This window comes from Chenggangzhangella methanolivorans, assembly GCF_042648545.1.
Taxonomy (GTDB): Bacteria; Pseudomonadota; Alphaproteobacteria; order Rhizobiales; family Methylopilaceae; genus Methylopila; species Methylopila methanolivorans.
The window spans coordinates 1,378,543-1,434,627 of sequence record NZ_JBHRXS010000006.1 but is presented as its reverse complement, the minus strand read 5'-3'; the positions used below and the strand labels follow the sequence as shown (position 1 = coordinate 1,434,627).

The following is a 56,085-nucleotide window of genomic DNA, read 5'->3' as shown; positions in this document are numbered from 1 at the left end:
ACGCGGAGCTCGCCGTTGGCGTTGACGCTGCCCGCATGGACGCTCGAGCCGACCTCCTTGAAGACGGCCCGGGACTCGCCAGTGATCGGGGCCTCGTTCAGTTCGGACGCGCCCTCGACCACGGTCCCGTCGGACGGGACGCGGTCGCCTGGACGCACCAGCACGACGTCGCCGACCGCGAGTTCGGACGCCGGGACGGTCTCCACCTCGTCGCCACGGATCCGGTGGGCCGAGCGCGGCATCAGGTCGACGAGCGCCTTCACCCCCGCCCGGGCGCGGCTCGCCGCCACGCCTTCGAGCAGTTCGCCGACCGCGAACAGGAACACCACGACCGCGGCCTCCGGCGCCTCGCCGATCGCGATCGCGCCGATGGCGGCGACGGCCATCAGGGTCTCAATACTGAAGGGCGTCCCGTTGAGCGCGCCGGCGACGGCGCGCCGGGCCACGGGAACGAGCGCGACGACAGCCGCGACCACGTAGGGCCACGCCGCCCACTGCGGTTCAAGCCAAGAAACGCCCCAGGCCCCGGCGAGCAGCGCGCCCGAGGCGGGAACGAGCCTGCCCTTCGCGGTCGACCACCACGGGCCTTCGGTCGCCGGATGATCGTGACCCGCGGGGCCGGCCGCGGCCGGATCGATCGCCTTGAAGCCGAGACTGTCGACCTTGGCCCGGATCGCCTCGCGGCTGGTGCGGTCTTCGTCCACCGTGATCGACATTGAGGACGCGGCGACGCTCACCTCGACCTCGGCGACGCCCGGCAGTCGCCGCATGGCGGTCTCGATCTTCGCGGCGCAGGACCCGCAGTCCATGCCCTCGATGCGGAGCTTCAGGGCGCTCGCGGCGGCCATTTCGTCACCTCGACAATTCCGACGTGACGCACAATATGGACCCTGTAGCAACTACAGGGTCAAGCGATGTCTGACACGTTCGCGATCGGCGAGCTCGGGCGGGCGACCGACACCAAGGTCGAGACCGTCCGCTACTACGAGCGCATCGGCCTGCTGTCCCAGCCGCGGCGCACCTCGGGCAACTACCGCGCCTATGACCGCGGCCACCTCAATCGCCTGAGCTTCATCCGCCGCTCCCGCGACCTCGGTTTCTCGCTCGACCAGGTCCGTGCGCTGCTCGACCTTGCGGACCAGCGCGACCGCCCCTGCGAGGCCGTGGACGAGATCGCGCGGGGCCACCTCGCCGAGGTCGAGCGCAAGATCGCCGACCTCGAAGCGTTGCGCGATGAACTTCGCGGGATGGTGCGGCAATGCGGCCACGGGTCGGTCCGCGACTGCCGGATCATCGAGGCGCTTTCGCCCGGCGACGCACGGGCCACGGCGCCCGGTTAAGGACTCGTTGACGGCTTGCCGCCACCATCGGATCGCGGAGTCGTGGCGGCCACGGGACTTGACACCGCCCCCCGTTTCCCCGGATGCGTTGCAGCATGGACGTTCTGTCGAAGGCGAGATCAATGCGTGCCTGGCGCTTCTGCGTCCGGGTTGCGTTCGCCCTTTGCCTGGTCGTCTTCGGCGTCGGTGACGCCGTCGAGCGCAGCTTCGCGGGCCACGTGGGCCTCGACTCGGCGCTCACCTACGCGGTCTCGGCCGACACCATGGCCAGCGTCACGACCGATCATTCCGGCATCCATGTCGACGGCCAGTCCGGCGACGTGGACCTGAGCGGCCAGTTCGTCGGTCACGGCTGCCATGGCTGCGCCGCCATTCCTGAGCGGATAGCGCAGGTCGTTGCCGCGCCGAGCGCGCTCGGCTTGTCCCCGGCATGGGCCTCCGTGCCCTCGACCGCCGGGCGGGAACCCCTCGTCGACCTTCCTCCGCCTCGAGCCTGACCTGACGGAATCCGTGTCGATGCGCGCCTAGAACCGCGCTCGGTTCCGCTCGTCAGTTCATCAGGTCAGGTCATGTTTTTCAGAACCCGCGCGCTTGCGCTGGGGGTGGCGATCGCGCTGCTTCCCGCGCCGGCGACGCACGCCGCGCCGTCGTCGCGGTCCCTCACGCTGTCACAGGCGCTGTCGCGCGCCGTCGCCTCCTCCCCTGGTCTCGCCGCGGCGGATCGGGAGATTGGGGCGGCGGACGGCCGGAGCCTCCAATCCGGCGTCTTCCCCAACCCCGAGCTCTCCGCAGAGCTCGACAACGCCTTCGGCTCTAGATCCAAGCGCAACCTCGAGGCCGCCGAGACCACGCTCCAGATCAGCCAGCTCTTCGAGCTCGGCGGCAAGCGGGAGGCCCGGATGGCGATCGCCGCCGCCGACATCGACGCCGCGCGCTGGGACCGCGCCGCGACCCGGCTCCAGGTTCTCGCCGAGACGGCCGAGGCGTTCGCAAGGACGCTCGGCGCCCAGCGTCGCGTGGCGGAGCTCGAGGAACAGGTCGACGACCTCGACCGCCTGACGCCGCTGCTCCAGCGACGGGTCGAGGCGGGCGCGTCCTCAAGCGCCGAGATCTCGCGCGGCCGTCTCGCCACCGAGACGACCCGCGTCGAGCTCGCCAAGGCGAAGGCCTCGTTCCAGGCGGCGCGGCGCGAGCTGTCGGTGCTGATTGGAGAGAAGGCGCCGTCGTTCACGTCGGTCGGCGGCGACCTCTCGCGCATCGGCGCGCCGCCCTCGTTCGGCAGCCTGATGGCGCGCGCGCTGCAGACCCCGCAGCTCACGCGCTTCACGGCGGTGAGGGCCCAGCGCCGGGCGCTGCTCGCGGCCGCGCAGGCGAAGGCCGTGCCTGACATCACGGCGGGCGTGGGCTGGCGGCACTACCGCGAGGACCGCTCGAACGCCGTCATGGCCTCGCTCAGCGTGCCGCTTCCGGTGTTCGACCGGAACCACGGTGGCGTCATCGAGGCAAACGAGACACTCGCCAAGACCGAAGCCGAGAAGGCCGCGGCCCAGCGGGCCCTGACGGTGCTCGTCGGCAACGCCTACGAGACGCTTCGGGGCTCCTACGACGAGGCCCGGCTCACCCGCGCCAACGTTCTGCCCGTCGCCCGCGAAGCCTGGGACAGCATCCGCTCCGGCTACGGCGAGGGCCGCTACTCGCTGCTCGAGCTGCTCGACGCGCGCGCCGCGCTGTCGGAAGCCTCGCTCAAGGAGATCGACGCTCTCGTCTCCTTCCACTCATCGCTCGCCAGTCTCGAAGGCCTGACGGGATCCGCCCTCGTTCTGTCCCGGAGAGACAAATGACCTTCCTCAAGACCGCCTCCATGGCGGCCGCGCTCCTACTCGCCTCCGCTCCCGTTTCGCTGGCGGCGCCCGCATCGACGTCCCGCGTCGTCCCGCTGCCCGGCTACGACGGCGCGTGGGTCTATGACGGCCGCACGCCGCCGACCTGCAACGCCCGCGACGTCCGCGTCCGCCATTTCGCGGGTGATGGCCACTCCAGCGACGCCGCCGAACACGCGCACCTCGGCCACGGCCACAAGTGGTCGAAGCGCAACTTCAAGGGCTACCCGACGAAGCCGCCCTGCTACGTGCGCCGCGCCTCCGCCCAACCGGAAACCCCTGCCGACCTGGCGACCGCCGCGACCCGCAACGCCCTGTCCGGAGACCTGTCATGAGCCGATCGTTCGCACGCGACGCCGCCGTCCTCGTGGTCGGAGGTCTCATCGGGGCCGGCGGCCTCTACGCCGCTCAGCAGGGACCGTCCGCGGTCGCAACCCAGGCGCTCTCGCTCTACTCCGGTCTGATGGGAGGGGACGGCCATGCCCACGCCGAAGCCCCGAAGGCGCTTGCCGCCGCGGACGGTCACAAGGAAGGCGACGGCCATGCCCACGGCAAGGACGGCACCCATTCGAAGGACGACGGCCACGGTCACTCCAAGGACGACGACCACTCCAAGGACGATGGCCACGGCCATGGTTCCGGCAAGGACGATGGGCATGGCCATGGCAAGAACGACGGTCACGGCCACGACAAACCGAAGCCGAAGGCCGACGCAGGCGCCCCGATCCAGGTCGCGGCCGCGGACGACCACAAGGAGGGCGACGGCCACGGTCACGGCAAGGAGGACGCGCACTCCAAGGATCACGGGCACGGCCACGGGAAGGACGATGCCCATTCCAAGGACGACGGCCATGGACACGGGTCGGGCAAGGACGACGGTCACGAGCACGGCGCGGACGACGGCCATGGCCACGACAAGCCGAAGCCGAAGGCCGACGCCGGGGGCGAACCGCCCCTGAAGGTCGCGGCAGTCGACGCCAAGGACGACGGGCACGGCCACGGCGCCGAGAAGGAGGACGACGGCCACGGTCATGGGGCTCAGCTCCCCGAGGGCGTCGTCGAGCTGGGTGAGGCCAAGGTGAAGGCCGCGGGCATCGCGCTCGGCAAGGCGGGCGCCTCGACGCTCCGCGAGGAACTCCAGCTCAACGGCATCGTGCAGGCGAACCAGGAAGCGGTCGTGCAGGTCACGCCGCGCTTCCCCGGCGTGGTCCGCACGCTGTCGAAGCGCCTCGGCGACCAGGTGAAGAAAGGCGAGCTGCTCGCGGTCGTCGAGAGCAACCAGAGCCTGACGACTTACGAACTGAAGGCCCCGATGGCGGGCGTGATCACCGAGCGGCAGGCCTCGCTCGGCGAATACGTCTCCGAGCAGAAGCCCGCCTTCGTCATCACCGACCTCTCAACGCTCTGGGTCGACTTCTCGGTCTACCGCCGCGACCTCGCGAAGGTCGCGGTCGGCGAGACCGTGCGGATCGACCCCGAGGACGGCGGAGAGCCGATCGAGGCGAAGATCTCCTACCTGTCGCCGATCGGGGCCGCCGACACCCAGAGCGCGGTCGCGCGCGCTGTTATCGCGAATGACGGCCGCTTCCGGCCAGGCCTGTTCGCGACGGGCGCAATCGCGACCGCCGAGCAGTCCGTGCCGCTCGCCGTGTCGATCGACGCCGTGCAGTCGCTCGAGGGCCGCGACGTGGTGTTCGTCCGCGAGGGCGACCGCTTCGCCGCCCGCGACGTGACGCTCGGCCGCCGGGACGGACGCTCCGTCGAGGTCGTCACGGGTCTCAAGAGAGGCGAAGCCTACGCGTCGAGAAACAGCTTCGTCGTGAAGGCAGAGCTCGCAAAGGGAAGCGCGAGCCATGAGCACTGACCCGCACCAGGCCGACGCGAGCGAGTTCAAGCCGAACGGCCTGATCGAGCGCATCCTCGCCTTCTCGATCGCGCAGCGCTGGCTCGTGGTCTTTGCCTGTCTTGGCGTGGCGGCCTTCGGGGCCTGGAACTTCCTGCGCCTGCCGATCGACGCGGTGCCGGACATCACCAACGTCCAGGTCCAGATCAACACCACCGCGCCGGGCTTCTCGCCGCTCGAGGTCGAGCAGCGCATCACCTTCCCGCTCGAGACGAGCATGGGCGGGCTGCCGGACCTCGACTACACCCGCTCGCTCTCGCGCTACGGGCTCTCCCAGGTCACTGTCGTGTTCAAGGACGGGACCGACATCTACTTCGCCCGCCAGCTCGTGAACGAGCGGCTGCAGCAGGCCAAGGACCAGTTGCCCGTCGGCGTCGAGACCGCGATGGGGCCGATTTCGACGGGCCTCGGCGAGATCTACAACTACGTGGTCGACGCCAAGGAAGGCGCGAAGAAGCCCGACGGCTCCGCCTACAGCCCAGCCGACCTCCGCACGATCCAGGACTGGATCATCACGCCCCAGCTCCGCACCGTGCCGGGCGTGGTCGAGGTCAACACGATCGGCGGCTACGAGCGCCAGCTCCACGTGCTGCCGAACCCCGCGCGGCTGATGGCCTATGGCCTAACCTTCCGCGACGTGATGACGGCGCTCGCGACCAACAACGCGAACGTCGGCGCCGGCTACATCGAGCGCAACGGCGAGCAATACCTCGTCCGGACGCCCGGCCAGGCGCTCACCGCGGAGGACGTCGGGAGCATCGTTATCAACTCGCACGCGGGTACGCCCATCAGGGTGTCGGACCTCGCGGAGGTGAAGGACGGACGCGAACTCCGCAACGGCGCAGCCACGCTGAACGGCCACGAGGTCGTTCTCGGCACGACCATGCTGCTGATCGGCGAGAACAGCCGGACGGTAGCGGAGCGCGTCGCCAACAAGCTCGGCGAAATCCAGAAGTCGCTGCCCGAAGGCGTCGAGGCGCGCGCCGTCTACGACCGATCCACTCTCGTCGAGGCGACGATCGCCACCGTTGAGAAGAACCTCGTCGAGGGCGCGCTGTTCGTGATCGCGGTGCTGTTCCTGCTGCTCGGCAACATCCGCGCCGCGATCGTCACCGCGCTGGTGATCCCGCTCGCAATGCTCTTCACGATCACGGGCATGGTCGAGAACAAGGTCTCGGCGAACCTCATGAGCCTCGGGGCGATCGACTTCGGCATCATCATCGACGGCGCCGTGATCATCGTCGAGAACTGCCTGCGGCTGCTCGCCCACGAGCAGGAACGCCGCGGCCGTCTGCTCAACATGCAGGAGCGGTTCCAGACGATCCTCGCCGGAGCGAGCGAGGTCATCCGGCCGAGCCTTTTCGGCACCATGATCATCGCGGTCGTCTACCTGCCCGTGCTGACCCTCACCGGGGTCGAGGGCAAGATGTTCACGCCGATGGCGGTCACCGTCCTGATGGCCCTTCTCGGCGCGTCGATCTTCTCCATGACCTTCGTGCCGGCCGCGATCGCGATCTTCGTGTCCGGCAAGGTCAAGGAGAAGGAGAACTGGTTCATGCGGGGCGCCCGCGTGACCTACCAGCCGTTGCTCGGCCTGATGATCAAGCTCCGCTGGGTCGTGGCCCCTGCGGCGGTCGCCCTGGTCGTCGTGACCGGGATCGCGGCGTCGCGGATGGGCGGCGAGTTCATCCCGAGCCTCGACGAGGGCGACGCCGCCGTCCAGGCGCTCCGCGTGCCCGGCACGAGCCTCACCCAGTCGCTGGAGATGCAGTCGGCTCTCGAGAAGCGCCTGCTGCAGTTGCCGGAGGTCAAGGAGGTGTTCGCCCGCACGGGCGTCGCCGAGGTCGCCACCGACGCGATGCCGCCCTCGATCTCGGACGGCTACCTGATGCTCAAGCCCCGGTCGGAGTGGCCGAACCCGAAGAAGACCAAGGCCGAGCTGATGGAGGATGTGGAGAAGGCCGCGGAGGAGATTCCCGGCTCGAACTACGAGCTCTCGCAGCCGATCCAGCTCCGCTTCAACGAGCTGATCTCCGGCGTGCGGTCGGACGTCGGCGTAAAAATCTTCGGCGACGACCTCGACACGCTGCTCAAGGTCGCGGGCGAGGTTCAGACGGTGCTCCAGAAGGTGCCCGGAGCCGCGGACGTGAAGACCGAGCAGGTCACGGGCCTGCCGATCCTGACCGTGAAGTTGAACCGCTCCGCGCTGTCCCGCTACGGGGTCAGCGTCGGCGACGTGCAGGAGATCGTCGAGATCGCGGTTGGCGGCAAGGAAGCCGGGCAGATCTTCGAGGGCGACCGCCGCTTCGACATCGTGGTGCGGCTGCCCGAACGGCTGCGCACCGACATCGAGGCGCTGAAGAACCTGCCCGTGCCGCTTCCGACCCCGGACGGCAACGAGGCGCAGGCAAGCCCGGCGGTGCTTGGAGGCGTTCCCGCCTCTCGCACCCGCTACGTCCCGCTCTCCACGCTTGCGTCCCTGGAGGTGGCCCCCGGGCCGAACCAGATCAGCCGCGAGAACGGCAAGCGCCGCATCGTGGTCTCGGCGAACGTCCGCGATCGCGACCTCGGCTCCTTCGTCGGCGACGCCCAGCGGGTCATCGGGGAGCAGGTCAAGCTCCCGAGCGGCTACTGGATCGGCTGGGGCGGGCAGTTCGAGCAGCTCGTCTCGGCGACCCAGCGCCTGACGATCGTCACCCCGATCGCGCTCGGGCTGATCTTCGTCCTGCTGTTCATGAGCCTCGGCTCGTTCAAGGAGGCGGCGCTCGTGTTCTCCGGCGTGCCGCTCGCGCTCACGGGCGGGGTCGCGGCGCTCCTGATCCGCGACATCCCGCTCTCGATCTCGGCGGGCATCGGGTTCATCGCGCTGTCGGGCGTCGCGGTCCTCAACGGGCTCGTCATCATCGCGTTCATCCAGAAGCTGCGTGAACAGGGCAAGGAGCTGGTCGAGGCGGTCAAGGAAGGCGCGCTGACCCGACTCCGCCCGGTGCTGATGACCGCGATGGTGGCCTCGCTCGGCTTCGTGCCGATGGCGATCGCGACCGGGCCGGGCGCGGAGGTGCAGCGTCCGCTCGCGACCGTGGTGATCGGCGGGATCGTGTCGTCCACCATCCTGACGCTGCTCGTCCTCCCGGCTCTCTACGTCCTCTTCACGAGGCGACGGAAGTCGGACCTGGTTCCGGAACCCGGACCGGACGCAGCCGGCGGCCGCGTCGTGAGGGCCGCGGCCCTCGGCGCGGCTGCGCTCGCTCTCGCTCTGGGGACGTCGTCCCCGGCGCGGGCGCTCAACGAGGACGTGATGCGCAACGTCCTGTCCTCCGTGTTCCTCGCCCAGAACTTCACGGCCGTCTGCGTGAAGGTCGATCCCGACTTCGCCCGGGAGACGGGAGGGAAGGACGGAGACGCCTCCAAGGTCATCGCCCACATGAAGGACGAGATCCTCGCGACGATGACGCGAGAGGAGGCCGCGCAGATCGTCGTCAGCGCCGCGGGAGCCGCCCGCGCGGTCGGCCTCGGCATGATCCGCTCGCTTTCGGGCGGAACGGTCGAGGAGCAGACCGACCGTGTCAGGGCGCTCTGCGAGGGCACGGCCAAGCCGCTGGTGAAGGGCGTCGTCGAGAACCATGACGAGCGGCACGAGTTTTTCGAGCAGATGCTCAAGGACGCCCGCCAGGGCCGCGGCTGAGGACGGGACGACGATGACGGCACATGACGACCACGCCGGAAACGACCATGGCAATGGCGGCGGGGACCACTCCGGCCATGCCCACGGGCCGGGCGGGCACGCGCATGCGCCCGCCAGTTTCGGCAAGGCGTTCGCGGTCGGCATCGGGCTGAACACCGTCTTCGTCGTCATCGAGGCAAGCTACGGCTACGCCAGCAACTCGCTCGCCCTCGTGGCGGACGCAGGCCACAATCTGTCCGACGTGCTCGGCCTCTTGGTCGCCTGGATCGCCGCGACGCTCGCCAGCCGTCCGCCGTCTCCGCGCTTCTCCTACGGCCTGCGCTCGTCCTCGATCATGGCGGCGCTGTTCAACGCGATCTTCCTGCTGATTGCGGTCGGGATGATCACCTGGGAGGCGATCCAGCGCTTCTTCGACCCCCAGCCCGTCGCCGGCGTGACCGTCATGGTGGTCGCCGCCATCGGGGTTCTGATCAACGGCTTCACCGCGTTCCTGTTCATGTCGGGCCGCAAGGGCGACATCAACATCAAGGGCGCATACCTCCACATGGTCGCCGACGCCGGGGTCTCGGTCGCCGTGATCGTCGCCGGGCTTCTGGTGATCGTGACCGGATGGGAATGGCTTGACCCCGTCGTCAGCCTGATGATCGCAGCGGTGATCACGATGGGCACCTGGGGGCTGCTGCGCGACAGCGTGACCATGTCGCTTGATGCGACCCCGCCGGGCATCGACCCCGCGGCCGTCGTCGCATTCCTTCAGCAGCGCCCCGGGGTCGTCGAGGTCCACGACCTCCACGTCTGGCCGATGAGCACGACCGAGACGGCGCTCACCGCGCACCTCGTCATGCCCTCGGGCCATCCGGGCGACGCAGCCATGCGCTCGATCGCCGAGGAGCTCGAAAAGCGCTTCGGCATCGCCCACCCAACGATCCAGATCGAGCTCGCGACGGGCTCCTGTCCTCTGGCCCCCGCCCATGCGGTCTGAGGCTGGGACACGCGCCGCGGCTTTCCTACGCGCGCTTTCGCGCAAGGCGGCGGCGCTTGCGACGCTTCTTGCCGTGCTGCTGCTCGCCGTGTCCCACGTCGAGATCGATCACGGCTCCCGCTTCGCGCCACTATCCGGCCAGCAGGCCGTGCTTGTGACCTCCGCTCCCTGCTCGTCCGCCGCGCTTGGGCATGCTGGCTCGGGCGCCGCCGAATGCTCAGCACCGTGCGTCGCGCCGCTTCCGGCCGCCCTCGGTTCCTGGGAGGCTCTCGCCCAGCGGTCCGCTGCCGTCCGATCCTCATGCCCCGGCCTCCACGGCGTCCATGTCGGTCTCGCCACCCCACCGCCCCGGATCGCCTGATCGCGCCGTCCGGCGGAAGCGGCGACGCCGTTCCGCCGACCTTGCTTTCAGCGACGCGTCCCTGACGCGACGGCCGACGCCGTCAGCGGGACGCAGAACCGACTCCGGGAAACGAAGACATGATCACCCACTCATCCTGCGCGCACCCCGCGCACCACGCGGACGACGCCGACCTGCTCGCGACCATCGAGGCTCACGAGATCGCCCTGTTTGCCCGCCGCGTCCGGCTTCCCCGCGGGGCGAAGCTCGACCTGCCGGGTCGGCACGGCTCTACGTTGGTGCTCGCCTCGGGAAGGCTCTCGGCCGAGACGATCACGTCCGACGGGCACGAGGCCTTCGCGGCCGACGTCGAGCCGGGTGACGTGATCGGCGAGGCTTTCGCGTTCGAGCGCTGCGACACGCCGTTCGAGGTGGTTGCCGACGAAGCGTCCGAGGCCTGGTGCTTCGAGGCGCGCGACTTCGCGGCCGCGTTCGAGCGCCACCCAGCCTTCGCAAAGGCGGTGGTGCGCGCGATGTGCCGTCGGCAGTGCCGGACGCTTCAAAGGATGTCGGAGGTCATGACCCTGCCGATGTCGGGCAGGCTGGAGGCCGAGCTGCTGAGGCTCGCGGCCTGCGACCCGTCCGGCCGCGCGATCGGGCGGCTGCCGACGCATCGGCAGATCGCCTCGCGCATCGCGACGCAGCGGGAGGCGGTGACCAAGGAGCTGAGCCGCCTCGAACGACAGGGCGCGATCCGCAAGGAGCGATATGGCCTGAGACTCGTCGGGCCAAGCTGGAACACCTGAACTTGGGGCGGGCCAGCCCGGGGGAGGGCTGGCCCTGCGGCGCCGTCAGGGTTGGAGACCAAATGACGGCGCCGGTTCGGATCAGCGCGCGATCCCGCGGCTGGGGTCATGGCGGTTGCTCGCCTCACGGTCAACGCTGCCGGTCCTCTCGCTGGACAGGAGGCTGAAGTCCGGCACGCTGTCGTAGAAGTCGGCGCTGTCGCGCAGGTGCTGGTTCGTCGAGTTGGCGGGCCCGGTCCCGGCCGTCGCGGCCGCGACCGAGGACATTAGAACGAGGGCGGCGGCGATCATGGTCTTCATCGTGGGTCACTCCCTTGTGGAAGCTCGTCTTGAGCTTGGGGCCACGATGCCGGGAGGCCCGGATTCGCCGGGTGGAAAGTCCCACATTAGCGGACAACTGGACGTGAGCCGCGCGTGTGCGAAGGTGGCCGGGAAAGAAGGAGGGCGACGCCCATGACTATGGATCGCAGGACGTTCACGCTGCTGGCGGCCGGCGCCGCGCTGCTTTTCCCGGGCGGGGTCCGCGCCGCTCCGGCGATGACCGTCCACAAGGATCCGACCTGCGGCTGCTGCGAGGCCTGGGTCGATCACGTCCGCGCGGCCGGCTACGAGGCGCGGGTCGTCGAGGTCGCGGCCATCAACGCCGTAAAGGCGAAGCTCGGCGTGCCGCCGGGTCTGAGGTCCTGCCACACGGCCGAGATCGACGGCTACGTGCTCGAGGGCCACGTGCCCGCGGCTGCGATCGCGAGGCTGCTCGCCGAGCGCCCGAAGGTGCGGGGCCTCGCTGTGCCCGGGATGCCGATCGGATCGCCTGGCATGGAGGTCGAAGGCCGCGACTCCGAGACCTACGACGTGATGGCATTCGGCGACGAGCAGGAAAAATTCATGACGTTCAGAGGTGGCGATCCTGCGTGAACGTCAGAGCGACGCCGCGACCATCAAGCGCTTCACAAGACGCCGCCACCATCAAGCGCTTCACAAGACGCCGCCACGGGTGCATGCTTATAACGTGAGCCTGATCGCAGTGCTGAAACGTCTGACCTTTTTGCTGCTCGTCTTCGGCGTTGCTCTAGAGCCGCTGGGCGCGCAAGCGGGCTTTCGCGTCGGCACGACGTCTCAAGATGTGGCCACGGCGGAGACGATGGCGGAGGGCATGCCGTGTTGCCCAGACGAAGCCCCTCTTCGTCCAGCCTGTCCAAAGGTCTGCCCGCTGATGGCGGTCTGCATGACCGCAAGCATTCCAGCGACGCCCGAGTCCTCGACGCTCGGCGGCCGCTCGATTTTGGCGCTGGCGCAGCTCGTTCCGCTCGATGACCAGTCGCGTTCCGGACCTGTCGCCGGACCCCCCGCTAGACCGCCCCGTACCTGACGCGAACTGCGGCGCGTAAGCGCTGCGCTGCGCGGAACTGACCCGCGCGGTTCATTGCCGTGGGCGCTCCTGCCCGCGGTGAACGCCCGCGACCTGCGGGCGCATGGCGCGTATGGAAATTGAACAATGAATATCCGGTATCGGTGGCGTGCACCCGCCGCGACGCTTGCTGCTTTGCTGGCGATCAGCCCCATCGCCGCTCGGGCGGATTCCGACACTTACGAATTCCAGTTGATCGACTCCAGTACGAAGGCTGGTGAGGGCGTGATCCTCGCGGCGCGTCTCATCAACAAGCGAAGCGGCAAGCCGGTGTCGGACGCCGTGATTTTCGCCTGGCGGATCGACATGGCGCCGGACGGGATGCCCACGATGACAGGCTCGCTCGAACCCCATACTTCGGACGAGCCCGGCGTCTACCGGTTCAAGGCGAATCTGACGATGGAGGGGGCTTGGCGGCTTTCCCTGGCGGCTAAGGTTCAGGGAGAAAGCCAGACGATCGTTGGCCGCCCCTTGCTCCAGGTGCAGCCATGAGGCGCGCCGTCGTCGTCTGCCTGCTTGTAGCCGGCGTGGCCGGGGCTGGCTACGCTGGGTTCAACCGCGGCTGGATTCCTGTTTCAGAAAACCTCTTTCAGAGGGCGGCGGCGCAGCCGGCTTCAGACGGCCGGATCCTCTACTACCGCCATCCGGATGGCGGCGCGGTGTACTCCGCGGGTCCGCGCGAAGCTGACGACGGACGACCTTTTGCGCCGGTGCGCGAGGGCGAGGACGTCGGTTTCGATGCCAAGAACGGCGAGCCGACAGAGCCCGGAAGACGCGCTGTCGCCGTTGATCCGAAGCCGCAGAAGCCGGGCCGGATCCTCTTCTATCGCAACCCGATGGGGCTTCCGGATACGTCGCCCACGCCCAAGAAGGACTCGATGGGGATGGACTACATCCCCGTCTACGAGGGCGACGGTGAAGGATCGACGGTCAGCGTCGATCCAGGCAAGCGGCAGCGAAGCGGCGTCAGGACAGAAACGGTCTCAAGGCGTTCGCTGTCGGTTCCGGTTCGCGCCGCCGGCGTCATCCAGCTCGACGAGCGTCGCATTTCGGTCGTCGCGGTGCGCGCCCAGTCCTTCGTGAACAAGGTCGAACCGGTCACGACCGGCGACCGCGTTAAGCGTGGCCAAGTCCTGATGCGCCTGTACTCGCCGGAAGTGGCCGCGGCCGCTGCCCAATACCTATCGATCGTTGGTCAGCCGACCGCGGCCGGGAAAGCAGTCGTCGATGGCGCGCGGCGGCGACTGGAGAACCTCGACGTGCCAGACGCCGTCATCGACGAGGTCGAGCGGAGCCGGCGCGCGCCGCTCGATTTCGCGTGGACGTCGCCTCGCGACGGCGTGGTGCTCTCCCGGAAAGCCGTTGACGGCATGCAGGCCATGCCGGGCGAAGAGATGTTCCGCATCGCCGATCTCTCATTGGTTTGGGCGGTCCTCGACATCCCTGAAGCCCAGCTGCCGCTGGTCGAAGCCGGACAGACGGTCACGGTGCGGCCCCGCGGCGCGACGACGGCGTACAAGGGGCGTATCACGCTCATCTATCCCGAGATCAACGTCGCGACGCGGACCGCGCGACTGAGGGTCGAACTCGCCAATCCGGACGGCGCCCTCAAGCCGGAGATGTATGTCGACGCCGACATCGAGACCGGCGCCGCGGCGGCGGTCTTGGCGGCGCCGCTGAGCGCGGTGATCGACAGCGGCGACCGGCGGGTGGCGCTCATCGAAAAGGGCGAGGGCAAGTTCGAACCGCGCGACGTTACGATCGGTCGGTCCGGCGAAGGGTATGTCGAAGTGCGATCGGGACTCGCAGAAGGCGACAAGGTGGTGGTCGCGGCGAATTTTCTGATCGACGCCGAGAGCAATCTCAAGGCCGCGTTGAGCGGCCTTTCGGCGGGAGCGTCGCAATGATCGCCCGCCTCATTAGCTGGTCAGCGCGCAACGTGACGCTGGTCCTCATCGCCACCGCCTTCGCCGTGGCCGCCGGCCTCTATGCGTTGAAGACACTACCGCTCGACGCGATCCCGGATCTCTCGGACGTCCAGGTGATCGTCTACACCGAATATTCCGGGCAAGGCCCGCAGGTCGTCGAGGATCAGGTCACCTATCCGCTGACGACCGCGATGCTCACGGTTCCCAAGTCGAAGGTGGTCCGGGGTTTTTCGTTCTTCGGGGTTTCGTTCGTCTATGTGATCTTCGAGGACGGCACCGACCCGTACTGGGCCCGCTCGCGCGTGCTCGAATTCCTGAGCGCCGCCGCGTCGCGCTTGCCCTCTTCAGTGACGCCGACGCTCGGTCCTGACGCGACCGGCGTCGGCTGGGTGTACCAGTACGCGGTTCTGGCGAAGAACCTCACGCTCGCCGAAACCCGCTCCCTGCAGGACTGGCGGGTTCGCTTCGGCGTGTCCGGCGCCGGTGGCGTCGCAGAAGTCGCGAGCGTCGGGGGCTTCGAGAAGCAGTACAACGTCGTCGTCGATCCGCAGCGGCTGCGGACGCTTGGCGTTCCGCTATCTAAGGTTCGGGACGTCGTTCGCGGCGCGAACATGGACACAGGCGGCCGCACCGTCGAGCTTAGCGAGTTCGAGTTCATGGTTCGCGGCCGCGGTTACGTGAAGTCGCTCGCTGATCTCGAGAAAGCCGTGGTGAAGGCCGACGGCGGGGTGCCTGTCCTTCTCAAGGACGTAGCGCGCGTCGAACTCGGCCCGGACGAACGCCGCGGCGTCGCGGAGCTCAACGGCGAGGGCGAAGTTGCTAGCGGGATCGTGCTGCAGCGGTTCGGCGCCAATGCGCTCGAAGTAATCGCGAACGCCAAATCGCGCATTTCGGAACTGATGCCGAGCCTGCCGTCAGGGTCCGAGATCGTGCCCGTCTACGATCGCTCGACGTTGATCGAGGCCGCGATCGAGACGCTCAAGGGCACGCTGGTGGAGGAGAGCATCGTCGTCGCGCTGGTGACGATCGTCTTCCTGCTTCACGTCCGAAGCGCGCTGGTCGCGATCCTCATGCTCCCCGTCGGCATTCTGATCGCCTTCGTCGCGATGCGGGCGCTCGGCATCGGCGCGAACATCATGAGCCTTGGCGGCATCGCGATCGCGGTCGGCGCCATGATCGACGCGGCGATCGTCATGATCGAGAACGCGCACAAGCATCTCGAGCGTGCCCCCGAGGGCAAGCCTCGGATCGAATCCGTGATTGAAGCGGCGTCGGAGGTCGGGCCATCGCTGTTCTTCAGCCTGGCCATCATCACGGTATCCTTCCTGCCGATCTTCACGCTCGAGAGCCAGGAAGGGCGGCTCTTTGGACCTCTCGCCTTCACAAAGACATTTGCGATGGCCGCCGCAGCACTTCTGTCGGTGACGCTTGTGCCTGCCCTGATGGTTCTCTTCGTCCGGGGCCGGATCATTCCCGAGGCGAAGAATCCGGTGAACAGGATCCTGATCGCGATCTACCGACCGATCATCCGTGGAGTCCTGAAGGCCAAAACCCTCACGCTCGCGCTCGCGCTCGCGGCGCTCGCGATCTCCGTATGGCCGGCGACGAGGCTTGGCAGCGAATTTATGCCTCCGCTCGACGAAGGCACGCTGATGTACATGCCGACGACCCTACCGGGTCTGTCGATCACCAAGGCGGCCGAATTGCTCCAGATGCAGGACCGGATCATCAAATCGTTTCCGGAGGTCAAGACGGTCTTCGGCAAGGCCGGGCGCGCCGCGACGGCGACGGATCCCGCTCCGACCGAGATGTTCGAGACCATCATCAACCTCAAACCAAAGGCTGAATGGCGGCCCGGCGTCACGACGGAGAGCCTGAAGGCCGAAATGGATCGGGCGCTGCAGTTCCCGGGCGTGTCGAACGCCTGGACCATGCCGATCCGCGCCCGCATCGATATGTTGGCTACCGGCATTCGGACACCGGTCGGCGTCAAGATCTTCGGTTCCGACCTCGGCGAGATGGAGAAGATCGCAAAGCGCGTCGAGGCGGTCCTGAAAGGCGTGCCCGGGACCTCAAGCGCCTACGCGGAACGCGTGATCGGGGGCTACTACCTCGACATCACGCCCGATCGCGCGGCGCTCGCTCGCTATGGTCTGATGGTGAGCGACGCGCAGGACGCCGTCTCCTCCGCTTTGGGCGGCGAGGCTGTGACCACCACGGTCGAGGGCCGTGAGCGCTACTCGGTCAATGTTCGCTATCCCCGCGACCTGCGCGATGATCCGGACGCGATCGGCCGCAACCTTCTCATCGCGCTGCCGAACGGCGGAACCGTGCCGCTCGGCGAGGTCGCCAGCATCGAGCGAACGCGGGGACCGACATCGATCCGGACCGAGAACGGCCAACTCGCGGTCTATGTGTTCGTCGACATCACGGGCCGGGACCTCGGGGGCTATGTCGCCGAGGCCCGGCGCACTGTCGCGGATCAGGTCGCGCTGCCGACCGGCTACCAGATCGCCTGGAGCGGTCAGTTCGAATATCTCGAAAGGGCCGAGGCCCGTCTGATGATCGTCGTCCCCGTGACGTTGATGATCATCTTCCTGCTGCTCTACCTGAATTTCCGCAGATTGGCCGAGACGCTGATCGTCATGCTGTCCTTGCCGTTCGCGCTCGTCGGCGGCCTCTGGCTGATGTGGTGGCTCGGCTTCAACCTGTCTGTCGCGGTCGCGGTCGGCTTCATCGCGCTCGCCGGCGTCGCCGCCGAGACCGGCGTGATCATGCTGATCTATCTCGATCACGCGCTCGAAGAGCTGAAGGCGCGCCGCGCCTCACAGGGGCGGGTCTTCACGCGCGCCGACCTGCACGAAGCCATCATGGTCGGCGCGGTTGAGCGCGTGCGGCCGAAGATGATGACCGTCGTCGCGATCATGGCTGGCCTGCTCCCCATCCTCTGGAGCACAGGGGCGGGATCCGAGGTCATGCAGAGGATCGCCGTTCCGATGATCGGCGGAATGGCGTCGTCGACCATCCTGACCCTTCTGGTCATCCCGGCCGTGTATGCGCTGGTGAAAGGCGTCGGCCTGGCGCGGTTCGATCCTGCGCGCGACGAAATCGGCGTCGGGGCGGCTCCAGCGAGCGGAGGGTAGAGACGATCGTGCTGTTCATGGCGTCGAAGTCGGTCGAATTCCTCCTGTCGCCGTCGAATGTGATCGGTCTGCTCGCCGTGCTGGGGCAGAGGACGCAAAAGCCAAAGCCGACCTGCGGCTAAACCGCAGCAGCAAGACGACTGCGGTTGAATGAATATCATGATATGATATTATCTTTCGTGGGATAGGAGAGAGCATGCCGATTGAAGCTTCGACGGTGGATGATCTCTTCGCCAAGATCGGTTCGGCGCTTCAAACGCCCGCAACGCTCTGCGTGATTGGGAGCACGCCCGGCATTGCCACGGGGCAGAAGGAGCGTCAGACCCCAGATATCGACGTATGGTTTGCTGGCTCTAGCTTTGACGTCGCAGAGCTATCTACAGTCTGTCGAAACATCGGTGTTCTCTACGATCCGAAAGGCGAAATCGATCCAGATACGATATATATACAAATAATCAGGCCTGGTGTCGTTCAGCTTCCCAAGGATTTCGAAACAGAAACCATCGGAAGATATGGTCAGCTTACGGTCATTATGCCAACCCCAGATTTGTTGGCTGCCGCAAAACTTGTTCGATCAAGCCCTGCTGATGTTCAGGACGTTGTCTGGTGGGTTAAACAGAGAGGAATAGATCTCTCTGACATCGAGTTGGCCATTAAAAAGCTTCCTCGAGCATCTGACCGGGAGGCTGCTTCCGAGAATCTCGTTTTCGTTGAGCTAACGACTGGTCGAGGCCATAAATGAGCAGATCTCCAAGAGAGCTGTATGTTGCTGCGCTTGACGCGCTGCTACGCGGGAATACGGCTTCAGTCGCCCAGAGTCGTGATTGGGAACTGCTCCGTGAAATATCTCGGCTGGCGACGTCGGATGCTCCAGTCGAACTGGCCGCGACAGATCCCGCGCTATTTCAAAGCTGGCGATCTGCAGTGACGCGTTTTCATCTGGCTGGATGGAGCGCCATGACGCCTGACCGGGTCGATCAGGTTGTTCGCCGAGTGCACGAAAAACAGCATGCCCCCGCTCTCTAAGTCGGAGCTCATCCTAAAGGCCCTCACAAATCGAAATATCGAACTCATTCGTATTATCAATCGAGAGGAGCCTGAAAGCGTCGCGGAACTAGCTAGACTAGCGAACCGGTCTCAATCAAACGTCTCAAGATCTCTGTCTTCATTAGTAGATCTTAATATAATAAGATTGGAAGGAAGGCGACCAAAGCGCCCTGTATTAAATGTGCCATCCGTAAGCATCAGATTTTTTGAAATAATTTGAACTAGACAATATTGGGCGATATTTCAATCATCGCCGATGTGGAGAACCAGAGCAGATTGTCATTCTCATCCGGAGCCGATCGGACGCACCCTTCATCGCGCTGCTTACGCAGCGCCTTCGATCCTCGACGCTTTACTTCAGATAGCAGCTTCCGATCGCGAGCGTCGTCGCGGCTAGCGAGATGACTCTCTGGGCAAGCACTCGAGACGTCATAGGCCGAGCCGCGTCAGCGATCTCCCGCGATAGAGCACGCGTGAGTTCGCCGGTCCCGAAAATGCCTCGGCAGGGCGTCTTTGGAAACTGATCACAGGATGCGTTTGATGCATAAAACCGAAAAATGTGAGCTATATCAATTTCGCGAAATTAGTATAATCGGCTTGTCCAGTGGACTCAAAATCGTTATATTAATCTCGCGAAAATAGTATAGCGAAAGCCATGAAATCAATCGGCCACATCTATCAGACCCTGTATTCCGAGCTCGCCCAGCGCAGCCTCGACGCCCGGTTCGCAAGCGATTTCCCGGCCGACGGACGGTTCGTGCCCGTAACGGTCAAGGACCGCAAATACTGGTACTTCGATCGTCCCGCCGGCGACGGCACCAGTAAGCAGGACCGGAGCTACGTCGGACCGGCCGACGACGAGGAGATCACCAAGCGCGTCGAGGCGTTTAAGGACTTGAAGGCCGACGTCAGGGAGCGGCGGAAAATCGTCTCGACCCTGATCCGGGAAGCCTATCTGCCGCGCCCCGACAAGACCGCGGGGGACATCGTGCAGGCGCTTTCCGAGGCCGGTCTGTTCCGTCTGCGGGGCGTGCTCGTCGGAACCGTCGCTTATCAGGCCTATTCCGCCATGCTGGGCGTCCGGCTCGAGAATACGGCGATGCTCACCGGCGACGCTGATTTCGCCCAGTTTCATTCCATCTCGGCGGCCGTCGGCGATCAGCTTCCGCCGGTCCTTGACGTCCTGCGTTCCGTCGACGGGACCTTCCGAGAAGTTCCACACATGAATGACGGGCGACTGTCGACGCAGTTTGTCTCGCGTTCGGGCTACAAAGTTGAATTCCTGACCCCGAACCGAGGGTCCGACGACAACGCGGGCGGACCTGCGCCGATGCCGGCCCTTGGGGGCGCGGCGGCCCAGCCGCTGCGCTTCTTGGACTTTCTGATCTATCAGCCCGAGCGCGCGGTGCTGCTGCATGGCGCGGGCGTGCCGATCCTCGTTCCCGCCCCGGAACGCTTTGCGATTCACAAGCTCATCGTCGGATCTCGCCGCCGGACGGACGGCGACGGAATGGCGAAGAGCGCAAAGGATCGCCTCCAGGCTCTGACGCTCATGAACGCCATGATCGAGCTGCGCCACAAAGAGGACCTCGCGGACGCGTATATGGAGGCCTGGAACCGCGGGCCGGCGTGGCGGGACGCCATCGGCTCGAGCCTGCGAAGCTATGACGACGACGACCGCTTCGGCCTGCGGCGGAGCCTTTCCGAAGGCGTTCAGGCGCTTGGAGCCAAACCCGCCGACTACGGACTTTACGATGACGACGACCGCCGCGAAGCGGCCGCCGACGCAGGCGAGGCGCACTGAACGAGGCCGCAGAGGCGTGGGATCTCGGGCTCCCCGGCACGCGCGTCGCTTTCAGATCTTTGTCGCCCTCAGCCTCAACGCGTTGCCGATCACGCTCACCGACGACAGCGCCATCGCGGCGGCCGCCACGATCGGCGACAGCAGCAGCCCGAAGACCGGATAGAGCGCGCCGGCGGCGATCGGCACGCCTGCGGCGTTGTAGACGAAGGCAAGCGCCAGATTCTGCCGGATGTTGGACATCGTCGCCTTCGACAGCGCGCGCGCCTTGACGATCCCCATCAGATCGCCGCGCACGAGCGTCACGCCGGCGCTCTCGATCGCCACGTCGGTTCCGGTGCCCATCGCGATGCCGACATCGGCGGCCGCGAGCGCCGGTGCGTCGTTGACGCCGTCGCCGGCCATGGCGACCACACGTCCTTCGCGCTTCAGCCGCTCGACGACCGCGTGCTTTTCTTCCGGCAGCACGTCGGCCACGACCTCGTCGATGGCGAGGGATCGCGCCACGGCCTCGGCCGTCGTCCGGTTGTCGCCGGTCAGCATCACGATCCGCATGCCTTCGGCCTTGAGCGCCTTCACGGCGTAAAGGGTGCTCGGCTTGATCGGGTCGGCGATCGCGAAGACGCCCGCGGCGCGGCCATCGACGGCGGCGAAGATCGCGGTCGCGCCCGAACGGCGAAGCGCGTCGGCCTTGTCCGCAAGCGCGCCGAGCTCGACGCCGGCGTCTTCGAGATAGCGAGCCTTTCCGAGCAGGATTTTGCGGCCGCCGACCGTTCCGCTTACGCCCTTGCCGCTCGGCGCATCGAAATCCTCGACGACGGGGATGGTCAGCTGCCGGTCCTCGGCGGCCGTCACCACGGCGCGGCCCAGCGGATGCTCGGAGGCGTGCTCGACTGCGGCCGCCAGGCTGAGAAGATCGTTCTCCGACACCCCGTCGGCGACTGCGATGTCCGTCACGGAGGGGCGGCCCTCGGTGAGCGTGCCGGTCTTGTCGACGACCAGGGCGTCGACCTTCTCGAGACGCTCGAGCGCCTCGGCGTTCTTGATCAGGACGCCAAGCGACGCGCCCTTGCCGACGCCGACCATGATCGACATCGGCGTCGCGAGGCCGAGCGCGCACGGGCATGCGATGATGAGCACGGCGACCGCCGCAACGAGGCCATAGGCGAAGCGCGGCTCCGGGCCGAACGCGGCCCAGGCAATGAAGGCGAGCGCCGCGACCGCGATCACGGCCGGGACGAACCAGCCCGAGACCTGGTCGGCCAGCTTTTGGATCGGAGCGCGCGAGCGCTGCGCTTCGGACACCATCTGCACGATGCGGGCGAGCATCGTGTCGCGGCCGACCTTCTGCGCGCGGATAGTAAGGGCGCCGGACTGGTTGATGGTCCCGCCGATGACGGCGTCGCCGACCGCCTTCGCCACCGGCATGGGCTCGCCGGTGACCATCGACTGGTCGACGTTCGACCGGCCGTCGGCCACTTCGGCGTCCACGGGAATTCGTTCGCCGGGACGGACGCGGAGCATGTCGCCGACGGCGATGTCTTCGACCGCGACGTCCTCTTCCGTACCGTCCGCCCGCGCGCGGCGCGCGGTCTTGGGCGCCAGGTTGATAAGCGCGCGGATCGCGCCCGACGTCTGGTCGCGCGCGCGCAGCTCCAGCACCTGGCCGAGCAGAACCAGCACGGTGATCACCGCGGCGGCCTCGAAATAGACGGCGACCGCGCCGTCCGGTCCTCGGAAAGCCGGAGGAAACAGGGCGGGCGCGAGCGTCGCCACCACGCTGTAGACGTAGGCGACCCCAACGCCCATCGCGATCAGAGTGAACATGTTGAGGTTGCGCGAGCGAACTGAAGCCCAGCCGCGCTGGAAGAAGGGCCAGCCGGCCCAAAGCACGACCGGCGTCGCCAGCGCGAACTGAATCCATATCGACGTCGCAGGCGGCACGACATGGTGGATCGCGGGGAGGAGATGCCCGCTCATCTCCAGCACGAAGATCGGCACAGCGAGCGCAAGCCCGACCCAGAAGCGGCGCGTCATGTCCGCCAATTCGTGATTGGGCTGGGCTTCCGCGCTGACCAGCTCCGGCTCGAGCGCCATGCCGCAGATCGGGCAAGAGCCGGGGCCGACCTGTCGGATCTCGGGATGCATCGGGCAGGTGTAGGTCGCGCCCTCGGGCGCCTCGGCGTGCTCAGCCTTGCTCTCCCCGGAATATTTCGCGGGGTCGGCTTCGAACTTCGACTTGCACCCGGCCGAGCAGAAGTAATGCGAACTCCCGCCGGCGTCGGACCGGTGCTTGGCGGTCGCGATCTCGACCGTCATCCCGCAGACCGGATCGATGGCGCTGCCGGCGCCCGACGCATGGCTCTCGCTTGAATGAGCATGGGCGCCATCTCGACGCTCGCCCTCGGCGCTGCGGTGATGCCCGTCATGCCCCCCGCAGCACGATCCTGAAGAGTGATGGACAGGGTCCGCCATCGTCGCCTCTCAAATACCAAGGTGGGGTATATACGAAGTTGATCTTTATACCCTGCAGGGGTACGGTGGCAAGCTATCGGATTCGGACCCCGTCAGTGCACGCTGTTCCATCTTCACGTCGGATCGAAAGGCGTCGCTTGACAGGCGTCTTCGCCTACCTGATGCGGCTGCTGTTTGTGGCGCTGATGACGATTGGCTTCATGGGGCTCCACTCCACCGCCGAAGCCGGGATCGTTCATCACGGCGAGAACGGCGAGTTCGTGTGTGCTTCCCCAAATGACGCGGGATGCCAGGACGAGGCGAAGTCTGGGGCGAATGATCTCTGCGGCCCTTCGGTTTGCGCAGCGGTTCCGGCGCCGGAGCCCCGAGCGTTCCCACATCTCTCGCTGTCTGATGCACTGACCTTTCGATTCTTCGAGACAATCGCTCTCGGCGCCATGATGGATCGCGCGACGCCGCCGCCCCGACGGCTCTGACCGCCACGTTTCGCGCAGCCGTAAGGCCTTGGGGGTCGAACGGCGAGGTCATCCTTTATGGGGCGGCGACAGCCATCAAACGCGCTTGCGTTTCGCGCGCCGCCAATGGTTTCAGTCATGATCCAATCGTCACGCATCGCGGCGGCGGCGCCGCATCGCGTCAGCTTTATCCCGGACATACTCGAGAGCCACGCGGCCGAGCTTGGCGCGCGCAGGCGCATTCTTCCGAAAGGCCAGACCGTCGATCTGCCGGACGGCGAATGCTGCGTCCTGATCGTGGTCGCGGGAATGCTGTCGGTCGTCACGCCAACGATCGACGGCAAGGAGGCGTTTCTGTCGGACGTTCGCCCCGGCGAAATGGTCGGCGAAGCCTTCGCCTTGGGTAACGACAGCGTTCCGCTCGCGGTCACCGCCGTCGAGCAGACTGAAGTTTGGGCATTGCGAAAGCCGGCATATCTGCGCGCGCTTTCCGACGTGCCTGAGTTCACGGTCGCGGCGATGGACGCGATGTGCCGGCGACAGTGCCGCACCAACCTGCGAATGGCCGAAAGCGTGACCATGCATGTGGCCGATCGGCTAGCGGCCGAACTGCTGCGGATGGCGCAATCGAGCGATGACGGCGAGCATATCGAACAGCTTCCAACCCATCGGGAACTTGCGGTGAGGATTGCCAGCCATCGCGAGGCCGTGACGAAGGAACTGAGCCGGCTGGAGCGCGTCGGCGCCATACGGCGCGAGGGTCCGCGGTTGGCTTTGGTGGGGCCGTCCTGGTCGAGGGATGGCCTGTGAATGCGAGGGCCGCGGCCGTGGGGGCTGCCGCGGCCCTCTTTCTCACAGGATGAAGATCAGTTCTTCACCCAGTGAGAAGCTCCGCCGGGGCTCCTGCTCGGGTCAGGCAGGGCATTCGTCTCGGAGGAAGCGTTGACGTGCTCCCAGCTCTTCGTCGGAAGCTTGTTCGGCGGGATGGTGCGCATCACCCAGCGACCATCAGCGTCAGGCGTAGAAAGCCCGGACTGCATCGGGGCGGTCAAAGGATGCGCAGAGGCGGTCGCGGCCACCGCGCTGGCAAGAATGAGGCCGAAACCTAATGACCTGAACATGTTCCTCTCCTTAAGCCGGCGGCGTTTGCGCCGGTGTTTGGAGAACATCTGACAGATCACGCCGAAGACATGTGGCGATCGCCACATCGCGTTTTCTTTTTGGCCGCTACTTTCGCACTGGGCTGGCGGTCAACGCGGCTCGCGTGACATTCAACAGGTTCAGATCGAAGGAGTTAACGTGTCTTATCTTGATCGCGCCATCGTCGCTGGAATCTTCGCAATCGGTCTGGCTGCTTCGTCAGCGGCGTTCGCGGAAGACAAAAACGCGACCCAAAACAATGGTCCGGCTCGTGAATCGGCCAGCAGTTCGTCTCATGTCGAGGTTCCAGCTCCGAAAGCTGGCGCGGTCGGTCAGGGGACAAAGGACGGCCGCCCAGCCGAGAAGGCGGACGACGGCAAGAAGGTCACCCCGACGCAGACCAGCGGACACGATCACTAACCGATCTTTGAGCCGGGACGTTTGCGACAGGCCATCGTCCCGGCCCTTTAAAGAGCATTGCATTGATACCCGGACTGGGTATTATGGAAACGATGATGGCGGCTGCTAAATCCTCCTGCGCCAAGCGCCTGAACCGGATCGAAGGTCAGGTTCGTGGAATCGCGCGCATGGTCGAGGAGGACCGCTACTGCATTGACGTCGTGACCCAGATCGCGGCGGTCCGCGCCGCGCTCAAAAAGGTCGAAGAGGTTATCCTCCAGGATCATGTGGGTTGCTGCGTCGAGCACGCCATCGAAAGCGGCGACAAGGACGAGCAGCGGAAAAAGGTAGCTGAGCTGGTCGACGTGCTCGGAAGGGTGCGGGGATGAGCCTGAAGGCGTTTTCCCGTGTGCTGGCCGGCTTTGCCCTGGCGCTGACGTTCTTCATCGCTTGGACAGCGCCCAGCCAAGCTCACGGCGGCCACGACGCTGCTATGACGTCGCAGTCGCACCAAGCGTCGGCGGAGGCTGCATCGACCACGACGCACGACCTCGCCGAAGTCGGCGATCGCGCCACAACTTCAGCCAGTGCTTCAGAGCCGGATTGCGCGGGACACGTTTCCGCGCCGGATGGGTCCACCAAGACCTGCTGCAGCAACACCTGTCATGCCGTCATGTCGACCGAGCTCGGGCTTCCCGTGGCGTTGTCGATGGCTGTTGCGGTTTTGACCTCAGGGACCGAACCGTCTGCGCTGCAGGGTCCCTCGATCTTTATCAAGCGCCCTCCCAGACGTCCGTCCGCGTTGGTCGGCTGACGTCTTGAGAACGTTTGCGCCCGGATGATCGTCCGAACCTCGTGAACCTTCCCCCAGTCGTCTGATCGACCGCGCTCGCCGGCGCAACCAGCGCCATCGCGTCCGTTCGTCAGATCTCGGGGTACTTCATGAAGCCGCTCGTCTCGGCCGTTGCAGCGTCGTTCGCTGCGCTTTTGAGCGCCTGCTCGGCGCTGCCGCCATCACCCGTCGTAGGCCCAGATGCGGCCGACCCATCGGCTCCCGCGCCGCGCAATCGATATGTCTCGGTCACTGCCGGCATGGCCAATTATCGCCCGGTAGAACCCAAGCCGTGGCTCGAGCAGAACAAGGCCGTCACCTCCAAGCCGATGGAGGGCATGTGATGAGCTTGCTCCGCTCCCGTTTTGCGCGCGTGTCCGTAGTGACCGCTTTGTCCGCGACGCTGGGCGCCTGCGCTTCGATCTCCGCCGATCGCGGCATGACGCCGGTCGTCTCGCGCGTTTCTCTCGATCTCGGCAAGGACACGGCGAAGATTGTGACGCCGGCCGACGCGGCCGCGGTCCAATCCCGCGTCACGAGGTTGCTCGCCAAGCCTTTGACCGCTGACGCCGCCGTCCAGATCGCGCTCCTGAACAATCGCGGTCTACAGGCGGAGTACAATGCGCTTGGCGTTTCCGAGGCAGAGTATGTGGAGGCGAGCCTCCCCCCGTCGCCTACGGTTTCGGTCGAGCGCGTCACCTATCGGGGCGAACTCGATATCGAGCGCCGGCTGATTGCCGATCTTTTGCAGCTCATCACGCTGCCAAGGCGCGCGAAGATCGCTGAGACCGAGTTCCGCGCGGCGCAATACAAGACGATCCAGGCGACGTTCCGGACGGCGGTGAAGGCGCGACGCGCGTTCTATCAAGCGGTAGCTGCGCGCGAGACGGCGGCGTTTCTGGAAACGGCGCGGGCGTCGGCGTCGGCGTCGGCCGAGCTAACCAAGAAGCTCGGTGAGACCGGCGCCACGACCAAGCTCAATCAGGCCCGTTCGGGAGCCCTCTACGCCGAGGTTGCGACCGAACTCGCGGAAGCGCGCCTTGACGCGATCAAGGAGCGCGAGGCGCTGACCAGGGAACTCGGTTTGTGGGGCCGGGACCTCGACTACAAGCTTCCATCCCGGCTTCCCGGTTTTCCCCGACTGAAGACGCAGGGTGACGTTGAGGCCACCGCTCTTCGTCGTCGCGTTGATCTCATCGGCGATCGGTTTGAGCTCGACGCGCTGGCGCAGAGCTACGGGCTGACTGAGCAGACCCGCGCGATCTCCATGCTCGAGGTCACCGGCCTCGCCAATCATTCGAAATCGGCGGAGGGCGACAAAGCCAATCCGAAGGGATTCGAGGTCGCGGTTCAGATCCCGATCTTCGATTTCGGGAAAGCGCGCTCCGCGAAGGCCGAAGAGACCTACATGGGCGCGGTCAACAGACTGCTTGAGAAGGCGGTCAACGCCCGCTCGGAGGCTCGCGAGGCCTATGCGACCTATCGCGGCCGCTACGACATCGCGAGGGCGTTCCAGACCCGTGTCCTGCCGCTTCGGAAGATCATCACCGACGAGTCGCAGCTCCAGTACAACGGCATGCTGGTCGACGCCTTCGAGCTTCTGACCAACGCCCGCGAGAACGTCGCCTCGAACGTCGCGGCCATTCGCGCCAAGCGCGATTTCTTCATCGCCGACGTCGACTTCCAGGCCGCCCTTATCGGAGGGGGCGGCGCCGAGGAGGCGTCGCCTGAGCCGAAGCTCGCCTCGGCCGCCTCCTCATCCGCCGCATCGCCTCAGTGACCGGGAGAGACATCATGACCGTCTCGCGCAGATCCTTTCTGTCCGCATCCGCAGCGGGCGCCACGTCGCTGGTCGCGGCGGCCGCAGTCTCGGGCCGCGTTCAGGCCGCTTCGATCCCCGAAGCGGCGACCATGAAGGACGCGGCCATGCAGCCGCCGCTCGTCCCGTCGACGGGCCCCGACTACAACCCGGTCGTCACGCTGAACGGCTGGACCGCGCCCTGGCGCATGAACGGCGAGTGGAAGGAGTTCCACCTCGTCGCCGAGCCCGTGATCCGCGAGCTCGCCCCGGGCATGGTGGCGCATCTGTGGGGCTACAACGGCCAGTCGCCGGGTCCGACCATCGAGGCGGTGGAGGGCGACAAGGTCCGGATCTTCGTCACCAACCGCCTGCCGGAGCACACGACCGTCCACTGGCACGGGCAGCTCCTACCCTCCGGCATGGACGGCGTCGGCGGACTGACCCAGCCGCACATCAAGCCCGGACAGACCTTCGTCTACGAGTTCCAGCTCCGGAAGAGCGGGACCTTCATGTACCACCCGCACGCCGACGAGATGGTCCAGATGGCCATGGGCATGATGGGCTTCTTCGTCGTGCATCCTAAGGACCCGGCGTTCCGGCGTGTCGATCGCGACTTCGTCTTCCTGATGTCGGCCTACGACATCGACCCGGGGACCTACGTGCCCCGCGTCGCGGAGATGACCGACTTCAACCTCTGGACCTGGAACACCCGCGTGTTCCCGGGCATCGACCCAATCGTTGCCGGCAAGGGCGACAAGGTCAGGATCCGCTTCGGCAACCTTACCATGACCAACCACCCGATTCACATGCACGGCTACGACTTCAAGGTGTCGTGCACGGACGGCGGCTGGGTGCCGGAGGCGGCGGCGTGGCCCGAGGTCACCATCGACTGCGCCGTCGGGCAGATGCGGGCCTTCGACTTTGTCGCCGACGTGCCCGGCGACTGGGCGATCCACTGCCACAAGTCGCACCACACCATGAACGCCATGGGCCATGAGGTCGCGAACTTCATCGGCGTGAACAAGAAGGACATCGCCAAGAAGATCAAGGCGGTTGTGCCTGGCTACATGCCTATGGGCAGCGCCGGAATGGCCGACATGGGCGAGATGGAGATGCCGCTCCCCGACAACACGCTGCCGATGATGACGGGCTTCGGCCAGTTCGGGCCGATCGAGATGGGCGGGATGTTCACGGTGGTGAAGGTCCGGGAGGGCGTCGAGCGCGGCGACTACAAGGATCCGGGTTGGTTCAAGCATCCCGAAGGTCAGGTCGCCTTCGAGTGGAAGGGACCGCAGCAGGCCGCGACCAGCCAGCCTCCGGCGAAAGCGATGCCCGGCGACATGGAAATGAACGTCGTGAAGCCGAAGGCCGGCTCCGGCGGACACGCAAACCACTGATCTCAGGAAAGATTGGAACACTCGAAATGAAACAGATGTTCAAGTTCGCCGTCATTCTGGGCGCGGCGTTGCTTCCGACGCTTGCCCTTGCCGACGCCGGCCACGATCACGGCGGATCGCGGGCTTATGGCGAGCCTGGAGATCCCAAAAAGCCCAATCGAACCATCGAGATCGTCATGAAGGAAACTGACGACGGCAAGATGATATTCGAGCCGAACTCGGTGTCCGCCAGCAAAGGAGAACAGATCCGGTTCGTTCTGAAGAACGAGGGCCAACTCGACCACGAGTTCATGCTGGCGACGCGGGCTGAAAACGATAAGCACGCGATCGCGATGCAGAAGGCTCCCGACATGGAGCATGACGATCCGAACGGACGGCGGATCGCGCCGGGCAAGACCGATGAAATCATCTGGAAATTCTCGAAGTCGGGCGAGTTCAACTTCGCCTGCCTGATCCCGGGCCATCGCGAGTCCGGGATGGACGGCTCTGTCGCCGTCAAATGACGAAAAACCTCAAGGAGAAGAACATGAAAGTCATCAAGACCGCCGTGAGCGCCGCCGCCTTCGCGCTGCTGGCCACGACCGCTGCTTGGGCTGTGGAAGGGACCGTCAAGAAGATCGACGAGAGCGCCGGCAAGGTCACGCTGGAGCACGGTCCGATCAAGTCTCTCGGCATGGATGAGGGGATGACGATGGTCTTTAAGGCCGGAGATCCTGCGATGCTGAAGTCGGTCAAGGTCGGCGACAAGGTCAACTTCGAGGCCGATCGCGTCAATGGCCAGATCACGGTCACCAAGATCCAGAAGAACTAATCTTTCCAGAAGCGGGCGCGGTGAGCGCGCCCGCTTCGAATACGATTTCGGAGACGCGAGATGTTGAGGATACTGCTGGCGACGGCGTTCGCCGTGAGCGCAGGGGCCGCGATGGCGCAGGACGCCAAAGCACCGCCGGAGGGAACGGAGAGCCTGCCCAAGGCTTGCCAGTCGGCCTCGCCCGGACAGGGCATGACGGGCAAGGCGATGGAGATGGGCGACATGGCGTCCCACTCGATGTCCAGCATGGGCGAACCCCAGATGGCTTCGATGAAGGCCATGCAGGAGATGAACCGGACTATGAGGGCGACGCATGGGATCAAGGATCCCGACCTCGCCTTCGTCTGCGGCATGATCGCTCATCACCGCGGCGCGGTGGCGATGAGCAAGATCGAGCTGCAGAGCGGCAAGGACGATCAGGCCAAGGCCTGGGCCAGGAAGATCATCGAGGACCAGGAAAAGGAGATCGCGGAGTTCGAGGCCTGGGCGGGCAAGCGCGCCCAGTAGAGCCGCCGTCAACCGGAATCGAGGGAGGAAGCCATGGCCTGTCCCGCCGCCCGATCGCTGTCTTGGCCTCGCCGTCACAGCATTCTTGTCGGAGCCCTTCTCGGCGCTCTGGCGTCGGTAGGGCCGGCCGACGCGACGGGAGCGGGCCCGACGAAAAGCGCCGTCGACACTGACGTTCTCGCCAATGTCCTGTCGACGGCCTTTCTCGCCGACAACCTTAGCCGTGTCTGCGCCGAGCAGAACCGATGGTTTCTGGAGGACACCAAGGGCGCGGAAGGCGACGGTCGCGCATTCGCCGAGCACATCAAGGCGGAGATCCTGTCCCGGGTATCGGAGAGCGACGCTGGCGTCGTCGTGATCCGGGCGGCGAACGCCGCGAGGGCCATCTCTCTCGGATTGATCCACGTGATGAGCGGCGACTCCGCGGCCTCGGAGACCGAGCGCCTGGTTGCATGGTGCGAGACCACCGCCAAGCCGCTCGTTAAAGGGATTCTGGCGCAGCACGACATCCGGCATGACCTCTATGACCGGATGCTTTCCCAGGCAAAACAATAACCAGCTCCCGACGCCCTCGTCGTTCGGCGAGGGCGCGATCGAGGTCTTCGCATGTTCGTTCAACCTGTCGATTATTTTCTCGCCGTCTGGTTCGCGCTAGCCTTGGCGTCGACGCTCTACGTCGCGGTCGACCAGTATAGGAACAATCCCGAGCCGGTCGTGATGAAGTGGGGGTTTATCCTCGTCACGCTCTACATGGGTCCGATCGGCCTTCTGCTTTATGTGCTTGCCGACAAAGAGCCGCGGCCGGGAAAACATGAGGAGTTCGTCAAACCGCTCTGGAAACAGGGCGCGGGCTCGACGATCCATTGCGTCGCCGGCGACGCGACGGGCATCATTCTGGCGGCGGTGATCACGGCCTCGCTTGGGTTGCCGATGTGGCTCGACCTGATCGTCGAGTATCTCGCCGGCTTCGCCTTCGGGCTCTTCATTTTCCAGTCCCTGTTCATGAAATCGATGATGGGCGGAACCTACTGGGAGAACGTTCGCAAGAGCTTTCTACCCGAATTCATCAGCATGAACTTCATGATGGCCGGCATGGCGCCGGTCATGAGCCTGCTGATGATGGGGCGCGACATGCGCGCCATGGAGCCGACCGAGCTGCTGTTCTGGGGCGTGATGTCGCTCGGCGTGATCGTGGGGTTTGCGACGGCCTATCCCGCCAATGTGTGGCTGGTCGCCAGAGGCCTGAAGCACGGCCTGATGACGGAGCGGCCGGAGGCGAAGTCACAGGCCGGCCACGCGGGTCACGACGGCCGTAAGGGCGGCGACGACGACCGCCACACTGACGCCGGGCATAGCGGCATGGGAGCGGGCGCGACGGTTCCGCAGCTTGCGGCAATCGGCGGCGTTTCGGTTCTGGCCCTCGGGCTCGGCATGGTCTCGCCGGCGAATTGGGTGAATATGTCCCTGTCCGCGAAGGACGTGCGCGGCGCGATCATGCCGCCCGGCATGATCATGGACCGCGACACGCCGGCCGACGCCATGCTGGACATGGCGGCCGCCGATCCTCGGCTGATCTCAGCGACCTTCGGGCCAAACGTCCGGGGCGATCAGGATGCGCCCTTCCGCATGGAAGGCGACGTCAAGGTGTTCGATCTCGAGCCGACCGTGATCCGCTGGTCGATCCTGCCCGGGGTGACGGTCGACGCTTACGCCTACAACGGTCAGATCCCCGGTCCCCGCCTCCATATCCGCCAGGGCGACACGGTCCGGATCAACGTCAGGAACAGGTTGCCGGAAGATACCACCATCCACTGGCATGGCCTGATCCTGCCGAACCAGATGGACGGACCTGCGGAGATCACCCAGAAGCCGATCGAGCCTGGCGGGTCATACAGCTATGAATTTACTGCCGAGCAGCACGGCACCTACTTCTACCATCCGCACGCCAAGCCCGACCGGACCCAGGCGCTCGGCCTATATGGCGCTCTGATCATCGATCCGGCCAATCCGGCGGACGAGGTCACGGCCGACCATGACTACGTCATCCAGTTGCAGGAATGGCTCAAACGGGAGGGCCTGACCTATCCGGCGATGCCGATGGAAGGCGGCATGCCGAACTACTTTACGATCAACGGCCGGGCCTATCCCGCGACCGACACGATCCGGATGAAGGTCGGCGAGACGCTCAAGGTGCGGTTCGTCGGAACCAACAATGGGTTCGTTCACCCGATGCACATCCACGGCGGCCCGTTTCAGGTCGTCGCGCGGGACGGGGAGACAATTCCGGAGGCGGGGCGGTTCCTTGCCGATACAGTCAATGTGGGCCCCGGGCAACGCTATGATGTCGTCTGGACGGCGCGCCGGCCTGGCAAGTGGCTGATCCACTGCCATATCCCGCATCACACCTCGAACAACAATGTCGAAGAGAAGGGCGGCGGCGGGTTGATGACCGTCATCGACGTTGCGGGCTGAGGTGAGCCGCAAACGCGCCTCTTGGATCGATCCGAGACCGGTGGGCGGCGGCGCGTCGACGTTGTCAGCGTGCTGCCGGCCACCGGTTCGCTGTCGCGGGCTTGTGTCAGAACGGCGTCGCTGACAGACCGCCGATGTGGCGACCGCCACATCGAGGATGCACGCGATGCGTCACCTTCACTCCAGCTCAAGTTCGAGCGCAGCAGATGGAGTGAAAGAAATGAAGACGCTTCTGGTGGCGAGCCTGGTCGTAATCGGCTCGATGGGGGCAGCGCTCGCAGACGACGCTACGATCCCGAACTCCACCAATCAGCACGGTCGCGACCGCGCTGACTTTTACGCCAGTGTTCCCGACTTCGCGACGTTGACGGGCAAGCCGAAGGCCGACGACCAGGCGTTCGAGCAGGTGTCGACCAACACGCACGATCATCGCAGCGTCGTGATCCGCTGACCCGGACGAACTGAGTGAGGCGCTTCGGCCTGGTTCGCCGGCCGGGCCGAAGCTGATCTGGAGACAAGTCAGTGCGCGATAATGAACGCATGTCGCTCAGAATCGTAGCGGTAGCCGCCACCTTGGCCCTATTCGGCTTTCTTTCGATCGCGCGTTCGCAAGCGCATTCGTCAGCCTCAAGAGAGGAAGTAGCTCCAAAGCCTGCATTTAAGCGAATCGGACTGACGCCGCCGTCGTGCGATGACTCCAAACGGGTGGTGCTGAAGACCCTTACCAACGATGCGGCCGTCCGCCACGAGCAATCCGCCCACTGGATCCGTCACAACTTCAAAGGATATCAGATGAAGCCGAAGTGCGCTTTGGTTCAGATTCGGTGAACGCAGGCCTATTTGAAGCAAAACATCTGCAGATGCGAACACGGTGTTCCTAACGCTGACCGCAGTTGTCTTCCAAAGTCACGCACGGACAATTGCAGGCCGATGAATCGCTCCCAGGGGCATTTCGATTCCCCATGGATAAGGCGGGGTCATATCTCGTTCGAACTGCCACACTACGAGCGCCGGCAGGTTGCGGCGATCGTAAGCACGCCCTAGGCGGACAACCAGACTGTTCGGCGCCGCCAGAACGAGATGGATCCTCCGAACCCCGCAGCCTTCGAGCGCAATAGCGGCATCGAGAAACTGCTCGGCGAGCGCGGCCTGCTTCTCAGCCGACCAATGTGCGTTCACATCTCCGTCTTCCAGCGTTAACCGGACAACCGGGAGTTTTGGGAACGCCGATTCAAGATTGCGGTCAAGGACCGGATAGGAGACCGCTACCGCCATCACGGCTTCGGGCGAATCTTTAGGCGAATCCAAACCCTCGACTTCGAACCGCTTTCCGTCGTCGGGGGCGTCCAGAGCCCTCCAACGCTCAGCCGTCCGGTCCCAGTCCATAACGAAGAGTTTTCCTTCATCGTCGATCAGAACACCGGTGAGAAATGTGTATGGCACCGGCGCAAGCCCCCCATACACGACAGTGAAGTCGCCGCGGTCGGCGCCCGCGGCCGCCTGACGGATTTGGTTTGGCAGTGAAATCGCTTCCTCAAGACCTCGTTCGGGATGAGTGATCTCGCCGTCATATATCTGTCTGAAGTCCAAGATCCGCGGTTCGCGCCGACCGAGGATCAGATCGGGAACTGCGTCCGCCAATGCGCGGCCGATTTCGAACCGAAGTCCGCGGGCCTCAAGTACGAGGACGCGCTTTTTGGACAGGAGATCGCGCTCGTGGCGATACCTTGCCCACTCTTGCCAAGGACCCCACGCCAGCAGCCCAAACCCGAATAGAAGCAGAGCCCAGGTCAGAAACGTCGGAGTTCCGCCACCTGTATCGAAGCTGAAGCGCAAAGGACCTTCCAGGGTCGGGAGCTCAAGTCCGATCGCCCAGCCGCTGCAGACGAAGCCTACGATCGCGAGCCCGCACCACATGCCGTAATGCGCGAGCAACCGAGGCCGCACGAGCCAGCCGACATAGGTTCGCAACGCGTCAGCGACGGCGCGCACGAGATAGTCGAACGTCATGCCGACCGCCTCTCTTCTTGATAGCTCGCGGGGGAACTAACAGGGGATCGCGCCAGGGGATAAACAGCTGCGGCGTCGCATGCGGCGACGAACAGCTCCTCCATCGGATGGCGCTGCCCTACGACGACGAGGACAAAGCCGTTCAGGGCATGTCTTGAACGAACCACCGCCTCGGCAATTGATTGCAGGTCTATGCCCGAGGGACTTGGATCGCGCTCCGGATGGGTGTGCCAAGTGCCGATAAAATGAAGTCCGACGCGATGAAATTCGTCGATTTCGTTCTGCTCTGCAGCGCGATCCGGTCGATAGGACCATCGCGTTCTTTGGTCGGTCGGGCGCGGCCCGGTAGCGCGCTCGACCGTGACGAGCTTGTCGGCAAACCGAGCGAAAAGAGAACCTCCGGCTTCGCGCTGCCAAAACCGGAGTTGCCGGTACGTCGCGAAATGGTCGACGACCTCCTGAACGAACATCAAGCGCTGGTCAGAACTTCCGACGACGTATTCGATCATGCCGGTAGGATCTCCGCGCCGAGAGGCGCCGCCCACAGTCGCTTCGTCAGAAACCCTCCTTCCGATCGGCCATCGACAAGGCTTGTCCACTCGTCCGACCATACACCGCCAGCGCCGTCGAGCAGTCGTTCGGCGCATGCCCATATCCTGTGCGTCGAGGCGATGACGCCGCCGAGCAGACAGTCAAGAGCGAGGTCGGCGACCATGCTCGTGATGAAGCCCAGTTCGACGGGTCCGTAAGGTTGAAAGACGGCGCCGCAGGCAGGTTCATGGGCGATAGTCGGCCCGTTTGGCCACGCGGTCACTTCAAGCTTCGGCTTCCCTGTCGAATCGAAGCCATCCCTGAGCCGCTTGCCCTCATGCAGGATCGCGACGGCATGACCCGCGCAGGCGTGGGCTTCAGTCCAGCCATAGACAACCGGCCCCGGACAGACCGCGCCTTGATGCCATTCATCCAGCATGGCTTCCGCAGCCCAGTTGCCGAGCGCGGAGATGACTAGGTCAGCTTCGAGGAGTCGCTCTGGGCGCTCCAAGAGAAGACGCTGAAGGTCCATGACTTCGGCCTCCACGAGGATGTGGGGCAGGTCGCGCCGTATTCGCAGAGCGAGTTCGCGCGCCTTCGGCTTGCCGAGAGACGCCGCGCCGAGAGGATGCCTGCTGAGGTTTGCCGCCTTGAGTCCGTCGTGATCGACGAGGATCAGCTTGCCGACGCCAGCTTGGGCAAGCGTCGTGGCGACGGGGGCGCCGACCGAGCCGCAGCCCAAGAGCACGACGCTTGAGCCGCGCAACGTCGCGAAGCGCGGATCGCGGGCGCGCCCGTGGATCCAGGAAGGATCGGCGCGCTCCACGATGAAGGCCTCGCCTGCCGACCCGCCAAAGTATCGGCGAGCCGCCACGTGGGGTGGGATTCGGCTGGGCCTGAAACCGCGGCCGGCGGCGACTTTAGATCGGGCGACACCGGGCTGGGGGATAAGGAGGCCCGCATATGCGTCGCCCGCGTCGGCGCGCATGCCAAGAACCACCGGCAAGGCGCCCGGCAAGGTCGCCGCCGCGTCGTCGAGGATACTTCTTGCCTCGCGCTGGTCGGAGAGATCGAGCAAATCCGTGCCCGTCTTGGGAAACTGTGACGGCGTTAGGGGCCGACCGATCCAGAGAAGGGCTCCAGCAGCGGTCTTGAGATCTCGCTTTCGCAGATCTCCATAGCAAGCCCGCAGCCAACGATGAATGGCGTCGTCGTCGTCAGCGAGGAGCAGCAAATCTTTTCCCCACCACGCGCGGATTGCGCGGGAACCGCCGTCTGGCTCGAAAAGCCCGAGCACGGCCCGGCCTGCCACTTCCGCGGAGCCAGGCCAATAGGAGAGAAACTCCGCGCGAAACTCGGCATCGCAGCTCTCGGTCACACACCGGCGCACAAGCCCGAACGCCATCTCGAACAGAGCAGCTACGCCACCGATCGGGTCTTCGGACGAGAATGCCGCTTGTTCACTCGTTAGACAGAGGAAGCCATCTCGTTCCACATGTGGCCACACTCCAAACGCCGGGCGGTCAACGAGCAACAGCTTTGCTGGCCGAAATGGAAAGGCAGCGTCGACCACAATGTCGACACGCCTTTCACCGTCCGCGAAGTCAGCAGACACACGCCAGCCGGCGATCGGAGAGCCACGGAAATGGACGAGATCGCCGGCTTCGAGCCGTTGGACGCTTGACGTTCGTTCCACAAGCCACGTCTCGACCGCTGCGATGGCTGACGTCCGTCGATGGTCAAGAGCGTCGGGCACGTCAGGCGTTCCGACCGCCCCCTTCGAGCCTGACAGGCGTTTCTTGAGCCTCAGCCACGTTGCGCACGATGCCTTCGGTAAGGAGGGCGGGCGCCGCGAGGCCAAAGCTCCGGTCACGGGCACGTTCGGCAACCGGACGTCCGACCCCGGAAGCTACGACTTCGGTGATCTGCTGCCGGAGCGACAGGCGGGCGGCCTGCGTAAATTGCTCACGAGCGTGCAAGAGCCACTCGAAGAAGGCCTCGGCCCGTTCCGGATGCGCTTCCCATTTGTCCGCGAAGTTCTCGAGAGGATCGGTTGGATTGGGAATCACATACCTCCCGTCCACGAATTGGATGAAGTGATCCATGCGCGCCAAGATCGCGACCAAGGCCGTGCCGACCGTGAGCTCGCCATTATAGGCATGAGCGGCAAGCGTGGTGAGAATGATGGAAATGGGACGCTCGTCGCCACGACCGACGAACATCATGTCTCGATGGCGCTTGAGGATCATGATCGCCGACTGCAAGGGCGTCTTGATTTTGTAGGTCGGCATGGATTCGACGTCTGCGTAGACGCCGCCAGCCCTGCGGCGTCGCTCGACAGCCACCACGACACGCTCGCGAAACCACTTGCCGTAGCCCTTCGGATTGGAGCGGGGCCAGCCATTCGTGATCTGCTCGTAGTTCGGCGTCTCGTTGTCCGTGATGGCGATCGCCGTGTCAGCCCATCGCTGGTCGAGGCCCCGCGCTTCCAGAAGGACCCTCTGATCTTGGCCGTTCGAGAGGGCGGGGACGGCGTCCAAGTGGAACTGGGCGCCATCGGCATAGTCGAGGGTCCAGCAGCGACGTCTTTCCCGAACCGGCCTCTCCATGCCGTGCGCGCGTGCATAAGCCGTGATCTCGGCGCCAACCGCGCGCTTCAGCGTGGCCTGGCTGACCTGAGATTTCAGAAGACGCCGCAGTTCGACTACGGAATCGACGTCGTATTCTTCGCGCTCGGTGAGCGGCTTGATCGCCGTGCCGTGCCGAAAGGAACCCTGGACGTAAACCTGCGGGTCAAATTTCTTGATGGCCGACGCATCGCGATGCAACCACTCACCGAGTGAGATGTAGCGGGACGTCGCCTGCTCATAGCGGCTCTTGGGAATTTCGAGTTCGGCGACCAAGGCCTCGAGATACTTTTCGGCCTCGGGCGTGATCACCGTCGTCAGCATGTTCATCGCACTTCACCTTTCGCGTCTCAGCGATGGCGGCTCGGCGACACACGTGCGCTTCCGCCTATGACCATAAGGCCGGAGGCCGCGCCTCTGCGGTCTCCGGCAAAATCCGCGTGGAAGCGGAGGATAGTCAGCCTTTCGGCGGGAACGGATCGTTTCCGTGGCTGTCTCGCTCTCTGATCCGGCCGTCACGGCCATGGATCAGAAGCTCGCTGCCCTGATTCCGCGCGATCTCTCGCCCATGCTCGATGGCTTCGCGCTGGGTGTCGTGGACAGACGTCGCGCGCGAGTTTCCTTCGCCACGAACAGCCCATCCCTCATCGTGCGGGACGATGTGCTGGTTCTTACCCGACATGGATTCACCTCCTATCTCGCGGCGTTCGTCGACAGGCCGGTCCGCGACGCCGGCGATCGCCAAGGATTGGCTTTCGTAGGAGTAGGCTCTTCAGGGATTGGCCTCGGACAATTCGGCTAAAAATTTTCGATCCGCGTCCGAGACAGGTCGAATCTCAGCCTATGATTGTGTCTGGGCAGCAGGACGATCGCGTGAGCAAGCCGACATTGACGCCGGACCAGGTACGCGACGCTCTCAATGAGCTGACGACAGCCGACCTTTATCGGATAGCGGGCTACGGAAAGTTCTGCGGAATGCCCGATCGGCGGCAAGCGCTAGATGTGGTCAGCGACGCGATCCGGCAGTCGCTTGTCGGCGAACGGCGGTGCCCCGTCGGCGTACCTATCAAGACGTTCCTGCGGAATGCGATGAGAAGCCTCATATGGGCTGGCCGCAAAAAGGAAAAACTCGATGAGTGCAGCCTCGACGCGATGGTCGAGGACGAGGGGTTCGATCCCGCGTCGACCGGCCGCGACGCGGAGGAACTGCTTATTGCGAAAGAGGAGGTACAGAGCATGTCCAAAGAGCTCGAGCGTCTCTTCGCCGATGACGAAGATGCGCAGTTGGTCCTGATGGGGGAGTTCGATCAGATGTCAGCTGAAGCAATCCGATCGCTGGGCAACTGGGATCTCAAGGAATTCGCGACGATCCGGAAGCGGATCCGCAGGACGACAGGCAGGGCGTTTCCGTACGGTCAGCGGCCATGAGCGCCGCCTCAAAGGACGGAAAAGCGATGTTGAGTTTCGTCGATAGGCGACTGGATGAGATCGACGCTCTTACCGACGAGGAATTGCTCGCGGAAGCTCAGGAGACCGGTGAGGATCCCGAACGGGTCGCACAGGAGCTGCGCGCTTTAATAGAGAGCCTCATTCAAGAGCAGGCGAAGGAACGCTTGAAGTCGGCGCGGGCATCACTGGACCGCAGGCGTGTCGGGATGCCGATCGCATCAGCGACCTTCCTGAGCTTCGAAAGGAAGCAAGCGATCCTTAAAGGCTTCGCAGAAAATGATGGTCGGCTGGGCGAACGACTGACTATGGCGGCTCGAAAGGGCGACGGAGCTTCCGAAAGGGAGGTCGACTCAATCCTGCAGGATCTTCGCGATCTCGGCGCAATCGACGAGGATGGCAATCCGCGGTGAGCTTCCCGACGCCGGCGGAGCGACTACTGATCGAACTTGGCATCGAAGCGCCGCGAGAGATCGATCTCGAAGCGATCGCCTGGGATGCGGGCGCTGAAGTCCGCTTCGCTTCGCTCGACAGCTGCGAAGCGCGAATCATCGGATACGGTAACCGCGCCATCATCACGGTCGAAGAAAGCTCGATCCCGACGCGGAAGCGCTTCTCGATCGGACACGAGCTTGGACACTGGAAATATCACCGCGGCCGGTCCTTCGTATGCCGAAAGGATGACATTGGCGCCAGGCGCATGCGCGACGCCAATGACCCGGAACGCATCGCCGACGCTTATTCGGCCGACCTGCTGATGCCGACGTTCCTCCTTGCGCCATTGGCGCGCAAAACGCGGCGTTTCACATTTGAAGCGGTCGACGAACTGCGGGAGCAATTCCAAGTAAGCCGCGAGGCGATGACCAGCCGACTGATCGACATCGAACCCGAACCCGCCGTCGTCATCCGTCATTCCCAACAAGGACGGGTTCGATTTCGGCGTACTCGAAGCGTGCCGGAGCGATGGTTCCCGCGGGATGACGTCGATGCAGAATCAAACGCCATGGAGGTGCTCTTCGGCGGCGAAGAGAGATCGCGGCGTCAGCTCATTGGGGCCGATGCATGGTTTTTCGAGCGCGCCGGCATTGGAGACCTTGAGGTCTACGAGCAGTCGCAAAAGCTCAGCAACGGCGACATCCTGACGATCGTGACGTTCAAATCGGCGAGCATGCTCCGAGATTGATAGACCGGAAAGAGCCCGGCTGAGCTCTTCGACCGCGCTGTCGCGACGGGCTTATGGGCTAAGTGCGTCGCACAATTGCACTAAACGACGCTGTTATGGGCGAAGGCTCACGGGATCGGCCGCTAAGGCGAAGGCTCGCCGCAAAGCTGTCGCATTCCGACAACAGTGTGGTACAGCTGCATCAGCGGCAGGCCGCGACTCGGGGTGGGGAACCGTCGCGCGCTCGGGTCATGAGCCTGCGGTCGTGAACTCCCCAGCGCGTTTCGGGTCAGCCTTTGTCTGTCGAAAGTCCGCTCCAGACCCCTGAAGCCTCGACGACGCGCGAACGGCGCGGGCCCGGCGTCGTTGGTCCGCTCGCCGTGTTCGCGGCGCTGCTGTCGGCGCTCGTCACCTTCATGATCCTGACCGGCCGGGCCGACATCGAGCCCACCGAGGAGACGAGCCGCATCGCCGTGCTGGTGAACGCCGGTTTCGTCGCGCTGCTCGTCGTCATCATCGCCTGGGAGATCCGCGGCTTCGTGATGTCGCGCTGGCGCGCGCAGGCGGGCTCGCAGCTTCACGGCCGGCTGGTCGCGATGTTCTCGGTGGTGGCGGTCGCGCCGGCGGCGCTGCTCGCGGTGTTCGCGCTGGTCACGATCGACAAGGGCTTCGACAGCTTCTTCTCGACCCGCGTGCGCGAAATCGTCGACAACTCGCTCGTCGTCGCGCGCGCCTATCTCAACGAGCACGCCCGCTCGATCCGCGGCGAGATCCTCGCCATGGCCAATGACGTGAACCGCGCGCGCCCGCTGTTCGACAGGGACCGGACCCGCTTCGCCGAGTTCTTCACCGCGCAGGCGACGATCCGCGGCCTGCCCGAGGCGCAACTCATCAACCCTACCGACATGTCGGTGGTGGAGCGCGCGAAGATCCAGATCGGCCGCGACTTCCCGAAGCCCCCGGCGCCCGACATCCAGAGCGCCGAGACCGCCGAGCCGATCCTGCTCGCGCCGGGCAAGCAGAACGCCATCGGCGCGATCCTGAAGCTGTCGGGCTATGACGACCTCGTGCTGTTCGTCGCGCGCCCCGTCGATCCTCGCGCCAACAGCTACATGCGGCTCGTGGAGCAGGGGTCGGAGGAATACAACGCCCTGACGCTGCGGCGGCCGCGCATTCAGGCGACCTTCGCGCTGCTCTACGTGCTGCTGTCGCTGTCGCTGCTGCTCGCCGCCATCTGGCTCGGCCTCGCCTTCGCCAACCGCCTCGTCGCGCCGATCCGGCGCCTCATCACCGCCGCCGACCAGGTCAGCCAGGGCGACCTCTATGTCCAGGTGCCGATCTCGCGGAAGCAGGAAGGCGATCTCGGGGCGCTCGGCGAGACCTTCAACAAGATGACGGCGGAGCTCCGCACCCAGCGCAACAAGCTGGTGGAGGCCGCAGAGCAGATGGACAGCCGCCGCCGCTTCACCGAGGCGATGCTGGCGGGCGTCTCGGCCGGCGTCATCGGCATCGACTTCTCGGGCTGCGTCACGCTGATGAACCGCTCGGCCGAACGCCTCATCGGCGAGCCGGAGGAGACGCTGCTCGGCCGTCCGCTGCGCGAGGCCGCCCCCGAATTCGCGCCGCTGATCGACGCCGCGCTCGGGCGGTCGCAGCGGCTGGTGCAGGGGCAGATCACGATCCTGAGGGGAGGTCGCGAGCGCAACCTCAACGTCCGCTTCACGACCGAGACCTCGGCCGCCGACGAGCACGGCTACGTCGTGACGCTCGACGACATCACCGAGCTCGTCTCGGCGCAGCGCACCTCCGCCTGGGCCGACGTCGCGCGCCGCATCGCGCACGAGATCAAGAATCCGCTCACCCCGATCCAGCTCTCGGCGGAGCGCATCCGGCGCAAATACGGCAAGGTCATCGTCGAGGAGCGGGACATCTTCGACCAGTGCACCGACACGATCATCCGCCAGGTCGACGACATCAAACGGATGGTGGACGAGTTCTCGTCCTTCGCCCGCATGCCCAAGCCTACGATCGAGGAGGAGAACCTCGCCGAGATCGTGAAGCAGGGCGTGTTCATGATGCGCGTCGGCTATCCGGACATCGTCATCGAGGCGACGGGCGTCGACAAGCCGGTGGCGGCGCGCTTCGACCGCCGCCTCATCAGCCAGGCGGTCACCAACATCGTCAAGAACGCGACCGAGTCGGTCGCCGCCGTCCCCGAGAACACGCCAGGCGTCGGCCGCATCGACGTCTCCGTGCGCCGCGAGGGCGACATTGCGGTGATCGAGGTGGTGGACAACGGCACGGGACTTCCGACCGAGAACCGACAACGGCTTCTCGAGCCCTATATGACGACCCGCGAGAAGGGCACGGGGCTCGGCCTCGCCATCGTTGGGAAGATCATGGAGGAGCACGGCGGCGGCGTCGAACTGCTCGATTCCCCGGCCGTCGCGGACGGCGGCCGCGGCGCGATGGTTCGGCTCTGGTTCCTGGCCCGCAGTCCGACCGAGACCGCCGTGGTTCCCGCCGACGCCCAGCCCGCCGCCTGATTTCGACGTCTTTCATTTCGGAGCTATTTGGACTTCACATGGCCACCGACATTCTCATCGTCGACGACGAAGCCGACATCCGGGAGCTCGTCGCCGGTATCCTGCAGGACGAGGGCCACGGCGCCCGCACGGCCCGCAATTCCGACGAGGCGCTGGCCGAGATCGCCAAGCGGCGCCCGCACCTCGTGTTCCTCGACATCTGGATGCAGGGCTCGAAGCTCGACGGCCTCGAGCTGCTCGACGTCGTCCACCGCGACCATCCCGAGATCCCGATCGTGATGATTTCGGGCCACGGCAACATCGAGACGGCCGTCTCGGCCATCAAGAACGGCGCCTACGACTTCATCGAAAAGCCCTTCAAGGCCGACCGCCTGGTGCTGATCGCGCAGCGGGCGCTGGAGAGCTACCAGCTGAAGCGCGAGATCAAAGATCTGAAGCGCGGCTCGGGCGTCACCACGAGCTTCGTGGGCAAGTCGACGGTCATGAATCAGCTGCGCGGCGCGCTCGACCGCGTCGCGCCGACCAACAGCCGCATCCTGATCGCGGGACCCTCGGGCTCGGGCAAGGAGCTCGCGGCGCGCGTCATCCACTTGAAGTCGTCGAGGGCCAAGGGCCCGTTCGTCCTCATCAACGCCGCCGCCATCACGCCGGAGCGGATGGAGGAAGAGCTGTTCGGCGTCGAGGGCGTGGAGAACGGCGGCTCGCGCAAGGTGGGGGCGCTCGAGGAGGCGCATGGCGGCACGCTCTTCATCGACGAAGTCGCCGACATGCCGCGCGAGACGCAGAACCGCATCCTGCGGGTTCTCGTCGAGCAGACCTTCACCCGCGTCGGCGGGACCACGAGGGTCCAGGTCGACGTCCGCATCATCTCGTCCTCGGCGCGCAATCTCGAGGAGGAGATCGCGCAGGGACGCTTCCGCGAGGACCTGTTCCACCGCCTCGCGGTGGTTCCGGTGCGCGTGCCGGCGCTCTCCGAGCGGCGCGAGGACATTCCGGAGCTGATCGACCACTTCCTCGACCAGATCTCCGGCGCGACCGGCCTCGCCAAGCGCACCATCGGCGAGGACGCGATGGCGGTGCTCCAGTCGCACGACTGGCCCGGAAACGTCCGGCAGCTTCGCAACAACGTCGAGCGCCTGATGATCCTGGCCGGCGGCGACCCGGACGCGGTGGTGACGGCGAGCATGCTGCCTTCGGAAATCGGCACCATGGTTCCGCCGACGCCGACGGGCGCGGGCGGCGAGCAACTGATGGGCCTGGCGCTCCGCGACGCCCGCGAGATCTTCGAGCGCCAGTATCTGCTCGCGCAGATCAGCCGCTTCGGCGGCAACATCTCACGCACCGCCGAGTTCATCGGCATGGAGCGCTCGGCGCTGCACCGGAAGCTGAAGGCGCTCGGCATCGGGTGAGGCATGCGTGATCCCGGACGTCGCATTGCGTCGATCCGGGATCGTCATCGCGAAGAAGCGCCTTTAACTCAGGACGATCCCGGCTCTGCGCTCCGCGTCGGCCGGGATGATGGCTGACTCAACGGAAATCCCATGTCCCGCATCGCCTATGTCAATGGCCGTTACGTCCCTCACGCCGAGGCTTCGGTCCACATCGAGGATCGGGGCTATCAGTTCGCCGACGGCGTCTACGAGGTCTGCGAGGTCATGGGCGGGCGGCTCATCGACGAGCCGCGGCACCTCGCGCGCCTCTGGCGCTCGCTGGACGAACTCAGGATCCGCCATCCGATGAGCGAGGCGGCGCTGAAGGTGGTGTTGCGCGAGACCGTGCGCCGCAACCGGGTGCGGGAGGGCATCGTCTATCTCCAGGTGACCCGCGGCGTCGCCCGGCGCGACCATTATTTTCCCGCCGCGACCGTCGCGCCGGCGGTCGTCGTCACGTCGCGCTCGTTCGACCGGGCGAAGAACGACGTCGGCGCGGAGGCGGGCGTGAAAGTGATCACGGTCCCGGAGAACCGCTGGCCGCGCGTCGACATCAAGTCTGTCGGCCTGCTTCCGAACGTGCTGGTCAAGCAGCAGGCCAAGGAGGCCGGCGCGAAGGAGGCCTGGTATGTGGACGCCGACGGCCATGTCACCGAAGGCGGCTCGACCAACGCCTGGATCGTGAGCGCCGACGGCGTGTTGATCACCCGCCCGGCCGAAAGCGGCATCCTGCGCGGCATCACCCGATCGACGGTCGCCGACATGGCGCGCGATCTTCAGATCCGCGTCGAGGAGCGGCCCTTCACGGTCGCCGAGGCCAAGGCTGCCAAGGAAGCTTTCATGACCGCCGCGACCGCGATCGTGACGCCGATCGTCGCGATCGACGGCGCGCCGGTGGGCGACGGCCGGCCGGGCAAGGTCGCGCTCGAATTGAGACGCCGCTATCACGAATTCGCCCATCGCGGTGAAGCGTAACGAAAAACGCCGCCTTGGACGGTTCGTCCTACCACCAAAGTCTTGCGGAACGCCGCCCTGACGGCCTTAATAAGGGGGACGCCGCTTCGTGAAGTCGGCGTCGGCGCTGCGGGCGGGCGGCGGACGGGGGCCAAAAATCCTTCGGACGATCTCCATGACGCCTGCGACGGCCGACGCCAGCGGACGGCGAGCGACTGCGCAAACGAAAGAACAAGAAGATGGCCGCTGAGCGCGCACAGAACCTTCAAGACACCTTTCTCAACAATGTCCGCAAGAACAAGGTCCCGCTGACGATCTTCCTGGTGAACGGCGTCAAGCTGCAGGGCGTGGTCACCTGGTTCGACAATTTCTGCGTGTTGCTGCGCCGCGACGGGCACTCGCAACTCGTGTACAAGCACGCCATATCGACGGTGATGCCGGGACACCCGATCCAGCTCTTCGAGCCCGAAGAGGCGGAAGGGGACATCGTCCCGTCGCGCGGCGGGCGGTGACGACGCGGCCGACCGTCGTCTTGTGACGCGTCGCATGGGTTGAACGTTTGGAAGATACCGGTTCTTCGGCGGCGGAAGCTCGCCGCCCGACGGCGCGCACCCGCGCGATGGTGATCACGCCGTTGCTCGGCAGGGCGCCGTCCACGAGCGCGCGCACGCCCGAGGCGCGCCTCGAGGAGGCGGTCGGCCTCGCCGACGCCATCGAGCTCGACGTGGTCGCGAGCCGGCTGGTGACGCTCTCCGAAATCCGGCCCGCCACCTATCTGGGCAAGGGCAAGGTCGCGGAGTTCGCCGACATCGCGAAGGCCGAGGGCGTGGAGCTCGTGGTGATGGACACCGCGCTCTCGCCGGTCCAGCAGCGCAATCTCGAGAAGGAGCTCGGGGCCAAGGTGCTGGATCGCACCGGCCTCATCCTCGAGATCTTCGGCCGCCGCGCCCGCACCAAGGAAGGCGTGCTGCAGGTCGAGCACGCGCATCTCACCTGGCAGAAGAGCCGGCTCGTCCGATCCTGGACCCATCTCGAGCGCCAGCGCGGCGGCTTCGGCTTCCTCGGCGGCCCGGGCGAAACCCAGATCGAGGCCGATCGCCGCGTCATCGGCGAGCGCATCCTCAAGATCGAGCGCGAGCTCGAGCAGGTGAAACGCACCCGCGGCCTCCACCGCGCGGGGCGCAAGCGCGTGCCGTACCCGGTGGTCGCGCTCGTCGGCTACACCAACGCCGGCAAGTCGACGCTGTTCAACCGCCTGACGCGCGCCGACGTCACCGCCGCCGACATGCTGTTTGCGACGCTCGACCCGACGCTGCGCCAGATCCGCCTGCCGCATGGCGCGCCCGCGATCCTGTCGGACACTGTGGGCTTCATCTCCGAACTGCCCACGCAGCTCATCGCCGCCTTCCGGGCGACGCTCGAGGAGGTGCTGGAGGCCGACGTCATCCTCCACGTCCGCGACGTCTCCCACGACGACACGGAAGCGCAGGGCGAGGACGTCGTGTCGGTGCTGAAGGATCTCGGCGTCGATCCCGAGACGGACCCGCGGCTGATCGAGGTCTGGAACAAGATCGACGCGCTCGGAGAGGACGCCAAGGCCCATCTCGCCGCCACCGCCGCCCGGCGCGAGGAACTGAACCGGCCTGCGCTCGTCTCGGCGCTGACGGGCGAAGGCGAGGGCGCGCTGCTCGCCGCGATCGAGGAGCGGATCTCCACCGGCCGCGAGACCTATGTGGTGAGCGTCGCAGCCGCCGACGGCGCGAGCGAGAACTGGCTGCGGCGCCAGGGCGACGTGATGGCGCGCGACGTCGACGAGGACGGGGCTGTGCGCTTCGTGCTCCGCCTCGAGGCCGGACGGGTCGAGGGACTGCTCCGCCGCTTCCCCGCGGCCGCGCCCTATGGCGAGAACGCCGCCGAGCGTCGCAGCGCCTGAGCCCAGGCGGACACGAGCCGCCTCCGCTCCCGACTTTGTATCAAAACGTATCGCGGGACCGGTTTCGCGACATCTCGCGACAGTCGCGTCGCGAGGCTGACAAAGACGTGCGACAGCCTCCGCATAGAACTGTTCTACCTTGAAGTCGGGGGAAGCTCCCCCGTCCGCCATAGCCTGGCGTCGTCGCCGCCGCGTCGTTGGACGCGCGGCCGACGCCGGGATCCAAGCTGAGACCCCAGGGAGATGTCCATGGTTCGGCTCAACGTGAATGGTCAGGTCCGCGAGATTGAAGCGGATCCCGGCACCCCGCTCCTCTGGGCGCTCCGCGAGCAGCTCGGGCTCACCGGCACCAAATATGGCTGCGGCGTCGCGCAATGCGGGGCCTGCACGGTGCACATCGACGGCGCGGCGGTGCGCGCCTGCGTCATGCCGCTCGCTTCGGTGAAGGAAGAGCAGAAGATCGTCACCATCGAGGGGCTGGCCAACGGCAAGCCGCATCCTGTGCAGAAGGCCTGGGTCGATCTCGACGTCCCGCAATGCGGCTTCTGCCAGTCGGGCATGATCATGGCGGCGGCGGCGCTCCTGAAGGAGAACCCGAACCCGACCGACGAAGACATCCGCTCCGAGATCACCAACATCTGCCGCTGCGGCACCTACAACCGCGTTCTCGCCGGCATCAAGAAGGCCGCCGTCGAAGGCGGCGCGGGTTGAGGGAGGCGGTCATGAACAAGCTCTTTTCGCAAGCTCCCTCGCCCTCGCGCCGAGGCTTCCTCGCGGGCGTCGCGGCCGTCGCCGGCGGCGCGTCCTTCGGCTTCCACATTCCCTTCGCGGACGCCGCCGAACCGGCTTTCCCGGACGAGGTCAACGCCTGGGTGGTGGTGAAGCCCGACGACACGGTGGTGATCCGCATCGCCCGTTCCGAGATGGGGCAGGGCACGCTCACAGGCCTCGCCCAGATGGTCGCCGAAGAGCTCGAATGCGACTGGTCCAAGGTCACGACCGAGTATCCGACGCCCGGCGAGAACCTGAAGCGCAAGCGCGTCTGGGGCGCGATGGCGACCGGCGGCAGCCGCGGCATCCGCGAGAGCCATCAATATGTCCGCGAAGGCGGCGCGGCCGCGCGCGAGATGCTGATCGCAGCCGCGGCCAAGGGCTGGGGCGTGAAGCCATCCGAGTGCAAGGCCGAGAACAGCGTCATCACGCACGCGGCTTCCGGCCGCTCCACCACCTACGGCAAAGTCGCGGCGGAAGCGGCCAAGATGGAGCCGCCGAAGGAGATCCGCCTCAAGGATCCGAAGGACTGGGGCGTTATCGGCAAGTCGCTGCTGCGGCTCGACACCAAGCCGAAGACCGACGGCAGCCAAGTCTACGGCATGGACCTCAGCTTCCCCAACATGCTGAACGCCGCCATCAAGGACTGTCCGGTGCATGGCGGGACGCTGAAGAGCGTGAACAGCGCCGACGCCGAGAAAGAGCCGGGCGTGCGCGGCGTCGTGCGCGTCGGCGACAGCGGCGTCGCGGTGGTGGCGGACACCTTCTGGCAGGCGAAACTCGCCGCCGACCTGCTCGAGATCGAGTGGGACCCGGGCAAGAACGGCGAGGTTTCGAGCGCGAGCCTCGCGGAGTGGTTGAAGGAGGGGCTAGACGCCAAGGAGGCCTTCGTCGGCAACAAGAACGGCGACGCGGCCAAGGCGCTCGGCTCCGCCGCCAGGGTCGTCGAGGCGACCTACAGCTATCCGCTCCAGAACCACGCCTGCATGGAGCCGATGAACGCGACGGCGATCTGGACGGAAGACCGCTGCGAGGTCTGGACCCCGACCCAGAACGGCGAGGGCGCGCTCGCCGCCACCATCGCGGCCTCGGGGCACGACGCCTCCAAGTGCGACGTCCACAAGGTGCATCTCGGCGGCGGCTTCGGCCGGCGCGGCGCGACCCATGACTGGGTCACGCAAGTCGTCGAGATCGCCAAGAAGTTCCCGGGCCGGCACGTCAAGCTGATCTGGACGCGCGAGGAGGACATGATCCACGGGCGCTTCCACCCGATCACCCAGTGTCGGATGCGCGCCGCGCTGAACGACAAGGGCGAGCTGACGGGGATGCACATGCGCATTTCCGGCCAGTCGATCGTGGCCGCGATCGTCCCGGGCCGGCTCGCCGAAGACGGCAAGGATCCGTTCGTGTTCCAGGGGCTGATGGCGAGCGGCAAGGAGTTCGAGATCGGCTACACGATCCCGAACCTCCTGATCGACCACGCGATGCGGAACCCGCATCTCACGCCCGGCTTCTGGCGTGGGGTGAACACCAATCCGAACGCCATCTATCTCGAATGCTTCATGGACGAGCTCGCCCACGCCACGGGGCAGGACCCGCTCGCCTTCCGTCTGAAGCTCATGGAAAACCACCCGAAGCATCGCGCGGTGCTGCAGGCGGTCGCCGACAAGATCGGCTGGGACAAGCCCGCGCCGAAGGGCATCTATCGCGGCCTCGCGCAGGTGATGGGTTTTGGCGCCTACGTCGCTGGCGCGGCGGAGGTCTCGGTCACCGACGGCGAGCTGAAGGTCCACCGCATCGTGGCGGCGACCGACCCCGGCTACGCGGTCAACCCGCAGCAGATCGAGGCGCAGGTCGAGGGCTCGTTCGTCTATGGCCTCTCGGCGGCTCTTTATGGCGAGATGACCGTCGAGAAGGGCCGCGTCGTCGAGGAGAACTTCAACACCTACAGGGTGATGAAGCTCGCCGAGATGCCGAAGGTCGAATCGATCCTGATGCCGTCCGGCGGCTTCTGGGGCGGCGTCGGCGAGCCGACGATCGCGGTCGCCGCGCCCGCCGTGTTGAACGCGGTCTTCGCCGCGACAGGTAAGCGCGTGCGGAACATCCCGCTGAAGAACACGGACCTGAAACAGGCGTGACGCGCATCTATCCGGGAAGGCCCTGGGCCGTGGCCGCGTTCGTCGCGGTCGCCTTCGGCCTTCCCGCCTTCGCCGCCGAGCCGACGCCGCCCGGAGCCACGAGCTGCTCGGGCTGCCATGCGGCGGGCTCCGCCTTCGGGCCGCTGGCGGGCGTTCCCGCCGAGCGCACCGAGGCGGCGCTTGCGGCGTTCCGTTCGGGCGAGCGCCCCTCGACGCTGATGGGCCGGATCGCCAAGGGCTTCGACGAGAACCAGTCGCGCGCGATCGCGCAGTGGTGGGCGGGCCAGGAGGCGGGCAAGTGACGGCGCCGATCACACGGCGAGCCGCGGGTATCGGCCTTGGCGCGGCGGCGCTCGCGCTGTCTGCTCCGATCGTGGCGCGAGCCGCGAAGCCGAGGGTCGTTGTGGTCGGCGGCGGGTTTGGCGGCGCGGAGGCCGCCCGCGCGCTCGCCGCTGGCGGCGCGGACGTCACGCTCGTCGAGCCGAACGAGACCTACGCCTCCTGCCCGTTCTCCAACGAGGTGATCGTCGGCCTGCGGCCAATGGAGCGGCAGCTCTTCGGCTATGACGGCGTGAAGGCCGCCGGCGTCACCGTCGCCCGGACCTCCGCGACGGCGATCGACGCGCAGGAGAAGACGGTCGCGCTCGCCTCCGGCGGACCGCTGCCGTTCGACCGGCTTGTGCTGTCGCCGGGCATCGAGATCCGCTACGGCGCGCTCGCCGGCTATGACGAGGCCGCTTCAACGGTCCTGCCGCACGCCTGGAAGGCCGGGGACCAGACGCTCCTTCTGGCCAAGCAGCTCGAGGCCATGGAGGACGGCGGCCTCGTGGTGATGTCGGCGCCCGCTAACCCCTTCCGCTGTCCGCCCGGTCCCTATGAGCGCGCGAGCCTGATCGCGCATTATCTCAAGACGCGGAAACCGAAGTCGAAGCTCATCCTGCTCGACGCCAAGGACAAGTTTTCGAAGCAGCCGTTGTTCGAAGCGGCATGGAAGGAGCTTTACGCCGGCGTGCTGGAGTTCGTGCCGCTCTCGGCCGGCGGGCAGGTGACCGAGGTCGACGCGAAGCAGAAAACCTTCAAGACCGACTTCGAGACCTATCGGGCGGCGGTCGGCAACGTCATCCCGCCGCAGCGCGCCGCGAGGATCGCGGTCGACGCCGGCTGCGCCGACAAGTCCGGCTGGTGCCCGATCGATCCGGTCACCTTCGAGTCGAAGCTCATTCCGGGGGTCCACGTCATCGGCGACGCCGCGATCGCCGGCGCGATGCCGAAATCGGCCTTCTCGGCGAACGCCCAGGCCAAGGTCTGCGCCGAGGCCGTTCTAGCGTTGATCGCGGGACAAGAGCCCGTCGAGCCGCGCCTCATCAACACTTGCTACAGCCTCGTGGCTCCGGGCTACGGCATCTCGATCGCGGGCGTGTTCAAGCCGTCGAACGGACTTCTGGCCGACGTCGAGGGCGCGGGCGGGATCAGCCCGCTGAACGCGCCGAATGCGGCGCGCGAACAGGAGGCGAAATACGCCGAGGCCTGGTACGACGTCATCACCAAGGCGACGTTCGGATGAGATGGCGCGCGCAATCCTGTTCCTCGCCACGCTTGTCCTCGCCAGCAGCGCGCATGCCGACGGCGGGCGCTACGAGGTTTTGGGCGACGAGATCCCCAAACCTCTCACCGATCAGCCCGGAGATCCGGCGCGCGGCCGCGCCATCGTGGTCGACCGCCGCAAGGGGCTCTGCCTGCTCTGCCACTCCGGGCCTTTTCCGGAGGAGCGCTTTCAGGGTGATCTCGCGCCTTCGCTCGAGGGCGCGGGCGACCGCAACACGCCCGGCGCGCTGCGCCTTCGGCTGGTGGACAGCCGCCGCGTGAATACGGATACGATCATGCCGCCTTACTTTGAAACGACGGGCCTCCATCGGGTCGCGCCGGAATTCAGGGACAAGACAATCCTGAACGCGCAGGAGATCGAGGACGTGATCGCGTTTCTCGCCACGCTGAAGACGACGGGCGGAAGCCGATGACCGCCGTTTCCCGCAGGTCTGCGCTCGGGATCGGCGCAGGCGCGCTCGCGCTCGTCACGGTGAAGCCGGCCGCCGCCCAGTTCGTCCGCAAGGACGGCGCCGCCACCCTTGAGGCGATCCGCGCCTTCACCGGCGGCAAGGAGGCGGCGCCCGGCAAGATCGTCATGGACATTCCCCCCTTGGTCGAGAACGGCAATTCGGCGCCGCTGAAGCTCGACGTGCCGGGCCTGGGCGACGGCGTGTTCGTGCGCCGCATCGGCGTGTTCAACGAGAAGAATCCGCTGCCCGAGACCGTCACGCTGCATCTCGGCCCGCGGACGGCCCCGCGCGTGCAGACTCGCATCCGCCTCGCCGACAGCCAGACCATCACGGCGATCGCCGAGCTTTCGGACGGCACGTTCCATTCCGCGACCGCCGACGTGATCGTCACGCTGGCGGCCTGCGTGGAGGGCTGAAGGCATGGCGCGCGCGCTCGTCAACGCTCCGAAGACCGCCAAGGCCGGCGAGATGATGGAGATCAAGACCCTCATCAGCCACGTGATGGAGACCGGATTCCGGCCGGGCATGGACGGCAGGATCAAGCCGCGCGACATCATCACGGAGTTCGCCTGCGAATATGACGGCGAGGTCGTGTTCCGCGCCGCGCTCCATCCGGCGACTTCGGCCAATCCCTATCTCGCCTTCGAGACCCGCGCGACGCGCAGCGGTCCGATGAAGCTGACCTGGCGCGGCGACAATGGCTTCGAGCAGACCGAAACGGTCGACATCACGGTGGAGTAGCGCCGCGGCAGCATCGCTTCTCGCGCTGACGACGCTCGGGGCGCTGGCGGAGCCGAAACGCTCGGGCTTCGACGACATGTCCGCCTCGACGCAGGCGATGCAGCGTGACGACGTCCAGAACCCCGGAATGCTCGCGGCCGGACAGGGCGAGGCGCTGTGGAACGCGCAGCCGCCCGGCGGCGGACAGTCCTGTGCAAGCTGCCACGGAGATGCGACGGCGAGTATGAAGGGCGTCGCGGCGCGCTATCCTGCGTTCGACGAGGCGACCCGGCGGCCCATCGATCTTCAGGACCGCATCCGCGCCTGCAACGCCCGCAGGCCCGGCGCGCCGGACATGCCGCATGAGAGCGAGGAGCTCGTGGCGCTTTCGGCCTATGTCGGGCTGCAGTCGCGCGGAACGCCCACGGCGCCGGATCCGGATCCGCGGCTCGCGCCGTTCAGGGCGCGCGGGCAGGCCTTGTTCGAGCGGCCGATCGGCCAGCTGAACCTTTCCTGCGCGGCCTGCCATGACGCGCGGGCGGGCGGGCGGCTCGCCGGCGCACTCATCCCGCAGGGGCACCCGAACGGCTATCCGCTCTATCGGCTCGAATGGCAGGGGATGGGCTCGCTCCAGCGGCGGCTGCGCAACTGCATGACGGGCGTGCGCGCCGAGGCGCCGCCGTTTGGCGCGCCGGACTTCGTGGAGCTCGAACTTTATCTTCAGTCGCGCGCCGCGCCGCTCGCCGTCGAAACGCCGGCGGTCCGGCCGTAGGCCGGGCTTTCGCGTCGTCAAAAGAGGAGGGACGGCCGCCGGCGCGGGAACGCAGGGGGGGGGGAGTGTCGGCGGCCGTCCGCGGCGCCTTGGGGGAAAGGCGCCCGCCGGGCGCGGCGGGGTTCGGAGGGGGGAGCCGCGCCCGGGCGTTCGAGGCCGCGCCTTTCAGGGCGCGGACAGAAAGGTCGTGAGGGCTCAGCCCTCGTTGTCGTTGCCGGTCCAGCCGCGGAACACGGCGCCGGTGCCGGTCGGCGAGGGCGGAGTGGCGAGGCCGCGGATCTCGCGCTCGAGCATCACCGGCGTCATGTTCTGCTGCAGGCGCGGGTCGCGCTCGCCCTGGGCGGTCGGCGCCTGCATCCCGCCGGCGCGCTCGCTGGCGGTGCTGGCGGCGTGGGCGGCGGAGGCGGAGATGACGAGAGCGGCGGCGGCGGTCAGAATCGTCTTCATCGAACTGGTCTCCATCTTTCGGTCTGCGGCGGAGGCCGCGAAGTCGAGACGCGGAAGCGCCCCGTCGATGAAGAGAGGTTTAAGCGCCGCCTGTCGCAGAGATCTGTCGGCGAACAGGTCGAACGGTCGCGATTTGTATCGGCCGCAGTCGTCGCGACATTCTGATACACTTTTTCCCGGCGTCGCTTCGGCGATCACGCTATGGTGCTCTTGGCACACATCTTGAGCATCGCAATGGAACCGCAGCCCCACATCGCCGTGGTCGACGACCACAGGGACATCCGAGATCTCGTTTCGAAGTATCTCGCCCAGCACGGCTACCGCGTGAGCCAGGCCGAGAGCGCGCCCGCGTTCCGCCGGCTCGCCGAGAAGACGGCGGTCGATCTCGTGGTGCTCGACGTCATGATGCCGGGCGAGGACGGGCTGTCGCTGTGCCGGGAGCTGCGGGCCGCGACCGACATCCCGGTCATCATGCTGACCGCGATGGCCGAGGACACCGACCGCATCGTCGGACTCGAGATCGGCGCCGACGACTATCTGACGAAGCCGTTTAACCCGCGAGAGCTTCTCGCGCGCATCAAGGCGGTGCTGCGCCGCGTCCAGTCGCTTCCGCCCCAGCGCGGCGCCCCCAAGGCCAAGGAGATCCGCTTCGACCGCTGGCTGCTCAATGTCGGCCGGCGCGAACTGGTCGACGACGGCGGCGTGGCGGTGCCGCTCTCGACCGCGGAGTTTCGGCTGCTGTCGGCCTTTCTCGATCACGCCGGCTTGGTGCTCAGCCGTGACCAGCTGCTCGACCTCACGGTCGGACGCGCCGCCGATCCCTTCGACCGCTCGATCGACAATCAGGTGAGCCGTCTGCGCAAGAAAATCGAGGCCGATCCCAAGACGCCGACGCTCATCAAGACGCATTGGGGCGGCGGCTACAGCTTCTCGGCGGAGATGACGACGTGATCCGCCAGTTCTGGTCGAGAAGCCTGACCGTCCAGTTCATCGTGCTGATGCTGCTTGCGCTCGCCGCCTCTCAGGGCGTCGGCGCGGTGGTCGCGTGGTACGAGCGCTCCGACCTCCTGCAGAAGCAGATCAAGTCGGAGTTCGTCAGCCGGGCGGCCTCGGTGGCGCAGCTCCTCGAGGCGACGCCCAAGGAGCTGCAGGACGACATTCTGGCTGCGACCGCGACCAACTATTCGCGCTTCTGGGTCTCGCCCGCTCCGCCGACCGAGGTCGCGGACTGGCGCGGCGAGGCGTTCCGGCAGCTCACCTTGCCGCTGCCGAGCTACATCAATCTCGGCAGCCCCGAGAAGCTCAGGACGGCGCCGCCCAACGAGGCGCTGCTCGCCGCCGCCAAGGCCTCCACCAGCGCGCAATGGAGCGAGCTGTCGTCGAGCGCCTGGCCGCTCGACCGGACGGCGAAGTTCGTGCGGCTCGACGACGCCTTCGGCATGGGGCTCGCGGTGCGGCTCACCAACGGCTCGTGGCTCAACACCGCCTTCGCCAAGCCCGCCGCCAACGCGTTCTGGACGCAGCAGGCCGCGGCCTCGATCGGTTTCGCAGCGCTCCTCCTCTGCGCCATCGCCGTGGTGCTGGTGCGCGGCATCACCCGCCCGATGCGGCGCATGGCGGACGCGGCGGAAGCGCTCGGCCGCGGCGAGCGCGTCGAACTCGCCGAGACCGGCCCGGACGACATCCGCCAGACGGCGGAAGCCTTCAACCGCATGCAGGACCGCCTGCAGCGCTTCGTCGAGGACCGCACCCGCATGCTCGCGGCGATCGGCCATGACCTGAGGACGCCCATCACCTCGCTTCGGCTGCGCGCCGAATTCGTCTCCGACGAGGAGACGCGCGAAAAAATGCTGGCGACGCTCGATGAACTGCGCGGGATGACCGAGGCGAGCCTCGCCTTCGCGCGCGAGGAGGCGGTCGAGGAGGAGACCCGCGCGGTCGACCTGACGGCGCTCGTCGAAAGCCTCTGCGACGACCTGCGGGAGCTCG

58 protein-coding genes (2 of these 58 cut by a window edge) are annotated in these 56,085 nt (G+C 66.1%); 48 read left to right on the top strand and 10 right to left on the bottom strand.

Features of this window, described 5'->3' with window-relative positions; genetic code table 11:
- On the bottom strand, positions 1-848 hold the beginning of the coding sequence (locus tag ACFOWB_RS18310) for a heavy metal translocating P-type ATPase (RefSeq protein ID WP_378148709.1). Its footprint begins 1,273 nt before the window's first position; 848 of the gene's 2,121 nt are visible here — the first part of the coding sequence; it begins with the start codon at positions 846-848; its stop codon lies off the left edge, out of view.
- A gap of 66 nt (positions 849-914) precedes the next feature.
- On the opposite strand from ACFOWB_RS18310, the gene ACFOWB_RS18305 reads away from it, so the two are divergent.
- The 8 genes from ACFOWB_RS18305 (at position 915) to ACFOWB_RS18270 (ending at position 10,936) form a co-directional block, all read left to right on the top strand.
- Positions 915-1,340, top strand: a complete 426-nt coding sequence (locus ACFOWB_RS18305) for a MerR family transcriptional regulator (protein ID WP_261403547.1) — start codon at positions 915-917, stop codon at positions 1,338-1,340.
- A 95-nt stretch (positions 1,341-1,435) separates the two neighbouring features.
- On the top strand, positions 1,436-1,837 hold the full coding sequence (locus ACFOWB_RS18300) for a hypothetical protein (RefSeq protein ID WP_378148707.1): 402 nt from the start codon (positions 1,436-1,438) through the stop codon (positions 1,835-1,837).
- Between the two features lie 72 nt (positions 1,838-1,909).
- On the top strand, positions 1,910-3,181 hold the full coding sequence (locus tag ACFOWB_RS18295; RefSeq protein ID WP_378148704.1) for a TolC family protein: 1,272 nt from the start codon (positions 1,910-1,912) through the stop codon (positions 3,179-3,181).
- The gene (locus tag ACFOWB_RS18290) at positions 3,178-3,555 is read left to right on the top strand and encodes a hypothetical protein (protein WP_378148702.1); all 378 of its coding nucleotides are present in this window, start codon (positions 3,178-3,180) and stop codon (positions 3,553-3,555) included. The genes ACFOWB_RS18295 and ACFOWB_RS18290 overlap by 4 nt, the downstream gene beginning before the upstream one ends.
- Complete coding sequence (gene ihpB, locus ACFOWB_RS18285) at positions 3,552-5,084, top strand: divalent metal ion exporter adaptor subunit IhpB (protein WP_378148699.1); 1,533 nt, start codon at positions 3,552-3,554, stop codon at positions 5,082-5,084. Before ACFOWB_RS18290 ends, ihpB begins: the two co-directional genes overlap by 4 nt.
- A 40-nt stretch (positions 5,085-5,124) precedes the next feature.
- Complete coding sequence (locus tag ACFOWB_RS18280) at positions 5,125-8,808, top strand: efflux RND transporter permease subunit (protein ID WP_378148829.1); 3,684 nt, start codon at positions 5,125-5,127, stop codon at positions 8,806-8,808.
- Positions 8,809-8,821: 13 nt separating this feature from the next.
- Positions 8,822-9,790: a cation diffusion facilitator family transporter gene (locus tag ACFOWB_RS18275; RefSeq protein ID WP_261403542.1), complete on the top strand. Its 969-nt coding sequence runs from the start codon at positions 8,822-8,824 to the stop codon at positions 9,788-9,790.
- Between the two features lie 480 nt (positions 9,791-10,270).
- On the top strand, positions 10,271-10,936 hold the full coding sequence (locus tag ACFOWB_RS18270; protein ID WP_378148697.1) for a Crp/Fnr family transcriptional regulator: 666 nt from the start codon (positions 10,271-10,273) through the stop codon (positions 10,934-10,936).
- Between the two features lie 81 nt (positions 10,937-11,017).
- Here the strand turns inward: ACFOWB_RS18270 and ACFOWB_RS18265 are convergent, their stop codons facing one another.
- Positions 11,018-11,236, bottom strand: a complete 219-nt coding sequence (locus tag ACFOWB_RS18265) for a hypothetical protein (protein WP_378148695.1) — start codon at positions 11,234-11,236, stop codon at positions 11,018-11,020.
- Between the two features lie 153 nt (positions 11,237-11,389).
- Here ACFOWB_RS18265 and ACFOWB_RS18260 point away from each other — a divergent pair, with 153 nt between their 5' ends.
- The 8 genes from ACFOWB_RS18260 to ACFOWB_RS18225 all read left to right on the top strand — a co-directional run bounded on the left by ACFOWB_RS18260 (position 11,390) and on the right by ACFOWB_RS18225 (position 20,266).
- The gene (locus ACFOWB_RS18260; protein ID WP_378148693.1) at positions 11,390-11,851 is read left to right on the top strand and encodes a DUF411 domain-containing protein; all 462 of its coding nucleotides are present in this window, start codon (positions 11,390-11,392) and stop codon (positions 11,849-11,851) included.
- Entirely contained in the window at positions 11,835-12,305 is a 471-nt protein-coding gene (locus tag ACFOWB_RS18255; protein ID WP_378148690.1) for a hypothetical protein, read from the top strand. The genes ACFOWB_RS18260 and ACFOWB_RS18255 overlap by 17 nt, the downstream gene beginning before the upstream one ends.
- 126 nt (positions 12,306-12,431) lie before the next feature.
- On the top strand, positions 12,432-12,836 hold the full coding sequence (locus tag ACFOWB_RS18250; protein WP_378148688.1) for a FixH family protein: 405 nt from the start codon (positions 12,432-12,434) through the stop codon (positions 12,834-12,836).
- Positions 12,833-14,251, top strand: a complete 1,419-nt coding sequence (locus ACFOWB_RS18245; RefSeq protein ID WP_378148686.1) for an efflux RND transporter periplasmic adaptor subunit — start codon at positions 12,833-12,835, stop codon at positions 14,249-14,251. The genes ACFOWB_RS18250 and ACFOWB_RS18245 overlap by 4 nt, the downstream gene beginning before the upstream one ends.
- Positions 14,248-17,415, top strand: coding sequence for an efflux RND transporter permease subunit (locus tag ACFOWB_RS18240; protein ID WP_378148684.1), 3,168 nt, complete (start codon positions 14,248-14,250; stop codon positions 17,413-17,415). Before ACFOWB_RS18245 ends, ACFOWB_RS18240 begins: the two co-directional genes overlap by 4 nt.
- Positions 17,416-17,611: 196 nt before the next feature.
- Positions 17,612-18,157 carry a DUF6036 family nucleotidyltransferase gene (locus tag ACFOWB_RS18235; protein ID WP_378148682.1) on the top strand — a complete coding sequence of 182 codons (546 nt, stop codon included), beginning with the start codon at positions 17,612-17,614 and terminating at the stop codon, positions 18,155-18,157.
- A 267-nt stretch (positions 18,158-18,424) separates the two neighbouring features.
- Positions 18,425-18,682, top strand: coding sequence for an HVO_A0114 family putative DNA-binding protein (locus ACFOWB_RS18230; RefSeq protein ID WP_378148680.1), 258 nt, complete (start codon positions 18,425-18,427; stop codon positions 18,680-18,682).
- A gap of 435 nt (positions 18,683-19,117) precedes the next feature.
- Complete coding sequence (locus ACFOWB_RS18225; protein WP_378148678.1) at positions 19,118-20,266, top strand: nucleotidyltransferase family protein; 1,149 nt, start codon at positions 19,118-19,120, stop codon at positions 20,264-20,266.
- Positions 20,267-20,317: 51 nt separating this feature from the next.
- Here the strand turns inward: ACFOWB_RS18225 and ACFOWB_RS18220 are convergent, their stop codons facing one another.
- Positions 20,318-22,582, bottom strand: coding sequence for a heavy metal translocating P-type ATPase (locus ACFOWB_RS18220; protein WP_315855116.1), 2,265 nt, complete (start codon positions 22,580-22,582; stop codon positions 20,318-20,320).
- Between the two features lie 293 nt (positions 22,583-22,875).
- Here ACFOWB_RS18220 and ACFOWB_RS18215 point away from each other — a divergent pair, with 293 nt between their 5' ends.
- Both ACFOWB_RS18215 and ACFOWB_RS18210 read left to right on the top strand, forming a co-directional pair.
- On the top strand, positions 22,876-23,214 hold the full coding sequence (locus ACFOWB_RS18215; RefSeq protein WP_261403535.1) for a hypothetical protein: 339 nt from the start codon (positions 22,876-22,878) through the stop codon (positions 23,212-23,214).
- Positions 23,215-23,331: 117 nt separating this feature from the next.
- Positions 23,332-24,003 (top strand): Crp/Fnr family transcriptional regulator, encoded by a 672-nt coding sequence (locus ACFOWB_RS18210; RefSeq protein WP_378148676.1) that lies wholly within the window; start codon positions 23,332-23,334, stop codon positions 24,001-24,003.
- A 56-nt stretch (positions 24,004-24,059) separates the two neighbouring features.
- Here ACFOWB_RS18210 and ACFOWB_RS18205 read toward each other — a convergent pair whose 3' ends face one another.
- Positions 24,060-24,401, bottom strand: a complete 342-nt coding sequence (locus ACFOWB_RS18205; protein ID WP_378148674.1) for a hypothetical protein — start codon at positions 24,399-24,401, stop codon at positions 24,060-24,062.
- A 91-nt stretch (positions 24,402-24,492) separates the two neighbouring features.
- On the opposite strand from ACFOWB_RS18205, the gene ACFOWB_RS18200 reads away from it, so the two are divergent.
- From ACFOWB_RS18200 to ACFOWB_RS18145, 12 genes are all read left to right on the top strand, one after another.
- Complete coding sequence (locus ACFOWB_RS18200; protein WP_261403533.1) at positions 24,493-24,753, top strand: hypothetical protein; 261 nt, start codon at positions 24,493-24,495, stop codon at positions 24,751-24,753.
- A gap of 92 nt (positions 24,754-24,845) precedes the next feature.
- Positions 24,846-25,121 carry a metal-sensitive transcriptional regulator gene (locus ACFOWB_RS18195; protein ID WP_378148828.1) on the top strand — a complete coding sequence of 92 codons (276 nt, stop codon included), beginning with the start codon at positions 24,846-24,848 and terminating at the stop codon, positions 25,119-25,121.
- Entirely contained in the window at positions 25,118-25,546 is a 429-nt protein-coding gene (locus ACFOWB_RS18190; RefSeq protein ID WP_261403531.1) for a hypothetical protein, read from the top strand. The genes ACFOWB_RS18195 and ACFOWB_RS18190 overlap by 4 nt, the downstream gene beginning before the upstream one ends.
- Before the next feature lie 128 nt (positions 25,547-25,674).
- Entirely contained in the window at positions 25,675-25,908 is a 234-nt protein-coding gene (locus ACFOWB_RS18185) for a hypothetical protein (RefSeq protein WP_261403530.1), read from the top strand.
- Complete coding sequence (locus tag ACFOWB_RS18180; RefSeq protein WP_378148671.1) at positions 25,908-27,344, top strand: TolC family protein; 1,437 nt, start codon at positions 25,908-25,910, stop codon at positions 27,342-27,344. The genes ACFOWB_RS18185 and ACFOWB_RS18180 overlap by 1 nt, the downstream gene beginning before the upstream one ends.
- A gap of 14 nt (positions 27,345-27,358) precedes the next feature.
- Complete coding sequence (locus ACFOWB_RS18175; protein WP_378148669.1) at positions 27,359-28,762, top strand: multicopper oxidase family protein; 1,404 nt, start codon at positions 27,359-27,361, stop codon at positions 28,760-28,762.
- Between the two features lie 26 nt (positions 28,763-28,788).
- Positions 28,789-29,265, top strand: a complete 477-nt coding sequence (locus ACFOWB_RS18170; protein WP_261403527.1) for a cupredoxin domain-containing protein — start codon at positions 28,789-28,791, stop codon at positions 29,263-29,265.
- Positions 29,266-29,288: 23 nt separating this feature from the next.
- Positions 29,289-29,573, top strand: coding sequence for a copper-binding protein (locus ACFOWB_RS18165; protein ID WP_261403526.1), 285 nt, complete (start codon positions 29,289-29,291; stop codon positions 29,571-29,573).
- A 60-nt stretch (positions 29,574-29,633) separates the two neighbouring features.
- Complete coding sequence (locus tag ACFOWB_RS18160) at positions 29,634-30,080, top strand: DUF305 domain-containing protein (RefSeq protein ID WP_261403525.1); 447 nt, start codon at positions 29,634-29,636, stop codon at positions 30,078-30,080.
- A gap of 33 nt (positions 30,081-30,113) precedes the next feature.
- Positions 30,114-30,635: a hypothetical protein gene (locus ACFOWB_RS18155; RefSeq protein ID WP_261403524.1), complete on the top strand. Its 522-nt coding sequence runs from the start codon at positions 30,114-30,116 to the stop codon at positions 30,633-30,635.
- A 51-nt stretch (positions 30,636-30,686) separates the two neighbouring features.
- A complete protein-coding gene (locus ACFOWB_RS18150; protein ID WP_261403523.1) occupies positions 30,687-32,552 on the top strand; it encodes a DUF4396 domain-containing protein in 1,866 nt (621 codons plus the stop codon).
- Positions 32,553-32,772: 220 nt separating this feature from the next.
- Positions 32,773-33,003, top strand: coding sequence for a hypothetical protein (locus ACFOWB_RS18145; protein WP_261403522.1), 231 nt, complete (start codon positions 32,773-32,775; stop codon positions 33,001-33,003).
- A gap of 455 nt (positions 33,004-33,458) precedes the next feature.
- Here the strand turns inward: ACFOWB_RS18145 and ACFOWB_RS18140 are convergent, their stop codons facing one another.
- The 5 genes from ACFOWB_RS18140 to ACFOWB_RS18120 form a co-directional block, all read right to left on the bottom strand.
- Positions 33,459-34,562, bottom strand: coding sequence for an SAVED domain-containing protein (locus tag ACFOWB_RS18140; RefSeq protein ID WP_378148666.1), 1,104 nt, complete (start codon positions 34,560-34,562; stop codon positions 33,459-33,461).
- A complete protein-coding gene (locus ACFOWB_RS18135; RefSeq protein WP_261403519.1) occupies positions 34,559-35,071 on the bottom strand; it encodes a Mov34/MPN/PAD-1 family protein in 513 nt (170 codons plus the stop codon). Before ACFOWB_RS18135 ends, ACFOWB_RS18140 begins: the two co-directional genes overlap by 4 nt.
- Positions 35,068-36,849 (bottom strand): ThiF family adenylyltransferase, encoded by a 1,782-nt coding sequence (locus ACFOWB_RS18130; protein WP_378148663.1) that lies wholly within the window; start codon positions 36,847-36,849, stop codon positions 35,068-35,070. The genes ACFOWB_RS18135 and ACFOWB_RS18130 overlap by 4 nt, the downstream gene beginning before the upstream one ends.
- A gap of 1 nt (position 36,850) precedes the next feature.
- On the bottom strand, positions 36,851-38,050 hold the full coding sequence (locus tag ACFOWB_RS18125; RefSeq protein WP_378148661.1) for a nucleotidyltransferase domain-containing protein: 1,200 nt from the start codon (positions 38,048-38,050) through the stop codon (positions 36,851-36,853).
- Positions 38,051-38,177: 127 nt separating this feature from the next.
- Positions 38,178-38,402, bottom strand: coding sequence for a DUF2188 domain-containing protein (locus tag ACFOWB_RS18120; protein ID WP_261405871.1), 225 nt, complete (start codon positions 38,400-38,402; stop codon positions 38,178-38,180).
- Positions 38,403-38,593: 191 nt separating this feature from the next.
- Between ACFOWB_RS18120 and ACFOWB_RS18115 the strand changes: the two genes are divergently transcribed.
- The 16 genes from ACFOWB_RS18115 to soxA all read left to right on the top strand — a co-directional run bounded on the left by ACFOWB_RS18115 (position 38,594) and on the right by soxA (position 53,649).
- Positions 38,594-39,148: a hypothetical protein gene (locus ACFOWB_RS18115; RefSeq protein WP_378148659.1), complete on the top strand. Its 555-nt coding sequence runs from the start codon at positions 38,594-38,596 to the stop codon at positions 39,146-39,148.
- Complete coding sequence (locus ACFOWB_RS18110) at positions 39,145-39,579, top strand: hypothetical protein (protein ID WP_261403514.1); 435 nt, start codon at positions 39,145-39,147, stop codon at positions 39,577-39,579. Before ACFOWB_RS18115 ends, ACFOWB_RS18110 begins: the two co-directional genes overlap by 4 nt.
- Positions 39,576-40,349 (top strand): ImmA/IrrE family metallo-endopeptidase, encoded by a 774-nt coding sequence (locus ACFOWB_RS18105; RefSeq protein ID WP_261403513.1) that lies wholly within the window; start codon positions 39,576-39,578, stop codon positions 40,347-40,349. Before ACFOWB_RS18110 ends, ACFOWB_RS18105 begins: the two co-directional genes overlap by 4 nt.
- A gap of 275 nt (positions 40,350-40,624) precedes the next feature.
- On the top strand, positions 40,625-42,874 hold the full coding sequence (locus ACFOWB_RS18100; RefSeq protein ID WP_378148656.1) for a sensor histidine kinase NtrY-like: 2,250 nt from the start codon (positions 40,625-40,627) through the stop codon (positions 42,872-42,874).
- 38 nt (positions 42,875-42,912) lie between these two features.
- Positions 42,913-44,283, top strand: a complete 1,371-nt coding sequence (gene ntrX, locus ACFOWB_RS18095) for a nitrogen assimilation response regulator NtrX (protein ID WP_261403511.1) — start codon at positions 42,913-42,915, stop codon at positions 44,281-44,283.
- Between the two features lie 132 nt (positions 44,284-44,415).
- Positions 44,416-45,279 carry a D-amino-acid transaminase gene (locus ACFOWB_RS18090; protein ID WP_261403510.1) on the top strand — a complete coding sequence of 288 codons (864 nt, stop codon included), beginning with the start codon at positions 44,416-44,418 and terminating at the stop codon, positions 45,277-45,279.
- A gap of 218 nt (positions 45,280-45,497) precedes the next feature.
- Positions 45,498-45,770, top strand: coding sequence for an RNA chaperone Hfq (gene hfq / locus ACFOWB_RS18085; RefSeq protein WP_261403509.1), 273 nt, complete (start codon positions 45,498-45,500; stop codon positions 45,768-45,770).
- 107 nt (positions 45,771-45,877) lie between these two features.
- Positions 45,878-47,191 (top strand): GTPase HflX, encoded by a 1,314-nt coding sequence (gene hflX / locus ACFOWB_RS18080; protein ID WP_261403508.1) that lies wholly within the window; start codon positions 45,878-45,880, stop codon positions 47,189-47,191.
- A gap of 249 nt (positions 47,192-47,440) precedes the next feature.
- Positions 47,441-47,902, top strand: a complete 462-nt coding sequence (locus ACFOWB_RS18075) for a (2Fe-2S)-binding protein (protein ID WP_261403507.1) — start codon at positions 47,441-47,443, stop codon at positions 47,900-47,902.
- 11 nt (positions 47,903-47,913) lie between these two features.
- Entirely contained in the window at positions 47,914-50,100 is a 2,187-nt protein-coding gene (locus tag ACFOWB_RS18070; RefSeq protein ID WP_261403506.1) for a xanthine dehydrogenase family protein molybdopterin-binding subunit, read from the top strand.
- Positions 50,097-50,402, top strand: a complete 306-nt coding sequence (locus ACFOWB_RS18065; RefSeq protein ID WP_378148652.1) for a c-type cytochrome — start codon at positions 50,097-50,099, stop codon at positions 50,400-50,402. The genes ACFOWB_RS18070 and ACFOWB_RS18065 overlap by 4 nt, the downstream gene beginning before the upstream one ends.
- The gene (locus ACFOWB_RS18060; RefSeq protein WP_378148650.1) at positions 50,399-51,664 is read left to right on the top strand and encodes an FCSD flavin-binding domain-containing protein; all 1,266 of its coding nucleotides are present in this window, start codon (positions 50,399-50,401) and stop codon (positions 51,662-51,664) included. Before ACFOWB_RS18065 ends, ACFOWB_RS18060 begins: the two co-directional genes overlap by 4 nt.
- A gap of 1 nt (position 51,665) precedes the next feature.
- Complete coding sequence (gene soxX, locus ACFOWB_RS18055; RefSeq protein WP_261403504.1) at positions 51,666-52,118, top strand: sulfur oxidation c-type cytochrome SoxX; 453 nt, start codon at positions 51,666-51,668, stop codon at positions 52,116-52,118.
- Positions 52,115-52,573 carry a thiosulfate oxidation carrier protein SoxY gene (locus tag ACFOWB_RS18050; RefSeq protein ID WP_261403503.1) on the top strand — a complete coding sequence of 153 codons (459 nt, stop codon included), beginning with the start codon at positions 52,115-52,117 and terminating at the stop codon, positions 52,571-52,573. The genes soxX and ACFOWB_RS18050 overlap by 4 nt, the downstream gene beginning before the upstream one ends.
- Before the next feature lie 4 nt (positions 52,574-52,577).
- Complete coding sequence (soxZ, locus tag ACFOWB_RS18045; protein ID WP_261403502.1) at positions 52,578-52,898, top strand: thiosulfate oxidation carrier complex protein SoxZ; 321 nt, start codon at positions 52,578-52,580, stop codon at positions 52,896-52,898.
- Positions 52,855-53,649: a sulfur oxidation c-type cytochrome SoxA gene (gene soxA / locus ACFOWB_RS18040; RefSeq protein ID WP_261403501.1), complete on the top strand. Its 795-nt coding sequence runs from the start codon at positions 52,855-52,857 to the stop codon at positions 53,647-53,649. Before soxZ ends, soxA begins: the two co-directional genes overlap by 44 nt.
- A gap of 195 nt (positions 53,650-53,844) precedes the next feature.
- Here the strand turns inward: soxA and ACFOWB_RS18035 are convergent, their stop codons facing one another.
- Positions 53,845-54,096, bottom strand: a complete 252-nt coding sequence (locus ACFOWB_RS18035) for a hypothetical protein (protein ID WP_378148644.1) — start codon at positions 54,094-54,096, stop codon at positions 53,845-53,847.
- 234 nt (positions 54,097-54,330) lie between these two features.
- Between ACFOWB_RS18035 and ACFOWB_RS18030 the strand changes: the two genes are divergently transcribed.
- A complete protein-coding gene (locus tag ACFOWB_RS18030) occupies positions 54,331-55,047 on the top strand; it encodes a response regulator (protein ID WP_261403499.1) in 717 nt (238 codons plus the stop codon).
- Positions 55,047-56,085 carry the 5' portion of an ATP-binding protein gene (locus ACFOWB_RS18025; RefSeq protein WP_261405869.1) on the top strand. 464 nt of this gene lie beyond the right edge of the window, so only the first 1,039 of its 1,503 coding nucleotides appear in the window; it begins with the start codon at positions 55,047-55,049; its stop codon lies off the right edge, out of view. The genes ACFOWB_RS18030 and ACFOWB_RS18025 overlap by 1 nt, the downstream gene beginning before the upstream one ends.

Coding starts and splice junctions, on each gene's coding strand:
- ACFOWB_RS18305 (WP_261403547.1), top strand. CDS start 915: ATGTCTGACACGTTCGCGATCGGCGAGCTCGGGCGGGCGACCGACACC.
- ACFOWB_RS18300 (WP_378148707.1), top strand. CDS start 1,436: ATGGACGTTCTGTCGAAGGCGAGATCAATGCGTGCCTGGCGCTTCTGC.
- ACFOWB_RS18295 (WP_378148704.1), top strand. CDS start 1,910: ATGTTTTTCAGAACCCGCGCGCTTGCGCTGGGGGTGGCGATCGCGCTG.
- ACFOWB_RS18290 (WP_378148702.1), top strand. CDS start 3,178: ATGACCTTCCTCAAGACCGCCTCCATGGCGGCCGCGCTCCTACTCGCC.
- ihpB (WP_378148699.1), top strand. CDS start 3,552: ATGAGCCGATCGTTCGCACGCGACGCCGCCGTCCTCGTGGTCGGAGGT.
- ACFOWB_RS18275 (WP_261403542.1), top strand. CDS start 8,822: ATGACGGCACATGACGACCACGCCGGAAACGACCATGGCAATGGCGGC.
- ACFOWB_RS18270 (WP_378148697.1), top strand. CDS start 10,271: ATGATCACCCACTCATCCTGCGCGCACCCCGCGCACCACGCGGACGAC.
- ACFOWB_RS18265 (WP_378148695.1), bottom strand. CDS start 11,236: ATGAAGACCATGATCGCCGCCGCCCTCGTTCTAATGTCCTCGGTCGCG.
- ACFOWB_RS18260 (WP_378148693.1), top strand. CDS start 11,390: ATGACTATGGATCGCAGGACGTTCACGCTGCTGGCGGCCGGCGCCGCG.
- ACFOWB_RS18250 (WP_378148688.1), top strand. CDS start 12,432: ATGAATATCCGGTATCGGTGGCGTGCACCCGCCGCGACGCTTGCTGCT.
- ACFOWB_RS18245 (WP_378148686.1), top strand. CDS start 12,833: ATGAGGCGCGCCGTCGTCGTCTGCCTGCTTGTAGCCGGCGTGGCCGGG.
- ACFOWB_RS18240 (WP_378148684.1), top strand. CDS start 14,248: ATGATCGCCCGCCTCATTAGCTGGTCAGCGCGCAACGTGACGCTGGTC.
- ACFOWB_RS18235 (WP_378148682.1), top strand. CDS start 17,612: ATGCCGATTGAAGCTTCGACGGTGGATGATCTCTTCGCCAAGATCGGT.
- ACFOWB_RS18230 (WP_378148680.1), top strand. CDS start 18,425: ATGCCCCCGCTCTCTAAGTCGGAGCTCATCCTAAAGGCCCTCACAAAT.
- ACFOWB_RS18225 (WP_378148678.1), top strand. CDS start 19,118: ATGAAATCAATCGGCCACATCTATCAGACCCTGTATTCCGAGCTCGCC.
- ACFOWB_RS18220 (WP_315855116.1), bottom strand. CDS start 22,582: ATGACGGTCGAGATCGCGACCGCCAAGCACCGGTCCGACGCCGGCGGG.
- ACFOWB_RS18210 (WP_378148676.1), top strand. CDS start 23,332: ATGATCCAATCGTCACGCATCGCGGCGGCGGCGCCGCATCGCGTCAGC.
- ACFOWB_RS18205 (WP_378148674.1), bottom strand. CDS start 24,401: ATGTGGCGATCGCCACATGTCTTCGGCGTGATCTGTCAGATGTTCTCC.
- ACFOWB_RS18195 (WP_378148828.1), top strand. CDS start 24,846: ATGATGGCGGCTGCTAAATCCTCCTGCGCCAAGCGCCTGAACCGGATC.
- ACFOWB_RS18190 (WP_261403531.1), top strand. CDS start 25,118: ATGAGCCTGAAGGCGTTTTCCCGTGTGCTGGCCGGCTTTGCCCTGGCG.
- ACFOWB_RS18185 (WP_261403530.1), top strand. CDS start 25,675: ATGAAGCCGCTCGTCTCGGCCGTTGCAGCGTCGTTCGCTGCGCTTTTG.
- ACFOWB_RS18180 (WP_378148671.1), top strand. CDS start 25,908: ATGAGCTTGCTCCGCTCCCGTTTTGCGCGCGTGTCCGTAGTGACCGCT.
- ACFOWB_RS18175 (WP_378148669.1), top strand. CDS start 27,359: ATGACCGTCTCGCGCAGATCCTTTCTGTCCGCATCCGCAGCGGGCGCC.
- ACFOWB_RS18170 (WP_261403527.1), top strand. CDS start 28,789: ATGAAACAGATGTTCAAGTTCGCCGTCATTCTGGGCGCGGCGTTGCTT.
- ACFOWB_RS18165 (WP_261403526.1), top strand. CDS start 29,289: ATGAAAGTCATCAAGACCGCCGTGAGCGCCGCCGCCTTCGCGCTGCTG.
- ACFOWB_RS18160 (WP_261403525.1), top strand. CDS start 29,634: ATGTTGAGGATACTGCTGGCGACGGCGTTCGCCGTGAGCGCAGGGGCC.
- ACFOWB_RS18155 (WP_261403524.1), top strand. CDS start 30,114: ATGGCCTGTCCCGCCGCCCGATCGCTGTCTTGGCCTCGCCGTCACAGC.
- ACFOWB_RS18150 (WP_261403523.1), top strand. CDS start 30,687: ATGTTCGTTCAACCTGTCGATTATTTTCTCGCCGTCTGGTTCGCGCTA.
- ACFOWB_RS18145 (WP_261403522.1), top strand. CDS start 32,773: ATGAAGACGCTTCTGGTGGCGAGCCTGGTCGTAATCGGCTCGATGGGG.
- ACFOWB_RS18140 (WP_378148666.1), bottom strand. CDS start 34,562: ATGACGTTCGACTATCTCGTGCGCGCCGTCGCTGACGCGTTGCGAACC.
- ACFOWB_RS18135 (WP_261403519.1), bottom strand. CDS start 35,071: ATGATCGAATACGTCGTCGGAAGTTCTGACCAGCGCTTGATGTTCGTT.
- ACFOWB_RS18125 (WP_378148661.1), bottom strand. CDS start 38,050: ATGAACATGCTGACGACGGTGATCACGCCCGAGGCCGAAAAGTATCTC.
- ACFOWB_RS18120 (WP_261405871.1), bottom strand. CDS start 38,402: ATGTCGGGTAAGAACCAGCACATCGTCCCGCACGATGAGGGATGGGCT.
- ACFOWB_RS18110 (WP_261403514.1), top strand. CDS start 39,145: ATGAGCGCCGCCTCAAAGGACGGAAAAGCGATGTTGAGTTTCGTCGAT.
- ntrX (WP_261403511.1), top strand. CDS start 42,913: ATGGCCACCGACATTCTCATCGTCGACGACGAAGCCGACATCCGGGAG.
- ACFOWB_RS18090 (WP_261403510.1), top strand. CDS start 44,416: ATGTCCCGCATCGCCTATGTCAATGGCCGTTACGTCCCTCACGCCGAG.
- hfq (WP_261403509.1), top strand. CDS start 45,498: ATGGCCGCTGAGCGCGCACAGAACCTTCAAGACACCTTTCTCAACAAT.
- hflX (WP_261403508.1), top strand. CDS start 45,878: ATGGTGATCACGCCGTTGCTCGGCAGGGCGCCGTCCACGAGCGCGCGC.
- ACFOWB_RS18075 (WP_261403507.1), top strand. CDS start 47,441: ATGGTTCGGCTCAACGTGAATGGTCAGGTCCGCGAGATTGAAGCGGAT.
- ACFOWB_RS18070 (WP_261403506.1), top strand. CDS start 47,914: ATGAACAAGCTCTTTTCGCAAGCTCCCTCGCCCTCGCGCCGAGGCTTC.
- soxX (WP_261403504.1), top strand. CDS start 51,666: ATGGCGCGCGCAATCCTGTTCCTCGCCACGCTTGTCCTCGCCAGCAGC.
- ACFOWB_RS18050 (WP_261403503.1), top strand. CDS start 52,115: ATGACCGCCGTTTCCCGCAGGTCTGCGCTCGGGATCGGCGCAGGCGCG.
- soxZ (WP_261403502.1), top strand. CDS start 52,578: ATGGCGCGCGCGCTCGTCAACGCTCCGAAGACCGCCAAGGCCGGCGAG.
- soxA (WP_261403501.1), top strand. CDS start 52,855: ATGGCTTCGAGCAGACCGAAACGGTCGACATCACGGTGGAGTAGCGCC.
- ACFOWB_RS18035 (WP_378148644.1), bottom strand. CDS start 54,096: ATGAAGACGATTCTGACCGCCGCCGCCGCTCTCGTCATCTCCGCCTCC.
- ACFOWB_RS18030 (WP_261403499.1), top strand. CDS start 54,331: ATGGAACCGCAGCCCCACATCGCCGTGGTCGACGACCACAGGGACATC.